The organism is Mesorhizobium sp. ESP-6-4, from assembly GCF_020164735.1.
Taxonomy (GTDB): domain Bacteria; phylum Pseudomonadota; class Alphaproteobacteria; order Rhizobiales; family Rhizobiaceae; genus Mesorhizobium.
Genome location: NZ_JAIUGS010000024.1, coordinates 1 through 57,269, shown reverse-complemented (window position 1 = coordinate 57,269; position 57,269 = coordinate 1). Strand labels below are relative to the sequence as shown.

The following is a 57,269-nucleotide window of genomic DNA, read 5'->3' as shown; positions in this document are numbered from 1 at the left end:
GGCCGAATTTCGCCGCGGCCGCCGGCGTGGCGGGCGCCGTTCCGGTGCCGGTCACCCTCGACCAGTCCGGCAATGGCTGGTCCTGCGATGTCGAAAAGATCGCCTCCGCGATCACGCCGCGCACGAAGCTTTTGTTCATCAACACGCCGTCCAACCCGACCGGCTGGACCGCCGACAGGCAGACGCTGCAGGCAATCCTCGATCTCGCGCGCCAAAAGGGCCTGTGGATCATTGCCGACGAGATCTATTCGCTGTTCCACTACGGCCATGGCCGCGCGCCGTCCTTCCTCGACGTCGCCACGGCCGACGACCGTATCCTGTTCGTTAACAGTTTCTCCAAGAACTGGGCGATGACGGGTTGGCGTGTCGGCTGGATCAAGACCCATCCAGCCTTGCAGCAGGTGTTCGAAAACCTGATCCAGTACTCGACCTCGGGCGTCGCCCAGTTCATGCAGCGCGGCGCGGTCGCTGCCCTCGACGAGGGCGACGGCTTCATCACCGAACAAGTGGAGCGTGCACGCGCCGCTCGCGATCTCGTCTGCGACATACTCGGCGCGACCGGCAAGGCGCGTTTCACCGTGCCGCAGGGCGCGTTCTATCTGTTCTTCAGGGTCGACGGCATCACCGATTCCCGAACCGCCGCCTTCGACATCGTCGACAACGCCAATGTCGGCCTGGCGCCTGGCACCGCCTTCGGCCCCGGCGGCGAAGCCTTCCTCAGACTATGCTTCCACCGCCGCCTCGATCAGCTCGAGGAAGCGGCGCATCGCCTGGCGAGGTGGATAAAGACGGTGTGAGAAAGGCGGCTTCAGCCGCCCGACTTCGGCACCAGCAGCGGAATGATCCGGTCGCTCTTGGCGACGGCGGGACGGCCGGAGCTGGCATAGGGAATGCCCAGCGCATCCCAGGTCTCGACCAGCGCGTCCTGCAGCTCGGCGATCAGCGCGTCCGAATGGAATGGCGTCGGCGTGATGCGCAGCCGTTCGGTGCCGCGCGGCACCGTCGGATAGTTGATCGGCTGGATGTAGACGCCGTGCACGCCAAGCAGCCGGTCGCTGGCCATCTTGCAAAGCTCGGGGTCGCCGACCAGCACCGGCACGATATGCGTGGCCGATTCCATCACCGGCAGCCCGGCCGCGGCAAGCACCTGCTTGGTTCTGGCCGCCTGGCGCTGCTGCGCGTCGCGCTCGGTCTGCGAGCGCTTGAGATGCCGGATCGAGGTGGTGGCGGCGGCGGCGATGGCCGGCGGCAGCGCGGTGGTGAAGATGAAGCCCGGCGCATAGGAGCGCACCGCATCGATGACGGCGCTGGTGCCGGCGATGTAGCCGCCAAGCGTGCCGAAGGCCTTGGCCAGCGTGCCCTCGATGATGTCGATGCGGTCGGCCAGGCCTTCGCGTTCGGTGATGCCGCCGCCGCGCGGTCCGTACATACCCACCGCATGGACCTCGTCGATATAGGTCATGGCATTATAGCGCTCGGCGAGCTCGACGATCTCTCTGATCGGCGCGATGTCGCCGTCCATCGAATAGACGCTTTCGAAGACGATCAGCTTGGCGCGCTCGCGCCCCGCCGCCTGCAAGAGGCTCTCTAGATGCGCGACGTCATTGTGGCGGAAGATCTTCTTCTCCGCGCCCGAGCGGCGCACGCCTTCGATCATCGAGGCATGGTTGAGCTCGTCCGAGATGATCAGGCAGTTGGGCAGGAGCCTGGCGATGGTCGAGATCGAGGCCTCGTTGGAGACGAAGCCGGAGGTGAAGACCAGCGCTGCCTCCTTGTCATGCAGATCGGCGAGCTCCTGCTCGAGCTCGACCAGCGGGTTGGAGGTGCCGGAAATGTTGCGGGTGCCGCCGGCGCCCGAGCCCATCTTGGCGGCCGCGTTCTGGAAGGCGGCAATCACGCCCTCGTTCTGGCCCATGCCGAGATAGTCGTTGGAGCACCACACAGTGATTTCCTGGGCGCGGCCGTTGGAACGCCAGATGGCGCGCGGGAACTTGCCCACGATGCGCTCCAGGTCGGCGAAAACGCGATAGCGACGCTCGGCGTGGAGCTGGTCGATCGCATCCTCGAAGAACCGCTGATAGTTCATGTCGACTTCCCAATTTTGGGCCGGATCATAATCACTGCCCCATGCCGCGTCCACCGCGCCCAACCGGTCAAAATGCCACGCCCGTGCCCTGTTCCTAACGATGCCGGATCGTGGCCTATTCCCTGCTGTTTGAAGCAACTTGGTTTCAGTACGATGCCTCGGGCGCGACGAACTGTTACGGACTTAACACATAGGGAGGCTAGTGGGCTTGCGGCGGGTTTTCCAGCGCGGTGGCTGTTGAGACAGTTTCCGACAAATCTTGATCAGCGAGGTAGATGATGACGGTTTTGGTGACAGGCGGTGCCGGTTATATCGGCAGCCACATGGTCTGGGAACTGCTGGACGCCGGCGAAAGCGTCGTGGTGCTCGACCGGCTTTCCACCGGTTTCGAATGGGCGGTCGCCCCGGAAGCAAGGCTCACCGTCGGCGATGTCGCCGATCGTGATCTGGTCGGCCGGATCATCCGCGACAACAAGGTCGACGCCATCATCCACTTCGCCGGCTCGATCGTGGTGCCGGAATCGGTCGCCGACCCGCTTGGCTATTACGAAAACAACACCTGCAAGACCCGCACGCTGATCGAAACGGCGGTGCGCGAGGGCGTGCCGCATTTCATCTTCTCCTCCACCGCCGCCGTCTATGGCGGCGCCGGGCTGGAGCCGGTGCGTGAGGATGCCCGCCTTGCGCCGGAATCGCCTTACGGCCTTTCCAAGCTGATGAGCGAATGGATGCTGCGCGATGCAGCGTTGGCGCACGACATCCGCTATACGGCGCTACGCTATTTCAACGTCGCCGGCGCCGATCCGAAGGGCCGCACGGGACAATCGACGCCCGGTGCCACGCATCTGATCAAGGTCGCCTGCGAGACCGCGCTCGGCAAGCGGCCGTTCATGCAGGTCTTCGGCACCGATTATGCGACGCCGGACGGCACCTGCATGCGCGACTACATCCATGTCAGCGATCTCGCCGCCGCGCACCGGCTGGCGCTGCAGCGGCTGCGCGATGGCGGCGGGAGTCTCGTCGCCAATTGCGGCTACAGCCACGGCTATTCGGTGCTGGAGGTGATCGACAGCGTGCGCCGCGCCTTCGGCCATGACTTCGACGTGCGCATGGGGGACCGCCGGCCGGGCGACGCCGCAGCCGTGGTCGCCAATTCCGAGCTTGCCCGCAAGGAATTCGGCTGGACGCCGCAGCGCGACGATCTCGACCTGATCGTCAACGACGCGCTGGCCTGGGAACGGATCCTGACGACCAAGAACTCCGTTCGAAACTGATCTGTTGGGCCAAGGGCTCGTCCGGCGCGTTTGGACGCGGTATTGAGCCTCATGCAGCGGCGGCGCGCGGGCCCGCCGCTGCGATGATGCTTGAGGGAACGGCATGAAGGTCTTGGTTCTCGGCGCCGGCGTGGTTGGCACGGCGGCCGCCTATTATCTGGCAAGGGACGGTCACGAGGTGACGGTGATCGAGCGCCATGAAGCGGCGGCGCGGGGCACCAGCCAGTCCAATGCCGGCCTGGTGTCGCCGGGCGACGCCACCGCCTGGGCTTCGCCCGCGGCGCTGAAGACCTTCCTGCGCGCGCTCTGGAACCATGACCTCGGCATCAAGGTCAGGCTGCGCCTCGATCCCTATTTCTATGCCTGGAGCCTGCGCTTCCTGCGCGAATGCACGGTGACCCGGCTGCGCGCCAACACCAACGTCAAGTTGAGGCTCGCGCTCCATTCTCGCGAGTGCATCAATCAACTGTCGGAGGAAACCGGCATCCATTACGACGAGCGCAAGAAGGGCATTCTCTACTTCTTTCGCTCGCAAAAGAGCCTGGACACCGGCACCGACAATTACCGCTATCTGGGCGAGCACGGCCTGCCGATCGAGATCGTCGGCCGCGAGCGTCTGGTCGAGCTGGAGCCTGGTCTTGCCGGCGTGAAGGAAAAGATCGCCGGCGGCATCTATTCGCCGATCGACCAGACCGGGGATTCCAAGCAGTTCACCGACCGGCTCGCCGCCTATGCAGCCGAGAGGCTCGGCGTGAAATTCCTGTTCGGCACGACGGTCGAGGGCCTCGACATCGAGGGAGATCGGGTGCGCGCGGTGATGACCTCGGCAGGACCGGTCACCGGCGATGCCGTCGTCATCTCCATGGGGCCGGAAAGCGGCCTGCTCGGCCGCCGCTATGGTATCGACCTGCCGGTCTATCCGGTGAAGGGTTACACCGCGACCATCCCGCTCGAGGACGAGAGCAAGGGGCCGACCATGGGCGGCGCCGACGAGGACCGGCTGATCGGCTATTCCAGGCTCGGCAATCGCCTGCGCATGTCCTCGACGGCCGAATTCACCGGCTTCGACCGTAGCTTCAAGCCGGGCGATTTCCGGACCATCCTGGAAACCGGCAAGGATCTTTTTCCCGGCGCCTTCGACGAGAAGAAGGCCGTGCTCTGGGCCGGCCTGCGGCCGATGATGCCGAATTCGGTGCCGGTCATCGGCCAGGCGAAATACCGCAATCTCTATCTCGACACCGGCCACGGCCATGTCGGCTGGACCATGGCCTGCGGCTCGGGGCAGTTCCTAGCCGATGTCGTCGCCGGCAGAAAGCCGCAGATCGATCCGCGGGGACTGCTTTACGGGACGGCGCGCTGAAGGCTTTAATTGCCGAGGTCGGCGCTGCACCTCATCCGCCTGCCGGCACCTTCTCCCCGTTGAACGGGGAGAAGAGAGCTGTGGCCATGCCGACACGCATTTCCGCGGCGTTGAAAATTGGCGAAATCGCCGGTGACGGCCTCTTTCTCCCCGTCACTATACGGGGAGAAATGCCCGGCAGGGCAATGAGGGGCGGCGCCAACCTGTCAAGTAGAGCGGCGCCAAGCCCGAGCATATCCGCCCCAGGACTGATCGGTCGGTGGTTCTGTGCGCTCACCCTTGCTCATCGCGATGACGCGATCTGAGGCTAACAAGGCCGCGCCGATGCTGGTCCCGGTCGAGGTCTCTGACGCAATGACCGGTCGCTCGGTAGCTGCCGCCAGCATTCTGATGAAAAGCAGGTTCCGGGCGAAGGGTCCCTCGACAGTCGTCGCTCCGTCGCCGCCGATCAATTCCAGGCAGGTCGCGGTCATCAGCGCCAGATAGAACGAGATGGCGGCGAAGCGCTGGCCGGCGCTCAAGTCCTCGGCATTGACCCACTGTGCGCCGCGATGCGGAAACGGTCCCGAACCCTGCTGAGTGGCAGGCAGGAGCAGCACCCGCCGCGCCAGAACGGCGGCAACATCGTCTTCGCTCCACTCCTGGCTTTGGCCCTCGGTCAGCAGCGAGAACTCGCGTCCGCCCATGAAGCGCCCCGACGGCACCGGATCGCCGAGCGCGTTGACATTGACCAGCGTGTCGCGCGCCGGGTCGAGCTCCACCTTCCTGCCGCCCACCGCCATCGACACCACCCATGTGCCGGTCGAGACGACGGAGAAGGGCGGTGCCTCGGACAAAAGGTGCGGCAGCAGCGAGGCGTTGGAATCGTGCAGCCCGCAGAACACGGGCGTCTGCGGGTCGAGCCCTGTCCGCCGCGCCAGCTCCGGCAGGATCGGGCCAAGCCGATCCTTTGCCGGTCGCACCGGCGCCATCAGCCGGCGCCAGTCCATCCGGTCGACCAGCGACGAGTAATCGGACGTCCAGGGATTCCAGAGATCGGTGTGACAGCCGAGCGAGCTCACCTCATTGGCGGCGACGCCGGTCAGCCGCAGCGCCCAGTATTGCGGATACATCAGCATCGCGGTGGCCTTGGTGAATTCCGCCGGGAAACGCTTCTGCTGCCAGAAGAACTGCGCGCCGAGATTGAGGCCGATGGGCAACCGCGGCGTGCCGGTTTCGCCGAAAGGCGGGCGCACGGCGTCATAGTCGGCCGCAAGCTGGTCGGGACCGTCGAATTCGTAGTCGAGCACAGGCAGCACCAGTTCGCCTGAGCGGTCGACCAGCGCGCCGGTCGCGCCATGGGTGGTGATCGAGATTGCATCGATCCGCCGTTCGCGGTTGAGATCGGCGAGGCTGTTCAGGATGAACGTCCACAGCGCCTCGACATCGTGATGCGGATAGGGCGCCTGCCGCACCGGCGCGTTGGCGAAGCGGCGCAGCGCAATCTCGCTCAGTGTCGCGAGATCGACCAGCGCCACCTTGGCGTTGGTCTTGCCGATATCGATGACGGCGACGATCATGCCATATGGAACACGGTTTCCAGCGGCGCCGCCACCGGCTCGTTGTCGGGTTTGGTCTCCATGACATCGGCCATATACGCCCACCAGCGCTGCATCACCGGGTGCTTCGGAAGATCGGCCATGCCGTGGTCATCGCGGCGCCACAGCACCCCGAACAGGATGTTGGTCTCCTCGTCGAGATAGATCGAATAATCGGAGACGCCGGCCTCTCTCAGCAGCGCGACCAACTCGGGCCAGATCTCGTCATGGCGGCGCTTGTACTCGGCCTCCATGCCGGGATTGAGCTTCATCTTGAAGGCGTACTTCTCCATCAGGCGAAGCGCCCCTCGCGCAGCCGCCGCCAGACGATCGGCAGCGCGATGACGATGATCAGCAACAGGCCGATGAAGATCGACATGACGATGCCGGGCACGTTGAGCAGTCCGAGGCCGAACGTCACCAGCCCCATGATGAAGGCGGCGAGCACGACGCCCAGGATGCTGCCGGCGCCGCCGAGGATCGACACACCCCCAAGCACCACCATGGTGATCGCCTCAAGCTCATAGCCCTGCGCGATCGACGGCCGCGTCGAGCCAAGCCGCGAGGTGATCAACACCGAGGCTATGCCCGACATCAGCCCGGTCAGGCAAAACAGGATGAGTTTGATGCGGTCGACGCGCACGCCGGAAAACTGGCAGGCGACCGGGTTGTTGCCGATGGCGAAGACGCGGCGGCCGAAGCTCGTGCGGTGCAGCACGAACCAGTAGATCAGCGCCGCGGCGAGGAACAGCGCCAGCTCGAACGAGAAGACCCACCAGACATAGCCCTGGCCGAAGAAGGCGAAGCTCTCCGGATAGCCCTTGTAGGCCTGGTCGCCGAGGATGATGAAGGCGATGCCGCGGAACAGGCTCATCGTGCCGATGGTGACGACGATGGACGGTAGGCCGAGCCGCGTGACCAGCAGCCCGTTGAAGACACCGCAGCCGAGTCCCACGAGGACGCCGATTGCCACCAGCACCGGTGTTCCGGCGCCGGCCTGCAGGGCCATGCCCATCATCGTCGAGGCTAAAGCTACGATCGCCGCGACCGACAGGTCGATCTCGCCCGAGATGATCAGCAGCGCCATGGCTAAAGCGATCAGGCCCTTTTCGGTGAAGTTGAAGGTCAGGTCCGACAGCGACCATGGATCGAGAAAATAGGGCGAAGCAAAGCTGTTCACCGTGAAGATAAGGATCGCGATGATGATAAGCAGCGCCTCCCAGGAGAAGATCGCTGACGACATCGGCTTGTCGAGCCGATCTGGGATACGGCGCGGGGCAGGGGTCTCGGTCATGCCGCTTCCGCCTTTCTCAGGATGATGCGGCCTTGCCGCCGTTCGCCGCGCGCGTTGAGCACGACGGCCAGGATGATGGCGCTGCCCGATATCGCCATCTGCCAGAAGGGCGAGATGTTGATGACCGGCAGCGCGTTGGAGATGATGCCGAGGAACAGCGCGCCCAGCACCGCGCCGCCGACCGAGCCGATGCCGCCGGCGATCGAGATGCCGCCGATCACGCAGGCGGCGATGATGTTGAGCTCATAGCCGTTCGCGACCTCGACCGAGGCGATGACGTAGCGCGAGATCCACAGATAGCCGGCGAGCCCGCCGATCATGCCGGAAATGCAGAACACGATGAATTTGGTGCGGCCGACATCGATGCCGGCATAGACCGACGCGGTCGGGTTGACGCCGATGGCGTGGATCGAGCGGCCGATCTGCGTACGCGTCATGACCAGGAAGAACAGCGCGATCACGATGATCGCGATCCAGGACAGCACCGGCAGGCCGACGAAGGCGGCGCGCTGGAAATTGATGAAGTCCGAGCTCATCTGGTCGGCATTGACCCAGGCGCCGCCCGAGACGACGAAGGTGGCGCCTCGATAGATCGTCAGCGTGCCCAGCGTCACCACGATCGACGGGATGTTCAGCCGCCACACCAGGAAACCGTTGATGGCGCCAAGCACCAGGCCAACGGCGAGAGCGATCACGATCAGCACCGGGATCGGGATCGCCGGATGCGCGGCGTTGAGCATCGCCACCACCATGCCGGTGAAGCAGAGGTTGGACGCCATCGACAGGTCGATCGAGCGCGTCAGGATCACCACCATCTGACCCAGAGCCAGGATCATCAGGATCGAGGTGTCGTTGAAGACCTGACGCAGATTGGCGGGGTCGGCGAAGCCAGGGAAGCGCGTCGAGATCAGGCCGATCAGCACGACGATGCCGGCAAGCAGCCAGATCTCGCGGTATTTGAGAAAGCTCTTCATGCCGCGATCCCCGCCGCCGTTCGAACGAGCGTCTCGGCGTCCAGCCCTTTGTTGTCATAGGTGGCCGCGATGCGGCCCTCGCGCATGACCACGACGCGGTCGGACATGCCGAGGATTTCGGGCAGTTCCGACGAGACCATGATCACCGACAGGCCTTGCGCGACCAGTTCGGCCATGAAGCCGTGCACGGCGGCCTTGGAGCCGATGTCGATGCCCTTGGTCGGCTCGTCGAGGATGATCACCTTGGGCGCTGTGGCCAGCCATTTGGCGATAACGACTTTCTGCTGGTTGCCGCCGGAAAGCGTGCCGACATCCTGGCTCAGCGATGAGGCGCGCAGGTCGAGCCGCTCGGTGTAGGAGCGCGCGAGCGAAAACTCTTCCGCCAGCCTCAGCACGCCGGATTTCGAGGTGCGCTTCAGCGACGGCAGCGACACGTTCTGGAAGATGGGCAGGCCGATCACCACGCCCTGCTTGCCGCGCTCTTCCGGCACATAGACGATGCCGGCCTCGATCGAGTCCGCCGCCGATTTCGGTGCGATCGTCTTGCCGTCCAGCGAAATCGCGCCCCGGCTGGTGCGGGTGATGCCGGCGATCGCCTGCATCACCTCGCTGCGCCCGGCGCCGACCAGCCCGTAGAAGCCGAGGATCTCGCCCTTGCGCAATTCGAAGCCGATGTCGTCGAACTCTGTCGGGTGCGACAGGCCGGAGACGGAGAGCACCGGCGCGCCGATCGTCGGCTCGCGCTGCGGGAAGATGTGGTCGACGTTGCGGCCGACCATCATGCGCACGATCTCGTTCTGGCCGGTATCCTTCAGCAGGCCTTCGCCCACCATCTCGCCGTCGCGGAAGACGGTGTAGCGGTCGGCTATGCGGTAGATCTCGTCGAACTTGTGGCTGATGAAGAGCACCGCCTTGCCTTCGCTCTTCAGGAATTCGATCAGGAGGAAAAGCTCCTCGATCTCCTTCATCGAAAGTGCCGCGGTCGGCTCATCCATGATGACGATGCGCGCATCGATCGACATCGCGCGGGCAACCGCAACCAAGTGCTTGTTGGCGATGCCGAGGTCCTTCAGCCGCGTGTCGGCATCGATGTGGCCGGCGCGCATCGTCTCCAATACCTCGCGGGCGTTCTTGCGCATGGTGCGCCAATCGATGGTGCCGAAGCGGGTGCGCGGCGCATGGCCGAGAAAAATGTTTTCGGCAACCGAAAGATCGTCGAACAGCACTGTCTCCTGGTGGATGGCGGTGATGCCGTGGCCGAAGGCGGCATGCGCGCTGGGCAGCGTCGTGGCCTGGCTGTCGATGCTGATCTCGCCTGAATCGGGCTGGTAGATGCCGGTCATGATCTTGACCAGCGTCGACTTGCCGGCGCCGTTCTCGCCGATCAGCGCCGTCACCTGGCCGGGATAGAGCGACAGGCTGACATTGTGCAGGGCGCGCACGCCCGGGAAACTTTTCGAGATGCCTGAGAGCGTCAGGCGAGGAGCGGAGGCGGGGAGCCGCTCCTTTACCGTGCCGTCATGGGCCGTCGTGTCCATAGTCGTATCAAGCCCAGTCAATCTATTGCGTGTAGACTTCCCCTCACCCGACCTCCGCTTCGCTCGGTCGACCTCTCCCCGAGGGGAGAGGAGGTTTGCGAGCTTGGCTCCTGGCTCTTCTCCCCACCGAGGAGAAGGTGGCCGCGAGCGGCCGGATGAGGGGGCAGCGCCATCAGTCCGAGATCAATAGATCTTGGAGAACTTCTCGATGTTGCTCTTGTCGAACTGGAAAGGCGGAGCCATGGCGGCCGAGTTGGTGTCGTCGAGCGTCACCTTGCCGACGCGGCCGATCGACAGCGTGGCGCCGGGCTTGGCTTCTTCCTTCTTCACCGCCAGGTCATGGGCAAGGTAGATCGCCGAGTAGCCGAGGTCGATCGGGTTCCAGAGAGCGACAGCCTGCGAAGCGCCGTTGTCGATGAACTTCTTGAACTCCGACGGCAGCGCGAGGCCGGTGACGTTGACCTTGCCGATCAGGTTCTCGTCAGTGACGACCTGCGCGGCGGCGACGACGCCCACCGTGGTCGGCGCGATGATCGCCTTGAGGTTCGGGTAGGACTTCAAGAGGCCTTTGGCTTCATCCGTGCTCTTGGCCGAGTCGTCATCGCCATAGACGGTGGCGACCAGCTTGATCTTCGGGAACTTCTCCGGCAGCACCTTCTTGGCCGCTTCGATCCAGGCGTTCTGGTTGGTCGCGGTCGAGGAGGCCGAGAGGATCGCGACGTCGCCGCCTTCCGGCAGGTAGTCGGCGGCGAGCTTGATGATGGTCTCGCCGATCAGGTTGGTGTCGGACGGGTTGAGGTGGAGCTGACGGCCTTCCTTGGCGACGCCGGAGTCCCACGAGATCACGGTGATGCCGCGGTCCATCGCCTTCTTTAGCACCGGCACCAGCGCGTCGGCATCATTGGCTGAAACGGCGATCGCATTGACCTTCTGCGCGATCAGCGAATTGATCACCTCGATCTGGGCTTCGGCGGTAGCCTTGGTCGGACCGGTATAGATGACATCGACATCGCCCAGTTCCTTGGCCGCTTCCTCGGCGCCCTTGTTGGCGGCGTCGAAGAAGCCGTTGCCGAGCGACTTCACCACCAGCGCGATCTTGACGTTCTCGGCGTAGGCGGCATTCACGAACATGGCGGCGGAAAAGGCCGCCGTAACCAGCAGTTTCTTCAAAAAGCTCATCGAATATCCTCCCTTGAGCGTTGCATTCCATCGCCGCTGCGGGCGCGAGTTTCCTCAGGCCTGCAGTGAAGATTCCTCCTTGTCGCTTGACTGTCCGGGGGCGACGATCAGCGCCACGCCCGCCGTTTCCAGCATCTTGGCCTCGCGGTCCTCGATACCGTCGTCGGTGATCACGGTTGCGATGCGCGACAGCCCGCACAGGATAAGGCTCGAGCGCATGCGGAATTTCGAGGAATCGACCAGCACCACCAGTTCGTCGGCCTGATCGATCAGCTTCTGCTCCGCCTGGATCAGCAGCGGATCGCCTTCCATCAGCCCGAGCGGCCCCAAACCTTGCGCCCCCATGAACATGCGCCGCGCATAGAAGTTGCGCGTCACGTCATTGTCGAAGGGCGACAGGATGATGTTCTGCTCGCGGTAGATCGTGCCGCCCGACAGCATCACCGTGTTCTTCGAGTGCTTGAGCAGATGCTCGGCGATCGGGAAGGAGTTGGTGAAGATCGGCATGCGGCGTCCGGTCAGGAAATGCACCATCTGGAAGGTGGTGGTGCCGCCATTGATGATGATCGGCTCGCCGTCCGCGCAAAGGTTCACGGCTTCGCGGGCGATCGCCCGCTTCTGCGCGGCGTTCAGTGTTTCGTTGACCGAGAAGGGCCGCCCGGCAAGGCCGATGAACTGCGGCGGCGAGATCGCCTCGGCGCCGCCGCGCACCCGGCGCAGGCGCTTCTGCACATGCAGCGCCGCGATGTCGCGCCGGATCGTCGCTTCGGAAGAGTCCGTCAGCTCGACCATCTCCTGCACCGTCACCACAGGCTTTTCCTGGACGGCGGACAGAATGATCCTGTGGCGCTCTTTCTCGTGCATGGTTCCTCCCTGCCCAAGCATCAGGCCTTAGAAAACGCGCAGTGTCAATCATTTCCGATCATATATTTTCATTGTGCAGTGCAATATGATCGATATTGATCGTTTGTGATTGACAAGCGCGGCGCTTGCGTAGACATTCCCGGTCGAGAAATGAGGGCGCGGCATCGCGCTCCAAGGGAGGATACCTATGCTCGACAAGCGCTCCGGCTCGCGCCTCGCCAATCTTTGGGACGATGCAAAGGCCGAAGGGATGAGCGGTCCTGAGCTCTTGGTCTATCGCTCGAACACGCTGGGATCCGACAAGCGCGTCACCAACTATGGCGGCGGCAACACCTCGTCCAAGGTCTGGCAGAAGGACCCGCTCACCGGTGAGGAGGTCGAGGTGCTGTGGGTCAAGGGCTCGGGCGGCGACAGCGCCTCGATCAAGCTTGACGGTTTTGCCACCCTCTACATGCAAAAGCTGCGCGCGCTGAAAGGCCTTTATCGCGGCGTCGAGCATGAGGACGAGATGGTGGCCTATCTGCCCCACTGCACCTTCAACCTCAATCCGCGCGCGGCCTCGATCGACACGCCGCTGCATGCCTTCGTGCCTAAGGCTTGCGTCGACCACATGCATCCTGACGCCATCATCGCGGTCGCCGCCGCCAAGGATTCCAAGGCGATCACCAAGGAGATTTTTGGCGACGCCATCGGCTGGCTGCCGTGGAAGCGGCCAGGCTTCGAACTCGGCCTGTGGTTGGAGAAATTCTGCCTCGAAAACCCGGACGCCAAGGGCGTCGTGCTGGAAAGCCACGGCCTGTTCACCTGGGGCGACACGCCGAAGGAATGCTACGAAACGACGATCTCGGTGATCAACCAGGCGATCGACTGGTTCGAGCGCAAATCCGAGGGCAAGGCGATCTTCGGCGGCGAGGCGGTCCAGCCGCTCGACGCTTCCGCGCGCCGCGCCATCGCGGCCAAGCTGATGCCGCGGATCCGCGGCCTTATCTCCGAAAAGAGCCATAAGCTCGGCCATTTCGACGACCAGCCCGCCGTGCTCGAATTCGTCAATTCGAAGGACTTGCGGCCGCTGGCGGCGCTCGGCACCTCATGCCCCGATCACTTCCTGCGCACCAAGATCCGGCCGCTGGTGATCGAGTTCGATCCCGCAAAGCCGGATGTCGATGCCGTCATCGCGCGCCTGGCCGACGACATCGCCGAATACCGCGTCGGCTATCAGGCCTACTATGACAGCTGCAAGCATCCGGACTCGCCCGCCATCCGGGATCCCAATGCCGTGGTCTATCTGATGCCGGGCGTCGGCATGTTCACCTTTGCCGGCGACAAGGCGACGGCGCGCATTTCCGGCGAGTTCTATGTCAACGCCATCAATGTCATGCGCGGCGCCTCGACCGTCTCGTCCTATGTCGGCCTGCCTGCCCAGGAAGCCTTCGACATCGAATACTGGCAGCTCGAGGAGGCCAAGCTCCAGCGACTGCCGAAACCGAAGGCGCTTGCCGGGCAGATCGCCTTGGTCACCGGCGGCGCCGGCGGCATCGGCCGCGCCACCGCCACCCGGCTGCTGCGCGAAGGCGCCTGCGTGATGCTGGCCGACATCGACGAGGCCGCGTTGGCCAGCGCCAATGACGAACTTTCGAAAGCCTACGGCAAGGACTTCGTCCGTCCGGTGCGGATCGATGTGACGTCGGAAGATCAGGTCGCCTCGGGCTTTGCCGAAACGTCGGTCGAATTCGGCGGCATCGACATCCTTGTGTCCAACGCAGGTCTCGCCTCCTCGGCACCGATCGAAGAAACGACGCTGGCCTTGTGGAACAAGAACATGGACATCCTGTCCACCGGCTATTTCCTCGTTTCGCGCGAGGCCTTCCGGTTGTTCCGCGCCCAGAGGATCGGCGGCAATGTGGTTTTCGTCGCCTCCAAGAACGGGCTCGCCGCCTCGCCGAACGCGTCCGCCTATTGCACGGCCAAGGCTGCCGAGATCCATCTGGCCCGCTGCCTCGCGCTGGAAGGGGCGGAGGCGCAGATCAGGGTCAATGTCGTCAATCCGGACGCCGTGCTGCGCGGCTCCAAGATCTGGACCGGCGAATGGAAGGAACAGCGTGCCGCCGCCTACAAGATGTCGACCGACGACCTCGAGGAGCATTACCGCTCGCGCTCGATGCTGAAGCGGTCGGTCTTCCCGGAGGACATCGCCGAGGCGATCTACTTCTTCGCCTCCGACATGTCCGCCAAGTCCACGGGGAACATCGTCAACGTCGACGCCGGCAACGCGCAGAGCTTTACGCGTTAGGCACGCGCTTCCCTTCTCCCCGTTCTAGGGGGAGAAGGTGCCCGAAGGGCGGATGAGGGGCAGCGCTAGCCGACGAATACTGGGAGGAAGTGCAGTGTCCGAAACGATCATCTCGACTGACGTCGTCGAAAAAAGCAACGCCACGCGCCAGGCCGATCTCGAGCGCGACTACGCTTCCCTCGGCGAGCGCCTCGACCGGCGCGGTATCGCCATCGACGCCATCCGCGACAAGGTCGAGAAATTCGGCGTCGCGATCCCGTCCTGGGGCGTCGGCACCGGCGGCACGCGCTTTGCCCGCTTTCCCGGCGCCGGCGAGCCGCGCGATATCTTCGACAAGATCGAGGACTGCGCCGTTATCAGCCAGCTGACGCAGGCAACGCCCACCGTCTCGCTGCACATCCCGTGGGACAAGGCCGATCCGAACCGGTTGAAGCAGGCGGCGTCCCGCTTCGGCCTCGGCTTCGATGCCATGAATTCCAACACCTTCTCCGATGCCAAGGACCAGAAGCTCTCCTACAAGTTCGGCTCGCTGTCGCATGCCGATGCCGGCACGCGCCGCCAAGCGGTCGAGCACAATCTTGAATGCATCGAGATCGGCAAGACGCTTGGATCGAAAGCGCTGACAGTGTGGATCGGCGACGGCTCCAACTTCCCCGGCCAGGTCAATTTCGCGAAGGCTTTCGAGCGCTATCTCGACGCCATGCGCGAGATCTATGCCGGCCTGCCGGACGACTGGAGACTGTTCACCGAGCACAAAATGTATGAGCCGGCCTTCTATTCGACCGTCGTGCAGGACTGGGGCACCAACTACATCATCGCCAAGGAGCTCGGCGACAAGGCCTTCTGCCTGGTCGATCTCGGCCATCATGCGCCCAACGTCAACATCGAGATGATCGTGTCGCGGCTGATCCAGTTCGGGAAGCTCGGCGGCTTCCACTTCAACGATTCCAAATATGGCGACGACGATCTCGACGCCGGCTCGATCGACCCTTACCGGCTGTTCCTTGTCTTCAACGAGCTGGTGGATGCCGAGCTCACCGGTGCCAAGGGCTTCGATCCCGCGCATATGCTCGACCAGAGCCACAACGTCACCGATCCGATCGAGAGTCTGATGCTGTCGGCGGTCGAGGTGCAGCGCGCCTATGCGCAGGCGCTGCTGGTCGACCGCGAGGCGCTTGAGGGCTTCCAGGAGGCCAATGACGCGCTGCTGGCGACGCAGACCTTGAAAGCCGCCTACCGTACCGATGTCGAGCCGATCCTCGCGATGGCGCGTCTGAGAACCGGCGGCGCCATCGATCCAGTCGCAGCCTATCGCGAGGCCGGTTACCGGGCGAAGGTCGCGGCAGAGCGGCCGGCAGTCCCGGGTGGCGGCGGCGGGATTGTGTAGTCAGCTTCTTGTCGATCCGACGGGCGACGGCAGCGCTTGAGCACCCCCCTCTGTCCTGCCGGACATCTCCCCCGCAAGGGGGAAGATCAGCAGTTCCGCCGACGGCGCTGTTCCTTCAACGTTGGTGATTGGCGAACGCGATGGCCACATCCGATCTCCCCCCTTGCGGGGGAGATGGCCGGCAGGCCAGAGGGGGGTGTGAAGGATCGCCAGCCGTCACAATTGGCTGGACTCACCAGTTCCGCGGGTCTTTCCTAGGCGTCCCCCAACGCCAGGAGCACCGCCATGCCCTTGACCCGCCGGACGCTGATCGCCGTCAGCCTTTCGCTCACCTTTGCCTTCACGCCGACCACCGTCTTCGCCGCTTCGCCAACTCCCGCCAAAGGCGAGCACGGCATGGTGGTGACTGCCCAGCATCTTGCAACCGAAGTCGGTGTCGACGTGCTGAGGAAGGGCGGCAACGCGGTCGATGCCGCGGTCGCCGTCGGCTATGCGCTTGCCGTGGTCTATCCCAACGCCGGTAATATCGGCGGCGGCGGTTTCATGACCGTGCGCATGAAGGACGGTCGCACGACCTTTCTCGATTTCCGGGAGCGCGCGCCGCTCGCGGCGACCAAAACCATGTATCTCGACAAGGACGGCAAGCCGATCAAAGGCGCCAGCCTCGACGGCTATCTCGCGGTCGGGGTGCCCGGCTCGGTCGCCGGCTTCGAGATGGCGCGCGAGAAATACGGCACGCTGCCGCGACAGGAATTGATGGCGCCGGCGATTGCATACGCCAAGGACGGCTTCGTGCTCAACCAGGGCGACGCGGCTTCGTTCGCCGGCGGCGCCGACCGGCTGGCGAAGGACCCGGCTGCCGCCGCCATCTTCCTCAAAAAAGACGGCAAGCCTTACGGCATAGGCGAGAAGCTCGTTCAGCCGGACCTTGCCACCTCCCTTTCGGCGATCTCGGAAAAAGGCCCGGACGCCTTCTACAAAGGGCCGATTGCCGATGAAATCGTCAAGGCGAGTGGCGCGAAAGGCGGCATCCTCGCCAAGCCCGATTTCGAGCAATATGCCGTGCGCGAGCTGAAGCCGGTGACCTGTTCCTATCGCGGCTACGAGATCATTTCCTCGCCGCCGCCGAGCTCGGGCGGCGTCATCATCTGCGAGATCCTCAACGTGCTGGAAGGCTATCCGCTCTCTTATCTCGGCGCCGGCTCGGCCGAGACGGTTCACGTCATGGTGGAAGCCATGCGCCACGCCTATGTCGACCGCAACTCGGCGCTCGGCGACCCTGATTTCGTCGACAATCCGGTCTCGAAGCTGGTCGACAAGGCCTATGCGAAAGACATTCGCGACAAGATCGATCCGTTCCGTGCCGGCGTGTCGAAAGAGCTGATGCCGAAGGGCTTCGGCGAGTCGAAGGAAACCACGCATTACTCGATCATCGACAAGGACGGCAACGCGGTGGCCGTCACCTACACGCTGAACGGCTCCTTCGGCGCCGGCGTCGTCGCCGACGGCACCGGCATCCTGCTCAACAACGAGATGGACGATTTCACCCAGAAGCCGGGCGTGCCGAACCTCTATGGCCTGGTGCAGGGCGAAGCGAACGCCATTCAGCCGAAGAAGACGCCCTTGTCCTCTATGAGCCCGACGATCGTCACGAAGGACGGCAAGCCGTTCATGGTCATCGGCAGCCCGGGCGGCTCGCGCATCATCACCATCACGCTGGAGGCGATCATCAACGTCATCGACCACGGCATGGACATCCAGCAGGCGATCGACGCTCCGCGTATCCATCATCAATGGCTGCCGGACACGGTCTATGTCGAGCCATTCGGGCTGTCGCCGGACACAGAGAAGCTGCTTGCCGGCATGGGCTACCACCTCGATCTCAGCGACCAAACCTGGGGGCAGGCGGCTGGCATCCTGGTCGGTGGCAAGAGCCTGGCACAGATCGAGAAAGGCGGCGGCGCGCGCTACAACGGCGCCATCGACAGCCGCGCTGCCGCCGGTGAGGCTTTGGGATATTAATTGATCAGGTCACCAGCGTGATGGTCGAGGCGATCAGCATCACGGCGGCGATGGCGACGAAGAGGGCATAGATGCGCGGCCGGTCGAGCAGCAGCGCATTGCCGGAAATCCAGGCCGCCGTGGCGCCGCCAAGCGCGAACAGGAAGCCGTTGCGGTGGCCGAAGGACATGGAGGCGGCCATCAGGCCGCCGATGATCAGCGCGCCGAAGACGATGATGACGGCGACCGCGTATTTCTCGAAATCATTGCCGCCACCCATAGCCGGCCCCATCGCATTGAGATTGGGCAGGTCGTCAGGGTCGAAGGGACTGGTCGAGCCATATTCGTCTTGGCCGAGGGATTCGCGCATCATTCGTTCTCCGCTGGGCGGCAACAAACCATCAACGCCTGCCGAGCGCAACCCGGCAAAACCGCCACGGCGATGCATTCGCCGCCCGGCTGATGCCGACGTGCCACGGTTTCCCGGTCGGTTTCAACGGCGCAGCGGCGTTGCGGTTCCCACACAGCATGATGCCGAAAGGTGCGAAGGGGTTTTCCGGCGGTATCAGCTCCATCTCTGGCCCTGATCTACTTGGAAAAATCACTGCGCACGATGCCGTGCCGTTGCAGCTTGTCGTAGAAGGTCTTGCGCGGGATGCCGAGCGCCTCGATGGTGCGCCGGACGTCGCCATCATTGCGGCCAAGTGTCTCGCGGATGATCTCGGCCTCGTAGCGATCAAGCCGTTCAGGCAAGGACACGGAGGTGTCGCGTTCCGTTGCCGCCGGGGAAGGCGATCCGGCAACGTCCTCGAGCCCGAGCACGAAACGTTCGGCGAAATGAGCGAGCTCGCGCACATTGCCCGGCCAGTCATGGTCGCTGAGATGGCGCCGGACCGAGGCGGAGATTGCCGGCACGCCGCGCCTGAAGCGGGCCGCCGCCCGCTCGGCGAAGTATCCGAACAACAATGGCACGTCGTCCCTTCGCTCGCGCAGCGGCGGGATCGACAGCGTGACCACATTGAGCCGGTAATAGAGATCCTCGCGGAAAGCGCCGCGCTGGTTGGCATCGCCGAGATCGACCTTGGCTGCCGCGACCACCCTCAGGTCGACCGGCCGCACCTCATTGGTACCGAGCGGCGTCACCTCGCGCATTTCCAAGACGCGCAGCATCTGCACCTGTGTCGAGGCCGGCATGCTTTCGATCTCGTCGAGAAACAGCGTGCCGCCGCTTGAATGCTCGATGCGGCCGACGCGTTTCTTCTGCGCACCGGTGAAGGCGCCGGCCTCGTGTCCGAACAATTCGCTCTCGATGACCGTCTCCGGCAGCGTGCCGCAGTTGAGCGCGACGAAATTTCCCTTGGCGCGGCGGCTCCAGCGGTGCAGCAGGCTCGCCACCACTTCCTTGCCGGAGCCGGTCTCGCCGGTCACCAGAACATCGACATCGGTGTCGGCGATCTGCCGCAGCGTCCGGCGCAGCCGCTCCATGGCTGGCGTCTGGCCGATCAGCGGCAATCCCTCCTGCGCCTGCTCGGCCGCCTCGCGCAGGGCGCGGTTCTCCATCACCAGCCGGCGTTTTTCCGCCGCGCGCGCAACGCTCTGCGCCAGCCGGTCGGCGGCAAAAGGCTTGGTGATGAAGTCGTAGGCGCCGTCCTTGATCGCCTTGACGGCCATGGCGATGTCGCCGTGACCGGTGACCAGGATGACAGGGACATCGGGGTCGAGCCGCAGCACGCGGTCGAAAAGCTGCAGCCCGTCGATCTCCGGCATGCGGATATCCGACACCACCACGCCGGCGAAATTCCTGTCGAGCGCTGCCAGCGCTTTCTTCGCCACCGAGTAGGCCGACACCGCAAAGCCGGCAAGCTCCAGCGTCTGTCTTGTCGCCTTGAGCAGATCGCTGTCGTCGTCGATCAGGATCACCGGTGCTGGGTCGTGCCTGGTCATGCCGCGCCGGCTTTCGACAAATGGATGGTGAAGCGTGTGCCTTGGCCGCTGCTCGAAACCTCGATGCGTCCGCCATAGTCGGCGACGATGTCCTTGGAGATAACGAGGCCGAGCCCGAGGCCCCTTTCCTTCGAGGTGTTGAAGGGCGTGAACAGGGATTTCAGGATCGCGGGCGGGATGCCCGGCCCGTTGTCGGACACGACCAGCGCCACGTCTTCGGCGGTTTCGGTGGCGGAGACTTCGACCCGCGCGCCATCACGGCCATCGAGCGCCTCCAGCGCGTTCTGGAACAGGTTGATCAGCACCTGCTCCAGCCGCAACCGGTTGCCCATCACCTTCAGCGCCGGCGGCGGCAGCGTGATCGCCAGCGCGTCCAGCCGGCCGGCGAAGCGGCTCCTGAGCAGCACCACGGCGCCTTCGATCACGCTGCGCAGCTCAACCGGTTCGGCGGCGGTGCGGCCCTTGCGGGCAAAGGCTTTCAGCTCTTCTGTGATCGAGCCGATGCGCTCGGTCAGCGCGGCGATGGCGCCAAGGTTCTCTTCAGCCGAGGCGCTCTGCTTGCGCTCCAGGAAGACTCGCGCATTGTCGGCATAGGCGCGGATCGTCGCCACCGGCTGGTTGATTTCATGCGCGACGCCGGCAGCGACCTGGCCAAGCGTGGCAAGCCGGTTGGCCTGGACCAGCTCCTGCTGCATCACCTGCAGCTTCGCCTCCGTGCTGCGATGGTCGGCGATCTCGGCCTGCAGCCGGTCGCGCGCCAGGGTGAGGTCCTGCGTGCGCTCGACGACGCGGCGCTCGAGCTCGGCCCGCGCGGCCTGCTCGGCGGCGATCCGCATCTGGGCGGACTGCCTGCGCCACAACAGATAGGCGGCTAATGCGAGGAGCGGGACAAGAACGCCCAGTGTCAGCAGCCGCATCTCGCGCTGCGCCGCCGCGATCGGCGCTTCGGCCGGAACGAGATAGTCGAGCCGCCACGGCGTCGATGGCACCGCGGTCGACAGCCGCAGATACTCGGCGTCGCTGCCCCCGGGCGTGATGGCATGGACCAGCGCGACGTCGGAGCTCAGCGGTTGCGGTTTTGTGATCGGCAGGGGCACCAGTGGCGCATCGCCAAATTGCTGGCTGGCGCGGATACCGGCGAGCATCGGCCGGCTGAGCGGCTCTGTCGTCAGGAAGCGCCAGGAGGGCACACTGGTGATCAGCACCACGCCATGCTCGTCGCTGACATAGGCCGGGCGGTTGGCCTCGTGCCAGTCGGCCTCGAGCTGGTCGAACTCCATCTTGACCACGACGACGCCGAGCGGCGTCGCCGCGCTCCCGACGCGGCGCGAGATGTAGAGGCCTGGGCGCTTGCTGACGTTGCCGAGCGCGAAATACTCAGCCGTGCCGGTTTCCATAGCGCCCGAGAAATAGGCCCGAAAACCATAGTCATTGCCGACGAAGCTCACCGGTTCGCGCCAATTGCTGGAAGCGATCGCCAGGCCGTCCGGGCCGGTGACGTAGAGCACCGAGGCCTTGGTGCCCGACACCAGCCCTTCGAGCTTGCGGTTGAGCACGTCGATCGCGGCAGGGCTGCGTTGCGTCAGCGCGTCATGCACCTGCTGGTCCTCCGACAGAAGCAGCGGCAGCGCGCGCGGATTTTCCAATACAGCGCGCAACAGCGCGACCTTGAGGTTGGCGTCGGTGCGTCCCTGCGTGGCCAAGGCCCCGATCTCGGTCGAACGGCCGTAGAGGCCGGCGCCGTAAAGCGCCGCGAGCACGATCAGCAGCGCCACCGCCGCGAACAGCAGCCAGGCGCGACGCGCCCGCCCGGCAAGCAGTTCGGGCGTGGCAGCAAGAACAGCGGCAGGGCGTTGCAGCATGCCGCATCTGTGCATGATTTCGCACAAAGCGCAAATCGATCTATGCGGATAACCGCACTAGCCTTCTCTAAAGGCGCTGTCACAGAATCGAAAAATCAAACAAAATCAACAAAGAGAGACACCCGGCACCATCTGGCACGCGCGTTGCAGATGCTTCCGCAGCAGCCGCGAGGCTGTGGAGGTCAACAGCCCCCTGGGAGGTCGAGCGTTTCGATCGGGGGCCGAATGGAGGATATCATGCAGACAGCAATCGCTGCCGCCGAACCCCGCGGCAAGGTTCCCTTTTACCGGCATCTCTATGTGCAGGTCCTGGTGGCGATCGCCGCCGGCATCCTGCTTGGCCATTTCTATCCCGACTTGGGCGCCTCGCTGAAACCGCTTGGCGATGCCTTCATCAAGCTGGTCAAGATGGTGATCGCACCGGTGATCTTCCTCACCGTGGCGACCGGCATTGCCGGTGTTTCCGACCTGCACAAGGTCGGCCGCGTTGCCGGCAAGGCGATGATCTATTTCCTCGTCTTCTCGACTCTGGCGCTCGTCGTCGGCCTCGTCGTCTCCAACGTCGTCCAACCCGGCGCCGGCATGCACATCAATCCGGCCACGCTCGACGCCTCGAAGGTCTCGACCTTCACCGAGAAGGCGCATGACACGACCATTGTCGGCTTCCTGATGAACATCATCCCCGACACCATCACCGGCGCCTTTGCGCAGGGCGACATCCTGCAGGTGCTGTTCTTCTCGGTGCTGTTCGGCATCGCCCTGGCGCTGGTCGGCGAACGCGGCCGCCCGGTCGTCGATTTCCTCCAGGCGTTGACCGCGCCGGTCTTCCGCCTCGTCGCCATCTTGATGAAGGCCGCTCCCATCGGCGCCTTCGGCGCCATGGCCTTCACCGTGGGCAAATACGGCATAGGCGCGATCGCCAACCTCGCCTTCCTGATCGGCACCTTCTATCTGACGTCGCTGCTCTTCGTGCTCGTAGTGCTGGGTGCCGTCGCATGGTACAACGGCTTTTCCATCCTGGCGCTGATCCGCTACATCAAGGAAGAGCTGCTCCTGGTGCTCGGCACCTCGTCGTCGGAAGCGGCACTTCCCGGCCTGATGGCCAAGATGGAGCGCGCCGGCTGCAACCGCTCGGTGGTCGGTCTTGTCATCCCGACAGGCTATTCCTTCAACCTTGACGGCACCAATATCTATATGACGCTTGCCGCGCTGTTCATCGCCCAGGCGACCGACACGCCACTCACCTTCGGCGACCAGATCCTGCTTTTGCTCGTCGCGATGCTGAGCTCGAAGGGCGCGGCCGGCATCACCGGCGCCGGCTTCATCACGCTGGCCGCCACGCTCTCGGTCGTGCCCTCGGTGCCGGTCGCCGGCATGGCGTTGATCCTCGGCGTCGACCGCTTCATGTCGGAATGCCGCGCGCTCACCAACTTTGTCGGCAACGCGGTCGCGACCATCGTCGTGGCCCGCTGGGAAGGCGAGCTCGACCAGAAGCAATTCGCCGCCGCCATGGCCGGCCAGTTGCCGGAGGAGGCAGACCTTGCGCTCTCGGGCGGCCTGCAGCCTGCCTAGCCAACCAGCATCCTCCCGATGCCGAACAGGCCGCGGCGATCGCCGCGGCCTGTTCTTTTTGTCGGCTGCCGCATAGGGTGGCGCGGCGCGGCACTCCTGCCGGTGCATTCCCGTTGCATTCAAGGGCGGTCGATGAGCAGTGCGTTTCCCGAGATCTATGTCGTTCGCCATGGCGAGACGGAGTGGAGCGCATCGGGCAGGCACACCGGGCGCACCGATATCCCGCTGACGGCGAAAGGCGAAGAGGCCGCGCGCGGCGTCGCCTATCGGCTCAAGGGCCCGACGTTCCAGGCGGTCTGGTCGAGCCCCTCGCAACGCGCTTTCGACACCTGCCGGCTCGCTGGCTTCGGCGAGCGCGCGGTCAAGAAATCCGACCTGCAGGAATGGGACTACGGCGCTTATGAAGGCGTGACGACCAAGGAGATCCTGTCCAAGCGACCCGGCTGGCAATTGTTTCGCGACGGCTGTCCGGGCGGCGAGACGGCGGCCGATGTCGGTGCCCGCGCGGACGCCATCATCGCCGGGCTGCGCGCGGTTGCCGGCAATGTGCTCATCTTCTCCAGCTCGCATTTCCTGCGTGTGCTCGCGGCGCGCTGGGTCGGCCTGCCGCCGGAAGGCGGCGAGTATTTTGTCCTCGACACCGCCAGCCTAAGCGTTCTCGGCTACGAGCACGACCTGACGGAGCCGGTCATCCGGAGGTGGAACCAGAAGTAGCCGCAGCTCGATAGCAGCTCAGGAGTCTCTGGAGATTAGGCGAAACCCTTCAGCCTCGTCATTCTAGGGCGGAGCAAGGAGCGAAGCGACGCGGCGCAGACCCTAGAATCATTCCGTTACCAATGAGCGTTGCCGCGGTGCAGAGCGACCCCTGTCTTGCACCGCCTTTACCCTTTGCGCCAGGTCACGGAATGGATCCTCGGGTCTGCGCGTCCGCTTCGCTCCCGCTCCGCCCGTGGATGACGAAGCTGAGGCGTTTCGGCTAGACTCTGACCATCGCCAGCTCCTCGGCCGTCAGATGCCGCGCCTTGCCCTTGGCCAGTTCGCCAAGCTGCAGCCGCCCGATCGCCACCCTGACCAGCCTCAGCACCTCGATGTCGAAAGCGGCGAGCAGCCTGCGGATGTGCCGGTTGCGTCCCTCGTCAAGCACGATCTCCAGCCAGGCTGTCCGCCCGCCGCTGCGCAACAGCGCGATCGAGCTTGCGGTGAGCAACTCGCCGTCGACGACGGCGCCCTGACGAAAACGCTCCAGCATTTCTTTGTCGGGCGCGGCCGCGATCTGCACGTGATAGGTCTTGGCGACATGCGAGACGGGGTCGAGCAGGCCGTTCGCCCAGCGCGTGTCGTTGCTCAGCAAAAGCAGCCCTTCGCTCGCCTTGTCGAGGCGGCCCACGGGCGACACGAACGGCAGGTCAAGCCCTCCCAGGCAGTCATAGACGGTTCCGCGGCCCTCCGGGTCGTCGCGGGTGGTGACCAGCCCGCGCGGTTTGTTGAGCATCAGATAGACCTTGCGCTCGGCAATGACGCGCTCGCCGTCGACGGTGATGCGGTCGCGGTCGGGATCGATGCGCAGCAAGGCATCGCGCACTGTCTTTCCGTTGACCTGCACGCGGCCCTCGACGACGAGACGCTCGGCCTGCGTGCGCGAGCAGAAGCCAAGCTTGGAGAGCGCTCGGGCGAGACTGACTTTGGCGACGATGGATCGTCTGTCGGGTTGGCGTGCCACTATCTCTGTCTTCGAACGTCTCAAAAACGCGCAACTGATGCCACGCCTGGCGAGATGGGCGCAAGCGGATGTGTTACCCGGTTCAGATCGCCAATTTCACTCCTGCGGCGCGCTCAGCCGCCGATAGGAGACGCCGTCGAATGTTGCCGTCACGAAGTTGTTGACCGACATCTTGCGCTTGCGCCCGTCGCTGCAGGCATAGAGCGGCCAGCCGGCGTCGCTGCATTCGATGGCCATGCAAATGCGGGCCACGCAGTTGCCTGTGGTCAGCCGGAAACCGCCCTTGCCGGCAAAGCCCTGCAGCAGGCTGCCATCCGAGGAACGCCATGTCCGCTGCTGGAATTCGGGCCGCAGCAGCCGAGGCTCGAGCGGCGCGGCTAAACCGGCTTGGGCCGCGGCGCCCGAATATTGAAGCCGGTAACGCGCCATGCCGGTCGTGTATGCGGTGATAAGATCGGATTGGCCCGAATAGGCTGCCGCGAGGTCGGACCGGTCGAAAAGATGGGACGCGCGCGGTTCCGCCCCTGACGGTCTCGTCAGGGCAGCGATGGCGACAAAAGCCAGGCAGACGCGCAACATCCCGATTTCCAGCAGCCAAACCCCATCCGGCGTGCCGGGTTGCCCGGTGCCTGAGCGTACAATCTTTCCAATCGGATTTTCGCGCAAGCGCCCGTTTTCGGGGCGCCGTAACGGATCGCCCTCGCTTTCGTCAGCTATTGGCGGCCGACGGCAGCTCGAACAAGGTGGCGCCGTTCTCGCGCCCTCGGTCGACGTAGCCGATCACGCGGAACCATTTCGCGACGTCGGGCCTGTTCAGCCAACTGCGCGAATGGACGGGAAGGTTGCCGGCCAGCGCCTGGACATGGCGGATGTGGCGCTTGCAGAAGCGGACCGTCGTGGCGTTGAAGAAATCCTCCCGCGCGGCAAAGAGCGTGTCGGCGGCGTCCGCGTGCTCATGCCAGGCGATGATCGCCACCGTCCTGTCGTCCTGCACGAGCGCATGGGCCCGGCCTTCCTTCAGGTTCATCATCAAATTGTCATACGCGCTTTTGCTGTCCTTGCCGGCCGCCACATATTCGTCCGACATTCGCTTGGACAGACCGCGGAAAACATCTTCCAGGTCTCCGACCGTCGCCGCGCGTGCTCTCATTTCTCCTCCTGACAGCCCGCCAGCAGTTTGCCCCAAGCAACAGGGATCACCAAGAAAACCAAATCCTCGATCCGCGGTGTGCGCGCAATCTTTTTCCGCACGGAAGTGCCCGACTGCTGATCACGCTCGCATATCAGCGTTGGCTTGAGATCGCTTTTCCGCTGTCGGATCCCGGCGGCTGCGTGCGCCTTGGCAATACGGACATCCGGCTGGCGGCCGATCTTGCCGCTGGCCTCACGCTGGCGACGACGGCAAGAGAAAGCGTATCGTTGAATTCATTGCAGCCCTGCCATAAAAGGCGCAAGTTCTCGATGGCCTGCAAGGTCTGACTGCAGCTTTAGGGGTATGCATTGACGTCGAGCAGGCCGATCCTGATCACCGGCGCAGCCGGCTTCATAGGTTTTCACCTTTGCCAGAGGCTGCTTGCCGAAGGCCGGCATGTTGTCGGCCTCGATTCCATGAACGAATATTACGACGTCACCTTGAAGCAGGCGCGGCTCGAGCGGCTGAAGGCGTTCCCAAACTTTCATTTCGAGCATGTCGATCTCGCCGACCGCGATGGCATCTCGGGCGTCTTTGCGTCGGTCGCGCCGCAGATCGTCGTCAACCTCGCCGCGCAGGCGGGCGTCCGCTACTCGCTGGTCAATCCGCATGTCTATGCGCAAAGCAATCTAAACGGCTTCCTCAACATCCTGGAAGGGTGCCGGCAGGCCTCGGTCGGCCATCTCGTCTATGCATCGTCAAGCTCGATCTATGGCGGCAGCACGCGCATGCCGTTCTCCGTGCATGATTCCGCCGACCATCCCCTCAGCCTCTATGCCGCCAGCAAGAAGGCAAACGAGCTGATGGCCCACACCTACAGCCATCTGTTCGGGCTGCCGACGACGGGCCTGCGCTTCTTCACCGTCTACGGTCCGTGGGGACGGCCCGACATGGCCTTGTTCATCTTCACCAAGGCCATCCTCGCCGGTCAGCCGATCGATGTCTTCAACCATGGCAACATGCAGCGGGATTTCACCTACATCGACGATATCGTCGAGGGAGTGGCCCGCGTCATGCAGCATCCAGCGACGCCCAATCCCGATTGGACAAGCGCTGCACCGGACCCCGCGACGAGCACCGCGCCGTTCAGGATCCATAACATCGGCGACAGCTCGCCTGTCGAGCTCAGCCGGCTGATCGACGTTCTGGAAGACGCTCTCGGGCGCAAGGCAATCCGCAACCTGATGCCGCTGCAGCCGGGCGATGTGCCTGCGACTTATGCCGACGTCGCCTCACTCGAGGCGGTGATCGGTTTCAAGCCCAGGATCCCGATCGAGATCGGCGTCCCGCGCTTCGTGCAATGGTATCGGGATTTCTACCAGGTCTGATTGCAGGTCAGAGCAATTCCAGGAAAAGTGTGAGCGGTTGAGTTCGGCGCCTTCGCCGTAACCTTCCGTCTGGAACTGCGTCAAAAACAAAGGGATAGAGCGGCGACTATCCGAGCTCGCCGCTCGTTCAGTCGGCCCGGCGTGCCTGCCTGTCGATCCAAAGCGCGATCAGCGTGCAGGCGGCGCCCGAAAGCAGATAGGCGCCGGCGGCGATGAGGCCGAAATTGCCGGCCAGGAGCAGCGCCGCGAGCGGCGCGAAGCCGGCGCCGAACATCCAGGCCAGGTCCGATGTCACCGCCGAGCCGGTATAGCGGTGCTGGCGCGAGAAGCTCGATGCGACGACGCCTGAGGATTGCCCGAAGCTCAAGCCCAGCAGGATGAAGCCGAGCACCATGAACACCGTCTCGCCGACGGTGCCGCCGTTGAGAAGTTGTGGGGCAAAGCCGCTGAAGGCTGCGATGGCGACGGCGCCGCCGCCGAGCAGGGCGCGGCGTCCGACACGGTCGGCCAGCGGACCCGATGCAACGATCGCCGCGATGCCAAACAGCGCGCTCACCACTTCGATGACCAGGAAACGTTCCGGACCCTCATTGGTGAACAGGAACACCCAGGACAGCGGGAACACCGTCACCATATGGAACAGGGCGAAGCTCGCCAGCGGCGCGAAGGCGCCGACGACGACGTTGCGTCCTTCAGTCCGAACCATCTCCCTGATGCGCGTCGGCTGCAGGTCGCCGCTCTCGTAGAGTTTCGAGAATTCGGGCGTGACCACGATGCGCAGCCTGGCAAACAGCGCCACGACGTTGATGGCGAAGGCGACGAAGAAGGGATAACGCCAGCCCCAGGCGAAGAAGTCGTCGGCCGAGAGGTTGGCGACGAAGAAGGCAAATAGCGAGCTTGCCACGATGAGCCCGATCGGCGCGCCGAGCTGCGGGATCATCGCATAGATGCCGCGCCGGTTCTGCGGCGCATTCAGCGCCAGGAGGGAGGGCAATCCGTCCCATGTCCCGCCGAGCGCCAGGCCCTGCAGGAAGCGGGTGAGCGACAGCAGCCAGGCGGCGACCGTGCCGACGTCCTCATAGGAGGGCAGGAACGCCATGGCGACCGTCGAGGTGCCGAGCAGGAACAGCGCGATCGTCAGCTTGGCGCCGCGGCCATAGGCGCGGTCGATCGCCATGAACAGCACGGTGCCGAACGGGCGCGCGATGAAGGCCAGCGCGAAGATGGCGAAGGAGTAGAGCGTTCCGACCAGCGGGTCGTGGGTTGGGAACACAAGCTTGGGGAACACGATCACGGAAGCGATCGCATAGACGAAGAAATCGAAGAATTCCGACGTCCTGCCGATGATCACGCCGACCGCGATATCGCCAGCGCTGACCTGGCCGTGATGCGAGCCGATCAGCCTGCTGTCCGTTTCGGAAGTCGAAGTTTCAGCCATCGTTTCCGTCGTCACCAAACTCAACTTCGGAACGCGATTGTCGTCCCGACGCTATGTTGTCGTCATCCAGATGCGACGTTGTCGTCATCCAATTATGCGTGCACACTTTCGCGAAAGCCATACCGGCTGGGCATTGGACAAATTGTCCAATGTCGTCGCTGTGCCTGCGGCAGTAGCCGTTGGTCCATATCGCATCGCAACCTGCAGAGATCCTGCTGCAGGGCCATCGAGGGCAGCGTTTGATGAGACGATCCGGAGCCTTGCTTCTTTTTCCGCTCGCCGTGCTGCTGAGCGGCTGCGACCTGGTCGTGCTGGCGCCCGCGGGCGACGTGGCAGTGCAGCAGCGCGACCTGCTCGTCGTCTCGACCCTGCTGATGCTCATCATCATCCTGCCGGTCATGGCGCTGACCGTGCTGTTCGCCTGGCGCTACCGGCAATCCAGCACCACGGCGATCTACACGCCGGACTGGGACCATTCGACCAAGCTGGAGCTGGTGATCTGGGCGGCACCCCTGCTCGTCATCATCTGCCTCGGCGCGCTCACCTGGCTCGGCTCCCATCTGCTCGATCCCTACCGGCGCATCGACCGGATCGAACCAGGACAGCCGGTCACCCAGAACCACAAGCCGCTCAGGGTCGACGTCGTCGCGCTGGATTGGAAATGGCTCTTCATCTATCCGGATTACGGCATTGCCTCCGTCAACGAGCTGGCGGCGCCGGTCAACCAGCCGATCGATTTCCGCATCACCTCCTCGACGGTGATGAACTCCTTCTACATTCCGGCCCTTGCCGGACAGATCTACGCCATGCCCGCCATGGAGACGAAGCTGCACGCGGTCATCAACCGTCCGGGCACCTATTCCGGCTTCTCGGCCAACTACAGCGGCGCCGGCTTCTCCGGCATGCGCTTTGCGTTCCACGGGCTCTCCGATCAGGCCTTCGGTGAGTGGGTGACGCAGACCAAAGGTGCGCAGGCTACGCTCAGCCGCGAGACCTATCTCGAGCTCGAGCGTCCGAGCGAGAACGAGCCGGTCCGCCACTATGCCTCCGTCGATCCCGACCTCTATGGCGCGATCCTCAATCTGTGCGTCGAGCGCGGCAAGATGTGCATGAACGAGATGATGTCGATCGACGCCAAGGGCGGCCTTGGGCTGGCCGGCGTGCGCAACACCTTGCCGCTGCAATATGACAAGCTTGCCCGGCGCGGCGCGGTGTTCGGCAACGATCCGTCCTATGTCGCCAGCATCTGCACGGCGGAGGAAGCAGCCGCCGCCTCGCGCTCGGCCCGCGATGCCGGCGCGAAATACTGGCCAATGCGCGATCTTTCCCCGCTGCGCGGGGCAGGGCTCAGTCCAGGGGCCGGCAGCCGCCGCGCCGATGCCGGGACCCCGTCGCTCGGCCTGCTGCGCTTCGAATTGTGAGGGATGGCGGATGCCTGAGTCGCTGACCAAATTCATCTTCGGCCGCCTCACTCTGGAGTCGCTGCCGCTGCACGAGCCGATCGTCGTCGTCACCTTCATCGTCGTGGCGTTGGGCGGCCTCGCGGTGCTCGGCGCGGTCACCTATTTCAAGCTTTGGGGTTATCTGTGGCGCGAGTGGTTCACCAGCGTCGACCACAAGAAGATCGGCATCATGTACATGGCGCTCGGCCTCGTCATGCTGCTGCGCGGCTTTTCCGACGCCATCATGATGCGCCTGCAGCAAGCCATCGCCTTCAACGGCTCCGAAGGTTATCTCAACGCTCATCATTATGACCAGATATTCACTGCCCATGGCGTGATCATGATCTTCTTCGTGGCGATGCCCTTCGTCACCGGGCTGATGAACTTCGTCGTGCCGCTGCAGATCGGCGCGCGCGACGTCTCGTTCCCTTTCCTCAACAATTTCAGCTTCTGGATGACGGTCGGCGGCGCCATCCTGGTCATGGCCTCGCTGTTCGTCGGCGAGTTCGCCCGCACCGGCTGGCTGGCCTATCCGCCGCTCTCGGGCATCAACTACAGTCCCGACGTCGGCGTCGATTATTACATATGGGCGCTGCAGGTCGCCGGCGTCGGCACGACGCTGTCCGGCATCAACCTGATCTGCACCATCATCAAGATGCGCGCCCCAGGCATGACCATGATGCGCATGCCCGTCTTCACCTGGACCTCGCTCTGCACCAACGTGCTGATCGTCGCGTCCTTCCCGGTGCTGACGGCGGTGCTGACGCTGCTTGCGCTCGACCGCTATGTCGGCACCAACTTCTTCACCAACGATTTCGGCGGCAATCCGATGATGTATGTGAACCTCATCTGGATATGGGGTCACCCGGAGGTCTACATCCTTATCCTGCCGCTGTTCGGCGTCTTCTCCGAGGTCACCTCGACCTTCTCCGGCAAGCGCCTGTTCGGCTACACCTCGATGGTCTACGCCACGATAGTCATCACCATCCTGTCCTATCTCGTCTGGCTGCACCACTTCTTCACCATGGGCTCCGGCGCCAGTGTCAATTCCTTCTTCGGCATCACCACGATGATCATCTCGATCCCGACCGGGGCGAAGATATTCAACTGGCTGTTCACCATGTATCGCGGCCGCATCCGCTTCGAATTGCCGATGATGTGGACGGTGGCCTTCATGCTCACCTTCGTCGTTGGCGGCATGACCGGCGTGCTGCTTGCCGTGCCGCCCGCCGACTTCGTGCTGCACAACAGCCTGTTCCTGATCGCGCATTTCCATAACGTCATCATCGGCGGCGTGCTCTTCGGCCTGTTCGCCGGCATCGCCTATTGGTGGCCCAAGGCCTTCGGCTTCAGGCTCGATCCGTTCTGGGGCAAGGTCTCGTTCTGGTGCTGGGTGCTCGGCTTCTGGCTCGCCTTCATGCCGCTCTATATCCTCGGCCTGATGGGCGTGACCCGCCGCATGCGCGTCTTCGACGATCCCTCGCTGCAGATATGGTTCGTGATAGCCGCTTTCGGCGCGGTGCTGATCGCCTGCGGCATCGCCGCCTTCCTGGTCCAGATATTCGTCTCCATCCGCAAGCGCGAAGCGCTGGCCGATCACACCGGCGATCCCTGGGATGGCCGCACCCTCGAATGGTCGACCTCCTCGCCGCCGCCGGCCTACAATTTCGCCTTCACGCCAGTCATTCGCGACAACGACGCCTGGTTCGACATGAAGAAGGCCGGCTACCGGCGCCCGCTGTCCGGATTCAAACCGATCCACATGCCGAGCAACACCGGCACCGGCGTCGTCCTGGCGGTGTTCAGCGTCACGCTCGGCTTCGGCCTGATCTGGTACATCTGGTGGCTGGCGGCGCTGAGCTTCGTCTGCCTCATCGCAACCGCGATCGGCCACACCTTCAACTACCACCGCGACTTCGACATCTCGGCTGCCGAGGTCACGCAAACCGAAGAGGCGAGGACGACGCTCCTCGCCGCCCAGGGCTAGGAATTGAGCATGGCATCGAGCGCGATCACGGCCGTCGCGGAACCGGTCTTCCACCTGGAAGAAGAGCACGCGCACGCCGAAGGCGGCAGCACCATGCTCGGCTTCTGGCTCTACCTGATGAGCGACTGCCTGATCTTCGCCATGCTGTTCGCGGCCTATGGCGTGCTCGGCGGCAATTACGCGGCGGGTCCGGCGCCGAAGGATCTGTTCGATCTCGGTCTGGTGGCGGTCAACACCACCATGCTGCTCTTGTCCTCGATCACCTATGGCTTTGCCATGCTGACCATGGACAAGGGCCGTGTCGGCGCGACGCAGGCCTGGCTCGTGGTGACCATGCTGTTCGGCCTGGCGTTCCTCTCCATCGAGCTATCCGAATTCGCGCACATGATCCAGGAAGGCGCGACCCCGCAGCGCAGCGCCTTCCTGTCGTCCTTCTTCACCCTGGTCGGCACGCACGGCCTGCATGTCACCTTCGGCATCGTCTGGATGGTGACGCTGATGGTGCAGGTGGCGCGACACGGCCTCATCGAGGCCAACCGCCGCCGGCTGATGTGCCTCTCGATGTTCTGGCACTTCCTCGACGTCGTCTGGATCGGCGTCTTCACCTTTGTCTATCTGATGGGGATGCTCAGATGAGCGCTCATGATCATGCGGGTCACGACCGTACCCATGGCGGCGCCGCGCACGGGTCGCTGAGGGGCTACCTGATCGGCTTCGTCCTGTCAGTGATCCTCACCGCCATCCCGTTCTGGATGATCATGACCGGCGCCATGGACAACAAACAGGCCGCGGCCATCATCATCATGGCCTTCGCGGTGGTGCAGATCGTGGTGCACATGGTCTTCTTCCTGCATATGAACCCCGCCTCGGAAGGCGGATGGTCGATGCTGGCGCTCATCTTCACGGTGGTTCTCGTCGTCATCGTGCTGAGCGGCTCGCTCTGGGTGATGTACCACCTCAACGCCAACATGATGCCCGGGCTCCACGAGATGCGGGAGATGCCATGAGCCCCCATTCGGGCGTGGGCGTGTGGCGCGCGGGGAGGGCCAAAGCCGAGGCAAAGGACATGACCGGCTCTCATGCGGCCTCGAAGGGTTCCGCGTCGCGATTCTTGGCTGTGGTGCTTGGGCTTCTCGGCGTTCTGATGTTTCTCGGGCTCGGCATCTGGCAGCTGGAAAGGCGGGTCTGGAAGCTCGACCTGATCGCCCGCGTCGACCAGCGCATCCATGCTTCCGTGGTCGATGCGCCCGGTCCGCAGGACTGGAGCGGGTTCAGCGCGCCGGATCACGAATATCGCCATGTGCGGCTGGTCGGGCGCTTGCAGGGCGGCGCCAACACGCTGGTGCAGGCGGTGACCGAGCTTGGCGGCGGCTATTGGGTGCTGACGCCGATGCGCGACGACCGCGGTTTCACGGTCCTCGTCAACCGCGGCTTCATCCCGCAGGAGCGCAAGGTGGACTTCGAGCGGGAGAATGCCGCGCTCGCCTCGCCGGCGACGGTTGAGGGGCTGCTGCGCATCAGCGAGCCCGGCGGCGGTTTCCTGCGCAGCAACGATCCGGCTGCCGATCGCTGGTATTCGCGCGACGTCGCGGCAATCGCCAAGGCGCGCGGCCTGGCGGATGTCGCGCCTTATTTCATCGATGCCGAGGCATCCGGCGCTGCTGGCTGGCCGCGCGGCGGGCTCACCGTCGTCACCTTCCGCAACAGCCATCTCATCTATGCTTTGACCTGGTTTGCCCTTGCAGGGATGCTGGCGATGGCGCTTGCCAGACAGGTCTTCTCCGGCCGCCGGAACTGGGATGCAGCGTGATGAATATCGCGTGGCCCCATCGCGACAAGCCGTTCCTGACGCTTCTTCCAACGCGGCAGGGAGGCGCCGCGTCGGACGCCGACGTCACGAACAGGAAGAACCTGCTCCTGCTCATCCAGCTGCGCTGGCTGGCGGTGGCGGGGCAGGTGCTGACCATCCTGGTCACGCAATACTGGTTCGCCATCCCGCTGCCGCTTACCGAGATGGCGGGCGTGGTGCTTTTCCTCGTCGGCCTCAACATCTTCAGCCTGCTCGCCCTGCGCGGCAACCGCCGGATCTCCAACGCGCAGCTCTTCGTCGCGCTGATTTTCGACATGGCGGCGCTGACGACGCAGCTCTACCTGAGCGGCGGCGCCTCGAATCCGTTCGTGTCGCTTTACCTGCTGCAGATCACGCTCGGCGCTGCGCTGCTGGCGCCATGGTCGACCTGGCTCCTGGTGGTGGCGGCCTCGGCCTGCTTCGTCTTCCTCATCTTCGTCTTCCAGCCGATCGCACTTCCGCATCACGGCGGCAGCGACCTCCTGGCGCTGCATCTGCGAGGCATGTTCATCTGCTTCGTGCTCGCGGCCGGCCTGATCGTGATCTTCATGACGCGCATCAACCGCAACCTGCGCGAACGCGATGCCTATCTCGCCGACCTGCGCCAGCGTTCGGCCGAGGAAGATCACATCGTGCGCATGGGGCTGCTGGCCTCGGGTGCCGCGCATGAACTGGGCACACCGCTGTCGACAATATCGGTCATCCTGTCCGACTGGCGCCAGATGCGCGGCGTCAAGCGCAACCGCGAGCTTTCCGAGGACGTGGCCGAGATGCAGGCGCAGATCGAGCGCTGCAAAGGCATCGTCACGGGCATTCTCATGTCCTCCGGCCAGGCGCGGGGCGAGGGCACCATCCGCACTACGATCCGCCGGTTCCTCGACGATCTCGTCGAGGAATGGCGCGTCAGCCGCCAGCCTATCAAGCTGGACTACGGCAATGGTTTCGAGCCGGACGAGCCGATCGTGTCCGACACGGCGCTGAAACAAGTGATCTTCAATGTGCTCGACAATGCGCAGGAAGCATCGCACGATTGGGTCGGCATCACTGCCGAGCGGCAGGATGAGAAGCTGGTGCTCTCCGTCGAGGATCGCGGCCCGGGTTTCGACAAGGATATTCTGGCAACGCTCGGCCAGCCCTATATGTCGAGCAAGGGGCGTCCGGGCGGCGGCCTAGGCCTCTTCCTGGTGTTCAACGTGGTGCGCAAGCTCGGCGGCGACGTTTCGGCGCGCAACATGGCCGAGGGCGCCCGTGTTACCCTTTCGCTGCCGCTGGCGGCGCTGACCTATGGAGACGATCGTGAAATCTGATCGATCCTTGTTCGTCGTCGAGGACGACGCGACCTTTGCACGCACGCTCAAACGCTCGTTTGAAAAGCGCGACTACGACGTCGTGGTCTGCCACGACCGCGAGGCGCTGCTGGTCGCGCTGGAAACGGCCGTTCCGGCCTACGCCGTCGTCGATCTCAAGCTCGGATCGGGATCGGGCCTCGAATGCGTCAAGCTTCTCAGCGCCCGCAATCCGTCGATGCGCATCGTCGTGCTGACGGGATTTGCCAGTATCGCCACGGCGGTCGAGGCGATCAAGCTCGGCGCGGGGCACTATCTGGCCAAGCCCGCCAACACCGATGACATCGAAGCCGCCTTCGGCCGCGCCGAGGGTGACGTTTCGGTGCCGCTCACCAGCCGCCCCACCTCGATCAAGAACCTCGAATGGGAGCGGATCCACGAAACGCTGGTCGAGACCGGCTTCAACATCTCCGAAACCGCGCGCCGGCTGGGCCTGCACCGGCGCACGCTCGCCCGCAAGCTCGAGAAGCGCGTGGTGCAGTAGGGCGCCGCACCAAGATTATTCGCGAACGGCCACGGCCACCACCGAGACGCAGTCGCCAGCCTTGACCAGGCCCGGGAAATGACGCGCGGCGAGCAGTCCCGACATCCTGGCCCTGATTTCCTGCGGCGCCTGCCCGGTGCGCCCGACCGGATGGATGCGCGCGACCACGTGGCCGTCCTCAACTGGTTCGCCGAGATCGACCATCGTCTCGATCATGCCGTCATCCTCGGCGAAGGCGAAGCAATCGCCGGAAGGCATGTCCAGCCACTGGGTTTTGCCCTTCTCGACCGCGCCATCGACGATGCCGGCGTGGCGCAGCACGTTGAGGATGCCGCGCCGGGCGATCCGCACCGTCTCGGCGCGCGAGGTTCCGCCGCCGCCGAGCTCGGTAGTGACAAAGACCTTGCCCATCTCCTCGGCGGCCGTGTCATACATGCCGACCGCGTCGATCTCGGTCATGCGCATCGAGAACGGCGCCGAGAAAGCCTCGACGGCGGCGAAGGCCTTCTTCTCCTGCGCCTTATCCGGCAGCGTATGCGCTGCGCAGAACGGCACGAAGTCCAGCGTCTTGCCGCCGGAATGGAAGTCGAAGACGATGTCCGCGCGCGGCAGCAGCTCGCGCTGGAAATAGTCGGCGATCTTCTCCGTCACCGTGCCGTCCGGGCGCCCAGGGAAAGAGCGGTTCATGTTGCCCTTGTCGATCGGCGAGGTGCGCGTGCCGGCCCGGAAGGCCGGATAGTTCATCGCCGGGACGATGATAACCGTGCCGGCGACATTTTTTGGATCGAGGGTGCGGGCGAGTTCGTAGAGCGCAAGCGGCCCCTCATACTCGTCGCCGTGATTGCCGCCGGTGAGCAGCGCCGTCGAGCCCTTGCCGTTGCGCATGACGCAGACCGGGATCATCACCGAGCCCCAGGCGGAATCGTCGCGGCTGTAGGGCAGGCGCAGGAAGCCATGCTGGACGCCGTCGCGCTCGAAATCGACGGTCGGCGTGATCGGCGAGGGACGCAAAGCGGACATCGGCTCAGTCCTTCACGAACAGCTTGCGCGGCACATTGGCCAGGCACTCGACGCCGGTGTCGGTGATGAGGATGGACTCGGTGATCTCCAGCCCCATCGTCTCCAGCCACAGGCCGGTCATGAAATGGAAGGTCATGCCGGGCTTGAGCTCGGTGCGGTCGCCGGGGCGCAGGCTCATGGTGCGCTCACCCCAGTCCGGCGGATAGGAGATACCGATCGGGTAGCCGGTGCGGTTGTCCTTGACGATGCCGTATTTCTTCAACACGGCGAAGAAGGCGTTGGCAATATCCTCGCAGGTGTTGCCGGGCTTGGCGGCCGCGAGACCGGCTTCCATGCCCTCAAGTGTGGCCTTCTCGGCGTCTAGGAAGGCCTGGGTCGGCTTGCCGAGGAACACGGTGCGCGACAGCGGACAATGGTAGCGATTGTAGCAGCCGGCGATCTCGAAGAACGTGCCTTCGTTCACCTTCATCGGCTTGTCGTCCCAGGTGAGATGCGGCGCCGAGGCGTCCGCTCCCGACGGCAAGAGCGGCACGATCGCCGGATAGTCGCCGCCGATGCCGGCGACCCCGCGCGTGCCGGCATCGTAGATCTCGGCGACCAGGTCGCATTTGCGCATGCCGACCTCTATTTTGTCGACGATCCGCTGGTGCATCGCCTCGACGATACGGGCGGCGTTGCGCATATACTCGATCTCGGTCGGGCTTTTCACGGCGCGCTGCCAGTTCACCAGCGCTGTGGCATCGGCGAAGCGGGCGTTGGGCAGGTGCTTCTGCAGCGCCGCGAAGGCGGCGGCCGAAAACCAGTAATTGTCCATCTCGACGCCGATGCTGAGCTTGTCCCAGCCGCGCTCGGCCAGCACGCTGGCGAGGTAATCCATCGGATGCCGCTCGGTCGACTGCACATAATGGTCGGCATAGCCGATGATGTTGTCATGCGCGAGATAGGCGGTGCGCTTGGCGCCGTTGGCGTCCTGGCCGCGGCCGTACCAGACCGGCTCGCCGGAAGGCGGCACGATGACGGCCTGATGCACATAGAACGACCAGCCGTCATAGCCCGTCAGCCAGGCCATGTTGGAGGGATCGCTGACGATCAGCAGATCGACGCCTTTAGCCTCCATGGCTTTTCGTGTCTTGGCGAGGCGCTCCGCATATTCGCCGCGCGAGAATTTCAAATTTGGCTGCATTTTGTTGTCCTCGTTTGTTGGGCCTGGCGGCCAGCATCAACTTTCGAAATCGAGCCCGGCATTGGCGGCGCGCGCACGGTCACGGGCCAAAGTGGCGATCGCGGTGTCCTGCACGCCGGTGCCGGTGAGGTCGGCGATGGTGATGTCGCTGGCCGAGCGCCGTCCGGGCTTGCTGCCGGCGATGATCTGGCCGAGCTCTGTCACCTCGGCGTCGGCGGCGAAGACCGCCGCCTCGATGGCGTGGTGGAGCTCGCCGAGGCGCCGCGTCTGCGTGGCGCTGTCGGCGACGTAGAGATCGGCCATGCGCAGGATCGCCGGCGCGATCTCGTTCTTGTGCTCGGCGTCCGAGCCCATGGCGGTGATGTGCTGGCCGGCGGAGACGAAACCGGCTTTGATCAGAGGTTCGGTCGACGGCGTGCTGGTGACGATGATGTCGGCGCCCGCTGCCGCGTTCGCCGCATCCGGCTCGGCGCGCACGAGAATACCGAGCTTCTCGCGCAGGCGCGCGGCGGTGGCTTCAGCCTTGGCGGCGTCGCGCGCCCAGATGCGCGCTTCCTCGATCGGTCTGACGAGACGCAGCGCTTCCAACTGCAGGCCGGCCTGCAGGCCGGCGCCGAAGATCGCGGCCACGCTGGAGTCTTGGCGCGACAAATGCTTGGCCGCGACCGCGCCGGCGGCGGCCGTGCGGATATCGGTGAGATAGCCATTGTCGAGCAACAGCGCCTCGACCACGCCGGTCTTGGCCGAAAGCAGCACCATCATGCCGCCGCCGCTCGGCAGGCCGAGGGTCGGATTGTCGAAGAAGCCGGAGCTTATCTTGACGGCGAAACCGTCAATGCCCGGCACATAGGCAGACTTCACGTCGACCTCGCCGCGATGCTCGGGAATGTCGAGCCGCAGGATCGGTGGCATCGCCACCGGCAGGGTGGCCAAGGCGCGAAAAGCGTCCTCGACGCAGGCAACGGCGTCCAGATCAAGCATCACGATCTTGCGCAGATCACTCTCGGTGAGAATGGTTATGCGGCTCATACTGCGCGCTCCGCGATTGTCTCGCCGCAGACGATGCGGCGGTGCAGGTCCATGTCGATGTTCTTGCCGGAGAGGATGAGAACAGCGGGGCCGCTCACTTTGGCCTTGCCGGCAAGCAGCGCGCCTATGCCGACGGCCCCGGCGCCTTCGACAATCTCGCGCTCCTCTTCATACGCATGGCGGATGCCGGCCGCGATCTCCTCCTCCGAAAGCAGGACCACGTCGTCGAGCAGTCCCCGGCACATGGCAAAGGTCAGCCGGTTGTCGAGCCCGATGCCGCCGCCGAGCGAATCCGCCAGTGTCGGCAGTTCCTCGACCTGCACCGGCCGGCCGGCGTCGAGGCTGGCCTTCATCGCAGCACCGCGCGCCATCGAGATGCCGATGACTTTGGTGCGCGGGCTCACGCCTTTGACCGCCGCCGCCACACCGGCCGCCAGCCCGCCGCCGGAGAGCGGCACCAGCACGCTTGCCGCGTCCGTAACCTGCTCCATGATTTCGAGCCCGAGCGTGCCTTGCCCGGCGACGATATCGGGATGGTCGAAGGGCGGCAGCATGACCAGCCCTTCTTCCGCCACCAGCCTGTCGACTTCCTGCTGGGCGTCGTCCTGGCTGTTGCCGACGATGCGGATATCCGCGCCGAGACGACGGATGGCGTCGAGCTTGTTTTCCGGCACCAGCCTCGACATGCAGATCACCGCGCGGATGCCTTCGAGCTTCGCCGCATGCGCCAGCGCGCGGCCGTGATTGCCGGTCGAGGCGGCGACGACGCCGCGCGATTTTTCGTCCGCGCTCAATGCTGCGATCGCATTGGAAGCGCCGCGCAGCTTGAACGCGCCGGTGGTCTGGTGATGCTCCAGCTTGAGACAAACAGGATGGCCCGCGCGATCCGAAAGGCTTTGCGACAGCACAATGGGGGTCCGCTCGACCTTGCCGGCAATGCGTTCGCGCGCTGCGCGAATATGCTGAAGCTCAACAGTCATTTCGATCACGGGCACTCGTTCACTGGGCCAGCGGCTTCGTCCAAAGCCGGCCGAACTCGGGGCGCGCCGCGTCGTCGCCGCACAGCCGCAGGCAGTTCCAGGCGCTGGCCTGGTTGCTGGTGACGACCGGACGTCCGATCGCTTCTTCCATGCCGGGAACGGCAAGCGCGGCGCGCAGCGCGGTACACGAGACGAACAGCGCATCGGCCTGCGGATGGGTGACGTTGCGCGCCAGCTCGACCAGGGACGCCGGCGTGATGCGCGCCATCTCGCGGTCGTCCTCGAAACCGAGGCAGGTGAAGCTTTCGATATGGAAACCGTGCGCGGCGAAATAGGTGGCCATCGGCCGGCTGGTCTCGACGGTGTAAGGAGTCAGGATGCTGATGCGCTTCACCCCGAAAGCGTTCAGGCCGCGCACGCCGGCCATCGGTGGGGTGACGACGGGCACGCCGGGCTTGGCTGCATGGATCGCCTGCTCGATCTCGGCATCGCCGATCACCACCGACGCAGAGGTGCACGAGTAGCATATCGCATCGAGCAGTTCGTCCGGCAGGATCAGCGCCGCGCCCGCCGAAAGCGACGGCTGCATCTTGCGCAGGTTTTCCGGCGTCGTCGGATTGGCGTAGGGGATGCGCGCGACATAGACGCCGATCCGCTCGCTCGCCACCATGCGGCGGAAGTCCACCTCGCTGGTGTGGTCGGTCGCAAGCGCGATCAGGCCGACGCGCTTTTCCAGCGGACGCGCGTCCAGCGCAGGACGCGCCGTTTCGAGGCGGATGTCGGGCAATGCTTTCATGACTTTCATCTTTCGATCCTGCCGTAGCGATGCTCTAGCCAGCGCAACAGCACGACGGAGCAGAGGCTGATGACGAGGAAGAAGGCGCCGACCAACGTCATTGGTTCGATGTAGCGGTAATAGGTATTGGCAACGCTCTTGGCCTGGTTCATCAGTTCCAGCACGGTGATCGCCGACAGCAGCGGCGTCTCCTTGAACATGGCGATGAAATAGTTGGCCAGGGCCGGGATCATCGGCGGGATCGCCTGCGGCAGGATGATATGCGTCCAGGTGTGGCGGCCGCCCAGATTGCAGGCCTTGGCAGCTTCCCACTGGCCGCGCGGCACATTGTCGATGCCGGCGCGGTAAACCTCGGCCGTGTAGGTGCCGTAATGCAGGCCGAGCCCGATGACCCCCGCCACCAGCGGCGGCAGCAGGATACCGATATCGGGCAGCACGTAGAAGATGAAATAGAGCTGCACCAGGAGCGGCGTGCCACGGATGAACTCGGCGAACCAGCCGACGCTGCGCGCGACGATCCGGTTCTCCGAGCGGCGCGCTAGCGCGATCCCAAGCCCCACGATCGCCGCCAGGACCGAGCCGAGCACCGTCGCCAGGATGGTGATCTTCACCCCCTGGATCAGGGTCGGCATGATCTCCCAGACGAAGTTCCAATCCCATTCCATCAGACGCGCACTCCGTCGAGGCCGCGCGCCATGCGGCGCTCCAGCGTGCGAATGCCCCACGAGATGATCAGCGCCAGCGCGAAATAGATGACGAGAACGGAGAGGAAGGGCATCAGCGTGCTGCCGGTCTGCGAGCGCACCACCTGCGCCTGGAAGGTCAGGTCGGCGAGCGAGATAAGCGACACTACCGAGGTTGCCTTGAGCAGCTCGATCGCGTTGTTGCCGAAGGTCGGCAGCATGACCAGCAGCGCCTGCGGCAGGATCACATGGCGCATGCCTTGCCAACGGCCGAGATTGAGCGCCGTGCAGGCCTCGTATTGCTCGCGGCCGACCGACAGTATGGCGCCACGCACGACTTCCGCGGCATAGGCGCCGACATTCAAGCCCAGCGCCAGCACGCCGGCCTGCAGCGGCGTCAGCGACAGGCCGGCGAAAGGCAGCACGAAATAGGCCCAGAACAGCTGCACGAAGATCGAGGTGCCGCGGAAGAATTCGATGTAGGTCGTCGCCAACGCGCGGATGATGAAGAAGCGCGACACGCGCCCCATGCCGGCCAGGAAGGCCATGATCAGCGCAAGCACCGACCCCATCAGCGTCAGCTCGATGGTGACAAGCGCTCCCTGCAATATCAGGCCGAGATAGCCGGACCACTGGGTCATTAGGTTGCGAATTTCCTAGCGTTTTGCGGTTGTGCGAGGCGGCTGCGACAAGTCCCTTCTCCCCGTTCACGGGGAGAAGATGCCGGTAGGCAGATGAGGGCGGAGCCAGCCTTGCAGAATTTGGCGCCGCCCCTCATCCGTCACTTCGTGACACCTTCTCCCCGTTGAACGGGGAGAAGGCAAAGGCCGCGTCCTACTTCGCCGCGCAGAGCTTCTCGCGTGTCGTCGACATCGCCGCCTTGGCGGAGAAGCCGTAGGGCTCGATGATCTTGGCGAACTCGCCGGACTTCTTCATCTTGGCGAGCTCGACGTCATAGGCGTCGCGCAGTGCCTCGTCGCCTTTCTTGAAGGCCGCGCCATCGCAATAGACCGGCGCGCCCTGCACCGGCGTGATCACTTCGAGGTTCGGGTCGTTGGCCTTCTTCATCAGGTCGTTGATCGAGAGCACAGGCAACGAATAGGCGTCGATACGGCCGTCCTGCACCATCTTCAGGCCGCTCTGGCCGTCCGGCACGACGATGACGCGATCGCGCGGCACGCCGGCAGTGAGCGCCAGCTTCTCCTCGGTGCCGCCGCCCGGCGCACCGACCGTGGCGGAGCTGTCCTTGGCGATGTCCTCGTAGCTCTTGAAGCCCTTCGGATTGCCCTTCTTCACCAGCATCGCTTCGGCATCGCAAAGCACCGGCTCGGAATAGGCGACTGCCGCGCAGCGCTCCGGCTTCATAAACAGACCGGCGGTGACGACGTCGAAGCGGCCGGCCTGCAGGCCGGGGATCATCGCGCCGTATTCGGAGATGGAAGCGACGATGTCGTTGACGCCGAGACGCTTGAAGATCTCGCGCGCCACGTCGGGTGCCGCGCCCGAAACCTTGCCGTCGGCCGCGACCGCCGTATAGGGCGGCTCGTTGGCGATGGCGACGCGGGCGAAGCCTTGCTGCTTGAGCTGCTCCAGCTTGGCGTCATCCGCCGACCGCGCGCCGGGGGCGAGCAGCATCGCGGTGATCGCGAGGCCGGCGACGCCAGCCAGAATGCCAAGTTTCTTCATTGTTCCCAACTCCTTGTTTGTCTTCTTGGTTTGCCTGGTTCGGGCGGCCTTTGACCGCCCGTGGACGGCTTGCGCCGCCCGCTCGCATTGCGGTCAGACGCGATGTCCAGCCGCGATGATCTTCTTCAGGAAGCTCTGCGTTCTTTCCTGTTTGGGATGGCGGAAAATCTCATCGGGCTTGCCTTCCTCGACGATCCTGCCGCGGTCGAAGAACAGCACGCGGTCGGCGAAGTCGTGGGCGAAGCCCATCTCATGGGTGACCAGAAGCATCGTCATGTCGGTCTCGGCGGCGAGCTTGCGCATGACGTTGAGCACTTCCTCGACGAGCTCGGGGTCGAGCGCCGAGGTCACCTCATCGAACAGCATGATCTTGGGCGACAGCGCCAGCGCCCGGGCGATCGCCACGCGCTGCTTCTGGCCGCCGGAGAGCTGCGCCGGCATCGCCTTCGCCTTGTCCGCAAGCCCGACCATGTCGAGCAGTTCCATCGCCCGCTTCTCGGCGGCGGCGCGCGCGACGCCCTTGGTCAGCATCGGCGCCAGGGTCACATTGTCCATGACGCATTTGTGCGGGAAGAGATTGAACAGCTGAAAGACCATTCCGATCTTCTGGCGCATCCTGGCCAGGTGCCGCTCGTCGGCCGGCAGCAGCTGGCCGTTGCGCTCCATGTGGTAGAGCTGCTCGCCGTCGACCTGAATATGGCCGCCGTCGATCTTCTCCAGCGTCATCAGGATGCGCAGGATCGTCGTCTTGCCGGAACCGGACGGGCCGATCAGCGCCAGCTTCTCGCCAGGCATGACCTGCATCGACAGGCCGTCCAGCACCTTGAAGGCGCCGAAGCTCTTCGAAATCGCATCAACCTTGATGATGGGCGCGGGCAATCCATTCCCCCGTTCTGGAGAAGCCTATGCCCTTAACGATGCGAAACCTGCCAAATCATGTCAATTGGGAAAATAATATCATGACAATATTTCCGGCGCGGCACAATTTCAGGGCAATCTGAGCTTCCTTTGTGCATCAGATGGCGAGCAGGAGATGCTCCGGATCGCCGAGCAGCAGTTTGGCGACAACGCTCAGGCCCGCCCGCAGTTCCCCCTCGGTGGTCGATCCGAGCGAGATGCGCACGGCCGGATGCCAGGGCGTGTCGGCGATGCGGAACGAGGTGCCTGGCGCGATCGCCACCCCGCGCAGGCGCGCCTGCGCGACAAAGCTCTCCTCGGCCCGGTCGCCCGGCAGCTCGAGCCACAGATGCAGCCCGTCGCGATGACAGCGATAGTCGACACCCGTGAGCACTTCCGCGGCGATCTCCTGCCGGCGCCTCAGCGCGCCACGCTGCCAGTTGACCAGTTCCATCGCTGTGCCGTCGGTCACCCAGCGCGTGGCGATCTCTGCAACCATCGGCGTCGCCATCCAGTTCGAGACTAGGTGGCGGTTGGCGACGGCCGCGACATAGCGGTCCGGTACCGCGAGATAGCCGATGCGCAGGCCTGGCACGACGATTTTGGTGAAGGAGGTGACGTAGAGCGTTCGCTCCGGCGCGAAGGCGGCAACCGCCGGCGGCCTGCCTTCGACCAGCGGCCCGAGCACGTCGTTCTCGATGATGGCAATGTCGTGCTTGCGCGCGACCGCCGCGATCTGCTCGCGCCTTGTGGCGTCCATGAGCGTCGCCGTCGGGTTGATCACCGACGGCTGGACGAACACAGCGCGGATGTCCGAGAGGCGGCAGGCCTCGTCGAGCGCTTCGGGGACCAGCCCGTTGCCGTCGATCGGCAGGCCTTCGAGGTTGAAGCCGAGATAGCGGGCGAGCGGGATCAGCGTGTGGTGGCCGATCGCCTCGGTGGCGACCGTCGAGCCGGGCGGCGCGACGCTCATCAGCGCCACCGTCATGCCGGCAGTGGCGCCGTTGGTCAGGCTGATGTTCTGCGGCGAGGCTTCAAGGCCGCAAAGTTTCAGCCATTCGACCGCGACCGCGCGGTGGCGCGGGAAAACCATGTTCGGCCGGAACGACAGCGCCGAGCTCGACGGCAGGTTCTCGGCCAGCCACCCCAGCGCCTGCTTCAGTTTCTCCAGATGCATCGGCTCGCAGACCGGCTTCAGGATCGAGAGGTCGATGACCTCGCCAAGCCGCTCCGGAATATAGGGCGGCTCGGGCTCGCGGCGCTGCGTCTGCACGAAGCTGCCGCGGCCGACCTCGCCGGAAATCAGTCCCCGGCGGATCAACTCCTCATAGGCGCGGCTGACGGTTTGCACCGAAAGCTTCAGATCGTCCGCCAGCCGGCGATGCGTCGGCAGCCGCGTGCCGTTGGCCAGCCGCCCGTCATGGATGGCGCGCGCGAACTGGTCGGCCAGCGAGAGATAGGCCGGTCGGCGGATGAGAGCAGGATCTGGCTGCCAAAATGTCATGACTTATTAGAGATCGAAATCAGTGCAATTGACAATCGAAATAATGCATCGTCATGGTGTCCGCAACGAAAGGCGGACCCGCATGGCGGCAGCGAAACTCGACCCGATCGACCTCAGGATTCTCGACGCCATCCAGCGCGACGGGCGCATCACCAAGCTCGCGCTGGCCGAGAAGGTCGGCCTGTCGCCGACGCCGTGCTGGATGCGGCTGCGCAAGCTGGAGAAGGCCGGCATCGTCTCCGGCTATCACGCCGCGATCGCCATGCGTGTCATCGCGCCGGTGGCGACGGTGCTGATGGAGGTGACCCTGGCCAATCATCGCCAGGCTGACTTCGACCGCTTCGAGCGGGTGGTGCGTGATATCCCGGAGATCATTGCCTGCTGGTCCGTGGGCGGCGGCGTCGACTACGTGCTGAAAGTGATGGCGCGCGACATCGACGCCTATCAGCGGCTTGTCGACGGCCTGCTTGAGCGCGAGATCGGCATCGACCGCTACTTCACCTACATCGTCACCAAGACGGTCAAGGATGAGACCGTGCTGCCGGTGGCCGATCTGCTGCCGGAATAAGGGTGAGTCGGTCTCACGATCAGCGTGGAGATTAGCCGAAACGTCCGTCACTTCGTCATCCACGGGCGGAGCAAGGAGCGAAGCGACGCGGCGCAGACCCGAGGATCCATTCCGTAACGCCAAGGCGTTGCAACGATGCAGAATTCTGCTCCGCTGCGCCCTTCGATCAAGGTCACGGAATGGATCCTCGGGTCTACGCGTCCGCTTCGCTTCCGCTCCGCCCGTGGATGACGAAGTTGTGGAGGCGGCCAATTTCACCGGTTGGTGGCATCCGGCGGCTGGTAAGCTAGAGAGATTGACCTGCTCTCCCGGACAAATAGAGACAATCTCTCTCTGTCAGCCCGTCGAAACAGCCTCTTTGTCCCGATTGCACGACTAGTCTCTCCATATCGCCTCGGCACCGGGAGACCCGACTGATGTCCGCGCATTTTGCCCGTACCAACCACCATGAAGCGCTCGACCGCCTCGCCGATCGCCGGCTGCTGCGCGCGCTCGCCTATATCGATGGCCATTGGACCGCGAGCGAAGCGGCGGCAAGTTTTGAGGTTACCGATCCGGCCACCGGCGCTACCGTCGCCTTCGTAGCCGCGCTCGATGCTGCCCAGACGACAAAGGCGATCAATGCCGCGTCACGCGCGTTTCCCGGCTGGCGCTTGGCGCTGCCGCAGGAGCGCTCGAAAATCCTGCGAAAATGGTTCGATCTCATCATCGCCGCCAAGGACGATCTGGCGCTGCTGATGACGCTGGAACAAGGCAAGCCGCTGAAGGAATCGCTGGGCGAGATCGACTACGCCGCTTCCTTCGTCGAGTGGTATGCCGAGGAAGCGAAACGCCTCAATGCCGAAAGCGTCACCAGCCATCTGCCGAATGCCGAGATGTCGGTGCGCCGCGAGCCGCTCGGCGTGATCGGTGTCGTCACGCCCTGGAATTTTCCGTCGGCCATGCTCACCCGCAAGGCCGCGGCGGCCCTTGCCGCCGGCTGCACCATCGTGGCGCACCCGTCCTCGGAGACGCCGCTGTCGGCCCTGGCCCTGGCCGAGCTCGGCGAGCGTGCCGGACTGCCGGCAGGCGTCTTCAACGTCGTCACCGGCGATGCGCGCACGATTGTCGGCGCGATGTGCGCCGATGCGCGGGTCCGCGCGATGAGCTTCACCGGCTCGACCGAAGTCGGCCGGCTGATCGCCGCGCAGAGTGCTGCGACGATGAAACGGCTGGTGATGGAGCTCGGCGGCCATGCGCCGCTGATCGTCTTCGACGACGCCGACATCGACAAGGCGGTGACGATCGCGCTCGATGCCAAATTCGCCACCTCCGGCCAGGATTGCCTCGCCGCCAACCGCATCTATGTGCAGCGGCCGATCTATGATCGCTTCTGCGCCGCTTTCGCCCGCCGCATCGAGCAGCTCCGCACCGGCAATGGCTTATCGGCAGACGCCGATATCGGACCGCTGATGCATGAGCGCGCGGTCAAGAAGGTCGAGGAGCAAGTCGCCGATGCGCTCACCCACGGCGCGCGCTGCCTGGCCGGCGGCAAGCGTCACGCGGCCGGGCCGCTGTTCTACAAGCCGACGCTGCTCGCCGATGTGCCGGACGAAGCGCTGATCATGCGCGAAGAAACCTTCGGCCCTGTCGCGGCTGTGACGCCGTTCGACGACGAGGCGGAAGTCGTCACCCGCGCCAACGCCACGGAATATGGCCTGGTCGCCTATGTCGTCACCGAAAACGGCGCGCGGCAGGCGCGCATGGGCCGCGCCTTGGAGTATGGCATGGTCGCGATAAACCGGGTCAAGATCACCGGCGCGCCGATCCCTTTCGGCGGCGTCAAGCAATCAGGCATCGGCCGCGAAGGCTCCCGCCACGGCCTCGAAGCTTTTACAGACCTCAAATACCTTTGCCTCGACGTAGCCTAAGCTACGCAGGCCTCATTCTCGTCAGGAGTCAAAAATGCTCGAACAGTCCAACGAACTCTCCGCTTGGGATCGCGACCACTTCTTCCATCCCTCGACGCATATGGGCACGCACGCGCGCGGTGAATCGCCGGCCCGCATCATGGCCGGCGGCGAAGGCGTCACCGTCTGGGACAACACCGGCAAGAAGAGCATCGATGCCTTCGCCGGCCTCTATTGCGTCAATGTCGGTTACGGCCGCCAGAAGATCGCCGACGCCATCGCCGAGCAGGCGAAGAACCTCGCCTACTACCACGCCTATGTCGGGCATGGCACCGAGGCCTCGATCCGGCTCTCCAAGATGATCATCGACCGCGCGCCGAAGGGCATGAGCCGAGTCTATTTCGGTCTCTCCGGCTCCGATGCCAACGAGACCAACATCAAGCTGATCTGGTATTACAACAACGTTCTCGGCCGGCCGGAGAAGAAGAAGATCATCTCGCGCTGGCGTGGCTATCACGGCTCGGGTGTCATGACCGGTTCGCTTACCGGGCTCGAGCTGTTCCACAACGCCTTCGACTTGCCGCGGGCGCCGATCCTGCACACAGAAGCGCCGTATTATTTCCGCCGCGCCGACCGCTCGATGAGCGAGGAGCAGTTCTCGCAACATTGCGCCGACAAGCTGGAAGAGATGATCCTGGCCGAAGGCCCCGACACGGTCGCGGCCTTCATCGGCGAGCCGATCCTCGGCACCGGCGGGATCGTTCCGCCGCCGGCCGGATATTGGGCAAAGATCCAGGCCGTGCTCAACAAATACGACGTGCTGCTCGTCGCCGACGAGGTGGTGACCGGCTTTGGTCGTCTCGGCACCATGTTCGGCTCCGACCATTACGGCATCAAGCCTGACCTGATCACCATCGCCAAGGGCCTGACCTCGGCCTATGCGCCGCTGTCCGGCGTCATCGTTTCCGACAAGGTCTGGCAGGTGCTGGTCAAGGGCTCCGACAAGCTCGGCTCGCTCGGCCATGGCTGGACCTATTCGGCGCACCCGATCTGCGTTGCCGCCGGTGTCGCCAATCTCGAGCTGATCGACGAGATGGACCTGGTGCGGAACGCCGGCGAGACCGGAGCTTACTTCCGCGCAGAGTTGGCCAAGGCAGTCGGCGGACACAGGAATGTCGGCGAGGTGCGTGGCGATGGCATGCTGGCCGCCATCGAGTTCGTCAAGGACCGCGACGACCGCGTCTTCTTCGATCCGGCGCTGAAGGTCGGGCCGCAGATCGCCACCGCGCTCGCCGCCAGCGGCGTCATTGGCCGCGCCATGCCGCAGGGCGATATCCTCGGTTTCGCGCCGCCGCTCTGCCTGACGCGCGAGGAAGCCGACATCGTGGTCGCAAAGACCGCCGACGCGGTGAACAGCGTATTGGCCAGCATCTGACAAGTGACATCCGAGAAGCGACATGAATGCCATGACAAGAACTCTTCCCGCCACCATGGCCGCCGTGCAGCTTACGGGCCATGGCGGCCTTGAGAAGCTCGTCTACCGCACGGATGTGAAGGTGCCGGCACCTGCCGCCGGCGAGGTGCTGGTCAAGGTCAGCGCCTGCGGCATGAACAACACCGATGTGTGGGTGCGCCAGGGCGCCTATGGCACGGAGGAAGATGCCGGGGCGGTGTCGACGTGGCGCCGGCAGGGCAACACGCTCACCTTCCCGCGCATCCAGGGCACCGACACGGTTGGCACGATCGTCGCCGTCGGCGACGGCGTGTCCGCGGAGCGCATCGGCGAGCGCGTCATGGTCGATTTCTCGATCTATAATCGCGACGACGATTCGCTGGCCGACATCGACTATATGGGCCACGGCCGTGACGGCGGTTATGCCGAATACCAGGCGCTGCCGGCCGAGAACGCACATGTCGTCGACACCGATCTGAGCGACGTCGCGCTAGCCACCTTCTGCTGCGCCTATCTCACCGGCGAGCAGATGCTGGAGCGCGCAGCGCTGAAGGCCGGCGAGCGTGTGTTGGTCACCGGCGCCTCCGGCGGTGTCGGCTCCGGCATCGTGCAATTGGCGAGGGCGCGGGGCGCGATCCCCTATGCCGTCGTCGGCAAGGGCAAGGAACAGGCCGTGCTCGACATCGGCGCCGAGAAGGTGATCACGCGCGGCGTGGCCGACCTGCTCACCGCCGTCAACGAAGCGACGAATGGCCAGCCCATCGATGTGGTGGCCGACCTCGTCGGCGGCGCCATCTTCAACGACCTCCTACGCATCCTGCGGCCCGAAGGCCGCTACACGACTGCCGGCGCGATCGCCGGGCCGGTCGTGCAGCTCGACCTCCGCACCATGTATCTGAAGCAGCTCCAACTCCACGGCTCGAGCCAAGGCACGCGCGCGGACTTCCGCCGTATCGTGCGCTACATCGAGGAAAAGAAGATCAAGCCGCTGGTCGGCGGCGTCTACAAACTGTCGGACTTCCACCGCGCTCAGACCGACTTCATGGCCAAGGACTTCGTCGGCAAGCTGGTGGTGGTGCCGGACGCGATGTGGAGCGGCGCCTGACCCAGGAAAGAGGCCGGCTTGGGCTCGGCGGGTCGCCGTAGCCTTCCGTCCGGAATTGCGTAAAGCAAAGAGATAGGACGTTTTCGCCGTTTCCATGAAACGCTGTGGCGTCGCAGACACGCAGCGCTGCGCGGAGGCGTGGCTCGCAGATGGTGACACTGCATCGACAGACGGCGACGCGCTTACCCAGGTCATTGCGGCGCCGAGGTCTCTGGGTTATTTTAGCAGCTGGTTGAATGCGCGATCTGCCTTGCCATCGCAGGCGCGTTCCTTGCCGTCTTGGCAGATTGTGAAGTCTTTAACAGACCGCGATGCCGCAAGCTGCGTTCTTGTGGCCGACAGGTGATAGCAGTTAGGGATTTTACCATGCTGCGATGCTGCGCGCTGATAGCAGCCTTGATCCTCGTGGGCCTCGCGACGGTGCAGGCGCACGCCGATCGAAGGGTTGCGCTTGTCATCGGCAATTCCGAATATCGCGAAATCCCTGCGCTGAAAAATCCGGACAAGGATGCCGACGACGTGTCGAGCACGTTCCGGCTGGCCGGCTTCGATGTGTTCGTCGCCAAAGATCTCACCAAGCTCCAGTTCGAGAAGGAATTTCGCAATTATCTCGCGGCGGCGGACGGCGCCGATTTGGCGGTCGTCTACTATTCGGGTCACGGCTTTCAGATCGGCGGCGAGAATTTCCTGATCCCGGTCGACGCGTCGCTCAAGGATGCGGCCGACATCGAGGTCCAGGCGGTCAAGCTCGACGATGTCCTGCAGCAGTTGCGCGCCAAATCGAAGATCCAGGTGATCATCCTCGATGCCTGCCGCAACAACCCGTTCCCGCGCAAGGACTACTGGCTGCGCGACCAGTTGATCGCGGCCGGCGGCACCGGCCTCGCGCAGGTGAAAAGCTCGCTGAACACGCTGATCGCCTTCGCCACGGAACCCGGCGCCGTCGCCTATGACGGGTCCGGCGACCTCAGCCCGTTTTCATCCGCCTTCTCGCGCCGCGCGCTGGCGCCGAACCAGGAGATACGCTCGGTCATGGCGGCCGTCCGCCGCGATGTGGTCGAGGCCACCAAGGGCGCGCAGGTTCCCTGGGAAAATTCCTCGCTGATCGACGAGGTGGTGCTGATGCGCCGCGCCAGCCGGCCGGCTTTGCCGCCGGTGCTGGAAAAGACCGTACCGTCAGGCGTCGGTCCGGTCGCGCTCGACCTGCCGGTGCCAGTCGATGTCGATGGCGGCGCGGTCACCATCAGCATCGAAAGGCCGCCGGCGCTGGGGCATCTGATCCTGGACGGCAAGCCGGTCGCGACGGGCGAGCCGATAGAGGGCAAGGATCTGCCGCGGCTCGCGATGGATGTGCCGAAAGGCGCCGACGCCGAGGACCAGGTCGATATGTTGGCCTACGCCGCGCATGACGAGTGGGGCGGTGGATCGCAGGGCATACTGGTGTTCCGGGTCAAGAACGGCGATGGCGCCGCGGGCAAGCAGCTTGTCGCCTCGCTCGAGTCGGAACAGAAACAGCAGGTGGTGGAGCGCGGCATCCACATCGCCGGCGCCGCCGAGGCGATCGAGAACCGCGACGTCAAGACTCCGGTCGGTGTCGGCCCGGTGCCGCTGAAGCTGGATTTCCCGACCAACGATCCGGCCGTAAGCGTGAAGCTTGCGAGCTATCCGGCAACCGGGACGCTGTCCCTGCCGGACCGGACCCTATCGCCGCAATCGAGCCTGATGGCCGACGAGGTCGATAAACTGCGCTACGAACCGCAGATAGGCGCGGTCAAGCCATTGATAGTCGGCGTCGAAATCAGAGCTGACAACACATCGTCGAAGCCGGCGACGATGAAGCTGTCGCCAAGCGTCGATCCCTGCGACACGCAGGCAGGCGAACCCTTGGACCTGCAGGGCGTCGTTCCCGGCCTGTTGCCGAACGAGATCGGCGCCGGCGCGGTGGAGGCCTGCCGGGCGGCCGTGAAGGCCTATCCCGATGTCGCCCGCTTCCACTACGAGCTAGGTCGCGCGCTGCTCGCCGCCGGCAAGGTCGAGGAAGCCAAGAAGGCGATCAAGCAAGCCGCCGACAAGGGGCATGTCCGTGCGGTGTTCGAACTCGGCTACCTCAACGCGACCGGCACGGGCATGCCCGCGAACCGCAAGCAGGCCAACACTTTCTACGCGGCGGCGTCCGATAAGGGCGACCCCTATGGAATGACTTCATGGGGCCGCGCCTTGTTCAACGGCTACGGTGTCGATCGCGACACTGGCAAGGGGCTGGACCTGCTGCTCAAGGCGGCGGCGATGGGCCATACCTATGCGATGAACGACCTTGCGGCGATCTTCACCGAAGGCCGCAACGGCGTGCCGGCCGATCCGGCTCGCGCCGTCGCCTTCCTCAAGGCCGGCGTCGAGCGGCAGGACATGTATTCGATGAACCTGCTTGGTCGCAATTATCTCTCCGGCACCGGGGTCGAGAAGGATCCCAAAACCGCACTCACGCTGTTCCAGAAATCGATGGATCTCGGCCAGCCCTATGCCCCCGGCAGCCTTGCACGCATGTACAGGGACGGTGTCGGCGTGCAGCAGGATCTGGCAGAGGCGCAAAGGCTGTTCGAGCTGGCGACCGATCGCGGCGATCAGTCGGCCGCATATGATCGCGCGGCGCTGGAGATGCAAAGAGGCGACAAGGCCGACCAGGCGGTGGCCGCGCGCTATCTTGCTTTCGCGGCCGCGCTCGATCTTCGCAACGAGATTCCGGACGCAAAGGCGACGCTCGCGAAATTTGGAGCCAAGGCGAAGACAGCGGCTCTGAAACAGATGCGTGGGGAACTCAAATCCAAGATTTCGGCGGACGGCTCGTTGGACGATCAACTGGTCAAGACGGCCAGGGCGGTCTGGGAACAAGCCAATCCGCGCCGGGACCTGTTCTGATCAGCAAGGAGGCAATGTTGTGGGCTGGGCATCGAAACACGCAATCGTCGCAACAATCCTGTCCGGTGCTCTCGCAGTCGCGGGCTGCACGACCGTGACGCCCAGGGTCGAGCCGGCCCCGACGGAGAAGCATAGGACGAAGGCTGTTCGCACGACGACCGCGCCAAAAGTCGTCGAGCGCAAGAAGGTCACCGCCAAGAAACTGATCAAGCCCGTTCAGACCGAAACCGCGCCTGTCATTGCACCGATAGGCGGGGGAGGGGGCAGTGGCGGAGGCGGCGGAGGCGGTTGGGGATGAGGACTCGGTAGCTGCGGCCGAGTCGTTTATCAAGTCCGCCGTAACCGCTCGCCAAGCCGGGGCAAGTGCTCTATGCTCCGATCACATGCCGGTATCGAGATCGGGTTGTCCTGGCGGGGGCGTTCCATGTTCGAAGTCATCGCATTCTGGCGAAAAATGCGAGCCAAGGCCGCGGCTTTTGGCTTGGTCGTAGCCGCGCTGCTGGTCTTCGGATCGCAGGCTGCGAGCGCCGCGCCGAATTGGACGCTCGATCCTTCCGCTTCGGTGCTCACCTACCAGTCGGTCAAGAAGAACACGATCGTCGAGACCAACAAGATCAGGAACATCACCGGCACGCTGAGTTCCGCCGGCGACGCCAGGATCAGCTTCGACCTCAATTCCGTCGATACGGGCGTCGACCTGCGCAACGTTCGCATGCGTTTCCTGTTTTTCGAGACATTCACCTATCCGACGGCCGAAGTGACGGCGAAGGTGGATCCGGCGGCGTTCGCCGATTTGCCTACCAAGCGCCGCGTGAAGACGACACTGCCGTTCCGCCTCAGCCTGCATGGCGTCGACAAGGATCTCGAGGCAAGCGTCGTCGTTACCATGATCAGCGACACCCAGGTTTCCGTTGCTTCGGAAGCGCCCGTCGCGGTCCATGTCGAGGATTTCGACCTCTTGCCCAACATCGACAAATTGCAGCAGGCGGCCAACGTGACCAACATCGTGCCCACGGCGTCGGTGTCCTTCGATTTCGTCTTCACCGCCGAAGGCGCCAAGCCGGCCGCCGTGCAGACCGTTGCGGCCTCGACCGCTGAGGTCGGCCCCGTCGCCACCGATGCCGCGAAAGCCAATTTCAGCGACGAGGAATGCCTCAACCGGTTTGCCGTGCTCTCGCGCACCGGCGCCATCTATTTCCGCCAGGCGAGCGCGAGGCTCGACGCCAAGAGCCGCCCGCTGCTGGCGGAGGTCGAGGGCGTCGTCGGCAAATGCCCGGCCCTCAAGGTCGAAGTGTCCGGCTATACCGATTCCGACGGATCGCCCGAGGCGAACAAGGCGCTCTCCGAGCGGCGCGCCCAGGCGGTCGCCGATGCGCTTATCGCCGACGGCGTGCCGCGCAACCAGATAAGCTCGGCCGGTTATGGCGAGGACAAGCCGGTCGCCGCCAACGACACGCCCAAGAACAAGGCGCTCAACCGGCGGATCGAATTCTCCGCCAGCAAGCTCACCAACTGAGGTGACGGTGGGTCCTGGTCCGATCGCCTTTTGCGGTGGCCTGCTTCGCGCCGCGGGAGTTGTGGCGCTTGCCCTGATTCTGACGAGGGCCGCCGCAAATGCCGAGCGGCGCGTCGCGCTCGTGCTCGGCAACTCGCAATATCAGCACGCGGCGCCGCTCGCCAATCCGGCGCGGGATGCGCAGGCCATGGCCGATCGGCTCAAGGACCTCGACTTCGAGGTGGTCTCCGGCTTCGACCTCACCAAGCAGCAGACACAGACTACGGTCGCGCAGTTTGCCAAGCAGGTGCGGGGCGCCGACATCGCGCTTTTCTTCTATGCCGGCCATGGCCTGCAGGTCTCCGGCAAGAATTATCTGCTTCCGGTCGACGCCGCGCTCGAGGACGAGACCTCGCTCGATTTCGAGGCCGTTTCGGTCGATTTCGTCCTGCGCCAGATGTCGCGCGAGACCAGCATAAGACTGGTTTTCCTGGACGCTTGCCGCGACAATCCGCTTGCCGACGTGCTGGCGAAGACCGCCGGCATCAAGGGCGCAAGCAGCGGCCTTGCTGAAATCCCGATCGAGAATGGCGGCGCCGGCACGCTGGTCGCCTTCGCCGCAAGTCCGAACCAGCTCGCCTATGACGGTTCGGGCGACCACTCGCCGTTCACCACGGCGCTGCTCCAGCATATTGGTGAAGCCAACGTCTCCATCACCGAAGCGATGAACAGGGTGACCAGCGATGTCTTCAAGGCCACTGCCGGCAAGCAGCGCCCCTGGATCAACGTCTCGCTGACCACCGAGGTCGTCCTGCACAGGATCGATCTCAATGCGCCGCTGATCATCGGCGAGGCAGGCCCGCCGCAGGCCGAAGCGGGTTCCGGGACGCGCAACACCGGCGCGGCGTCCGGCCAGGCCGACGAACAGCTTGCGCTCAATGCGCTGCGTGAAAGAATCCCGAAGCTGGCGACGAACGGCCCGATCTTTTTCGATCGCCCGGTCAAGTTTGGCGACCCGGCGATCGACGGCAAGAGCATAGCCCAACTGATCAAGGGACAACCGCTTTTCAGTCCGGTCGAAGGCCTCGACAAGTCGGTCTGGCAAGGCAAGCACTGCGACGGCTGCCACGAGTGGAACGAGACCCGCCTTTGCGAGCAGGCGAAGAATTTCGCTGCCAACGACGTCTCCGTGCTGCGTCTGCAGCATCCGCTCGGCACGCGCTTCAAGGTCGCTTTGGCTAGGTGGGCGCAAGGCGGCTGCAAATGACTGTGTGCGGTAGGCCTAATACGCGTCGACCGATTGCCGCTGCGCCTCCATCTCCACCATCTGGATGCCCATATCGACGAAGGCCGAAAGCACGCCAAAACGGTCCGCGGTCGAGACGCGCGCCAGCCCCGCCAGGATTCCGGCGTTGACGGCGTGGGCGGCGGGAAATCCAGTCGACAGCATATCGAAGGCCGGGTCGCGCCACGCCGCGGACAGAGCGATCCAGGCAGCCGGCGTCGTCGGCGACGGATCGACGGCGTCGCTCAGCGCCGTTCGATGGCGGGGATTGCCAGGCTCGCCGACCCAGTCATTGACGAGCGCCAGCAATTCGAGGTCCCTATCGGCAAGGAGTTCTGAGAGATGGCTCAGGCATTCATGCCCCCACCAGACCGCGGCGCGTTCCGGCAGGAGATAGGCACAGAACGTGACAGCCTCCTCCGGCACGCGCCCGGCGAGCAGGGCGCGGCAGAACTCAAGCGGGGATTGATTGGCGGCCGGCGATTTCATGTCCCGGGCGATCGCGGGACAGGCAAGAAAGAGATCCCTTGCGGTTCTGTATCCGAGTTCGTTGGCCATGGCTGCCAAACCCCGAGAGCCAGCTGATAACCACTCAAGCCTTTAGCCGAGAGCCGGTCAAGCCTTAGAGCCGGATGAACCCGTCTCTAAATCAAAGAACTAGAGCATGATGCCGCCCGAAACCGCTTCATATTTTTCGGCATCATGCTCCAGCTTTTAGAGCGTTTCATCGCTTGATTGAATCGGAAGGGATTCCCGCGTCGTCTGATTTGTGATTCAAGATGCTGGCTGGAT

The 57,269-nt window shown here is 64.4% G+C and carries 50 protein-coding genes (1 of these 50 running past the window's edge); 24 read left to right on the top strand and 26 right to left on the bottom strand.

Translation table 11 applies throughout. From position 1 onward, the window contains the following. On the top strand, positions 1-797 hold the 3' portion of the coding sequence (locus LB523_RS26830) for a pyridoxal phosphate-dependent aminotransferase (RefSeq protein WP_224608718.1). It extends 370 nt beyond the left edge of the window; 797 of the gene's 1,167 nt are visible here — the last part of the coding sequence; its start codon lies beyond the left edge, outside the window; its stop codon occupies positions 795-797. A gap of 11 nt (positions 798-808) precedes the next feature. Here LB523_RS26830 and hemA read toward each other — a convergent pair whose 3' ends face one another. After that, a complete protein-coding gene (hemA, locus tag LB523_RS26825) occupies positions 809-2,086 on the bottom strand; it encodes a 5-aminolevulinate synthase (protein ID WP_224608715.1) in 1,278 nt (425 codons plus the stop codon). A gap of 278 nt (positions 2,087-2,364) precedes the next feature. Between hemA and galE the strand changes: the two genes are divergently transcribed. Continuing rightward, positions 2,365-3,360: a UDP-glucose 4-epimerase GalE gene (gene galE / locus LB523_RS26820; protein ID WP_095766183.1), complete on the top strand. Its 996-nt coding sequence runs from the start codon at positions 2,365-2,367 to the stop codon at positions 3,358-3,360. Positions 3,361-3,463: 103 nt separating this feature from the next. Then, the gene (locus LB523_RS26815) at positions 3,464-4,720 is read left to right on the top strand and encodes a D-amino acid dehydrogenase (protein ID WP_224608712.1); all 1,257 of its coding nucleotides are present in this window, start codon (positions 3,464-3,466) and stop codon (positions 4,718-4,720) included. Positions 4,721-4,926: 206 nt separating this feature from the next. Here LB523_RS26815 and LB523_RS26810 read toward each other — a convergent pair whose 3' ends face one another. The 7 genes from LB523_RS26810 to LB523_RS26780 all read right to left on the bottom strand — a co-directional run bounded on the left by LB523_RS26810 (position 4,927) and on the right by LB523_RS26780 (position 12,146). Next, the gene (locus tag LB523_RS26810) at positions 4,927-6,279 is read right to left on the bottom strand and encodes an FGGY-family carbohydrate kinase (RefSeq protein ID WP_224608709.1); all 1,353 of its coding nucleotides are present in this window, start codon (positions 6,277-6,279) and stop codon (positions 4,927-4,929) included. Further along, positions 6,276-6,590 carry an L-rhamnose mutarotase gene (rhaM, locus tag LB523_RS26805; protein WP_224608704.1) on the bottom strand — a complete coding sequence of 105 codons (315 nt, stop codon included), beginning with the start codon at positions 6,588-6,590 and terminating at the stop codon, positions 6,276-6,278. The genes LB523_RS26810 and rhaM overlap by 4 nt, the downstream gene beginning before the upstream one ends. Next, positions 6,590-7,591 (bottom strand): ABC transporter permease, encoded by a 1,002-nt coding sequence (locus tag LB523_RS26800; protein WP_224608700.1) that lies wholly within the window; start codon positions 7,589-7,591, stop codon positions 6,590-6,592. The genes rhaM and LB523_RS26800 overlap by 1 nt, the downstream gene beginning before the upstream one ends. After that, the gene (locus tag LB523_RS26795; RefSeq protein WP_224608697.1) at positions 7,588-8,565 is read right to left on the bottom strand and encodes an ABC transporter permease; all 978 of its coding nucleotides are present in this window, start codon (positions 8,563-8,565) and stop codon (positions 7,588-7,590) included. Before LB523_RS26795 ends, LB523_RS26800 begins: the two co-directional genes overlap by 4 nt. Beyond that, on the bottom strand, positions 8,562-10,103 hold the full coding sequence (locus tag LB523_RS26790) for a sugar ABC transporter ATP-binding protein (protein ID WP_224608694.1): 1,542 nt from the start codon (positions 10,101-10,103) through the stop codon (positions 8,562-8,564). The genes LB523_RS26795 and LB523_RS26790 overlap by 4 nt, the downstream gene beginning before the upstream one ends. A gap of 183 nt (positions 10,104-10,286) precedes the next feature. Beyond that, positions 10,287-11,282, bottom strand: coding sequence for a rhamnose ABC transporter substrate-binding protein (rhaS, locus tag LB523_RS26785; RefSeq protein ID WP_224608691.1), 996 nt, complete (start codon positions 11,280-11,282; stop codon positions 10,287-10,289). 54 nt (positions 11,283-11,336) lie between these two features. After that, positions 11,337-12,146 carry a DeoR/GlpR family DNA-binding transcription regulator gene (locus LB523_RS26780; RefSeq protein ID WP_224608688.1) on the bottom strand — a complete coding sequence of 270 codons (810 nt, stop codon included), beginning with the start codon at positions 12,144-12,146 and terminating at the stop codon, positions 11,337-11,339. Positions 12,147-12,333: 187 nt separating this feature from the next. On the opposite strand from LB523_RS26780, the gene LB523_RS26775 reads away from it, so the two are divergent. The 3 genes from LB523_RS26775 (at position 12,334) to ggt (ending at position 17,845) form a co-directional block, all read left to right on the top strand. Further along, positions 12,334-14,436, top strand: a complete 2,103-nt coding sequence (locus LB523_RS26775) for a bifunctional rhamnulose-1-phosphate aldolase/short-chain dehydrogenase (protein ID WP_224608686.1) — start codon at positions 12,334-12,336, stop codon at positions 14,434-14,436. Between the two features lie 52 nt (positions 14,437-14,488). Continuing rightward, a complete protein-coding gene (rhaI, locus tag LB523_RS26770) occupies positions 14,489-15,823 on the top strand; it encodes an L-rhamnose catabolism isomerase (protein ID WP_224608683.1) in 1,335 nt (444 codons plus the stop codon). A gap of 285 nt (positions 15,824-16,108) precedes the next feature. Beyond that, positions 16,109-17,845: a gamma-glutamyltransferase gene (ggt, locus tag LB523_RS26765; RefSeq protein WP_224608679.1), complete on the top strand. Its 1,737-nt coding sequence runs from the start codon at positions 16,109-16,111 to the stop codon at positions 17,843-17,845. 4 nt (positions 17,846-17,849) lie between these two features. Here ggt and LB523_RS26760 read toward each other — a convergent pair whose 3' ends face one another. The 3 genes from LB523_RS26760 to LB523_RS26750 form a co-directional block, all read right to left on the bottom strand. Next, positions 17,850-18,197, bottom strand: a complete 348-nt coding sequence (locus LB523_RS26760) for a hypothetical protein (protein ID WP_224608676.1) — start codon at positions 18,195-18,197, stop codon at positions 17,850-17,852. Positions 18,198-18,412: 215 nt separating this feature from the next. Next, positions 18,413-19,768 carry a sigma-54-dependent transcriptional regulator gene (locus LB523_RS26755; RefSeq protein WP_224608673.1) on the bottom strand — a complete coding sequence of 452 codons (1,356 nt, stop codon included), beginning with the start codon at positions 19,766-19,768 and terminating at the stop codon, positions 18,413-18,415. Next, positions 19,765-21,630 (bottom strand): sensor histidine kinase, encoded by a 1,866-nt coding sequence (locus LB523_RS26750; protein ID WP_224608670.1) that lies wholly within the window; start codon positions 21,628-21,630, stop codon positions 19,765-19,767. The genes LB523_RS26755 and LB523_RS26750 overlap by 4 nt, the downstream gene beginning before the upstream one ends. Positions 21,631-21,867: 237 nt before the next feature. Between LB523_RS26750 and LB523_RS26745 the strand changes: the two genes are divergently transcribed. Together LB523_RS26745 and LB523_RS26740 are read left to right on the top strand one after the other, a co-directional pair. Further along, positions 21,868-23,202 carry a dicarboxylate/amino acid:cation symporter gene (locus tag LB523_RS26745; RefSeq protein ID WP_140844031.1) on the top strand — a complete coding sequence of 445 codons (1,335 nt, stop codon included), beginning with the start codon at positions 21,868-21,870 and terminating at the stop codon, positions 23,200-23,202. A 132-nt stretch (positions 23,203-23,334) separates the two neighbouring features. Then, positions 23,335-23,916: a histidine phosphatase family protein gene (locus LB523_RS26740; protein ID WP_224608667.1), complete on the top strand. Its 582-nt coding sequence runs from the start codon at positions 23,335-23,337 to the stop codon at positions 23,914-23,916. 262 nt (positions 23,917-24,178) lie between these two features. Here LB523_RS26740 and LB523_RS26735 read toward each other — a convergent pair whose 3' ends face one another. From LB523_RS26735 to LB523_RS26725, 3 genes are all read right to left on the bottom strand, one after another. Beyond that, on the bottom strand, positions 24,179-24,925 hold the full coding sequence (locus LB523_RS26735; RefSeq protein ID WP_095766180.1) for a pseudouridine synthase: 747 nt from the start codon (positions 24,923-24,925) through the stop codon (positions 24,179-24,181). Between the two features lie 93 nt (positions 24,926-25,018). Next, complete coding sequence (locus LB523_RS26730) at positions 25,019-25,501, bottom strand: hypothetical protein (protein WP_224608662.1); 483 nt, start codon at positions 25,499-25,501, stop codon at positions 25,019-25,021. 130 nt (positions 25,502-25,631) lie between these two features. Next, positions 25,632-26,072 carry a hypothetical protein gene (locus LB523_RS26725; protein WP_095765859.1) on the bottom strand — a complete coding sequence of 147 codons (441 nt, stop codon included), beginning with the start codon at positions 26,070-26,072 and terminating at the stop codon, positions 25,632-25,634. Between LB523_RS26725 and LB523_RS26720 the strand changes: the two genes are divergently transcribed. Further along, a complete protein-coding gene (locus LB523_RS26720; RefSeq protein ID WP_224608659.1) occupies positions 26,063-26,401 on the top strand; it encodes a hypothetical protein in 339 nt (112 codons plus the stop codon). The genes LB523_RS26725 and LB523_RS26720 overlap by 10 nt on opposite strands. 21 nt (positions 26,402-26,422) lie before the next feature. After that, positions 26,423-27,442, top strand: a complete 1,020-nt coding sequence (locus LB523_RS26715) for an NAD-dependent epimerase (RefSeq protein WP_224608656.1) — start codon at positions 26,423-26,425, stop codon at positions 27,440-27,442. A gap of 127 nt (positions 27,443-27,569) precedes the next feature. Here LB523_RS26715 and LB523_RS26710 read toward each other — a convergent pair whose 3' ends face one another. Beyond that, complete coding sequence (locus tag LB523_RS26710) at positions 27,570-28,880, bottom strand: MFS transporter (RefSeq protein WP_095765857.1); 1,311 nt, start codon at positions 28,878-28,880, stop codon at positions 27,570-27,572. A 242-nt stretch (positions 28,881-29,122) separates the two neighbouring features. Between LB523_RS26710 and cyoA the strand changes: the two genes are divergently transcribed. Genes cyoA through LB523_RS26675 form a run of 7 tightly spaced genes read left to right on the top strand, consistent with a single transcriptional unit; the run spans position 29,123 to position 35,988 of the window. Next, complete coding sequence (cyoA, locus tag LB523_RS26705) at positions 29,123-30,301, top strand: ubiquinol oxidase subunit II (RefSeq protein WP_224608653.1); 1,179 nt, start codon at positions 29,123-29,125, stop codon at positions 30,299-30,301. Between the two features lie 10 nt (positions 30,302-30,311). Continuing rightward, entirely contained in the window at positions 30,312-32,309 is a 1,998-nt protein-coding gene (gene cyoB / locus LB523_RS26700; protein WP_224608651.1) for a cytochrome o ubiquinol oxidase subunit I, read from the top strand. 9 nt (positions 32,310-32,318) lie between these two features. Continuing rightward, the gene (gene cyoC / locus LB523_RS26695; RefSeq protein ID WP_224608648.1) at positions 32,319-32,945 is read left to right on the top strand and encodes a cytochrome o ubiquinol oxidase subunit III; all 627 of its coding nucleotides are present in this window, start codon (positions 32,319-32,321) and stop codon (positions 32,943-32,945) included. Then, positions 32,942-33,316, top strand: a complete 375-nt coding sequence (cyoD, locus tag LB523_RS26690; RefSeq protein WP_224608645.1) for a cytochrome o ubiquinol oxidase subunit IV — start codon at positions 32,942-32,944, stop codon at positions 33,314-33,316. The genes cyoC and cyoD overlap by 4 nt, the downstream gene beginning before the upstream one ends. Then, positions 33,313-34,119, top strand: a complete 807-nt coding sequence (locus LB523_RS26685; RefSeq protein ID WP_411966500.1) for an SURF1 family protein — start codon at positions 33,313-33,315, stop codon at positions 34,117-34,119. The genes cyoD and LB523_RS26685 overlap by 4 nt, the downstream gene beginning before the upstream one ends. Continuing rightward, on the top strand, positions 34,119-35,465 hold the full coding sequence (locus LB523_RS26680) for an ATP-binding protein (protein ID WP_224608642.1): 1,347 nt from the start codon (positions 34,119-34,121) through the stop codon (positions 35,463-35,465). The genes LB523_RS26685 and LB523_RS26680 overlap by 1 nt, the downstream gene beginning before the upstream one ends. Beyond that, complete coding sequence (locus tag LB523_RS26675; protein WP_210199992.1) at positions 35,455-35,988, top strand: response regulator transcription factor; 534 nt, start codon at positions 35,455-35,457, stop codon at positions 35,986-35,988. The genes LB523_RS26680 and LB523_RS26675 overlap by 11 nt, the downstream gene beginning before the upstream one ends. A gap of 15 nt (positions 35,989-36,003) precedes the next feature. Here the strand turns inward: LB523_RS26675 and doeB are convergent, their stop codons facing one another. From doeB to LB523_RS26625, 10 genes are all read right to left on the bottom strand, one after another. Further along, entirely contained in the window at positions 36,004-37,008 is a 1,005-nt protein-coding gene (gene doeB, locus LB523_RS26670) for a N(2)-acetyl-L-2,4-diaminobutanoate deacetylase DoeB (protein ID WP_224608639.1), read from the bottom strand. A gap of 4 nt (positions 37,009-37,012) precedes the next feature. After that, positions 37,013-38,191 carry an ectoine hydrolase DoeA gene (doeA, locus tag LB523_RS26665; protein ID WP_224523512.1) on the bottom strand — a complete coding sequence of 393 codons (1,179 nt, stop codon included), beginning with the start codon at positions 38,189-38,191 and terminating at the stop codon, positions 37,013-37,015. A gap of 36 nt (positions 38,192-38,227) precedes the next feature. Continuing rightward, entirely contained in the window at positions 38,228-39,220 is a 993-nt protein-coding gene (locus LB523_RS26660; protein ID WP_224608636.1) for a cyclodeaminase, read from the bottom strand. Next, on the bottom strand, positions 39,217-40,200 hold the full coding sequence (gene eutB / locus LB523_RS26655) for a hydroxyectoine utilization dehydratase EutB (protein ID WP_224608632.1): 984 nt from the start codon (positions 40,198-40,200) through the stop codon (positions 39,217-39,219). Before eutB ends, LB523_RS26660 begins: the two co-directional genes overlap by 4 nt. A gap of 19 nt (positions 40,201-40,219) precedes the next feature. Continuing rightward, the gene (gene eutA, locus LB523_RS26650) at positions 40,220-40,996 is read right to left on the bottom strand and encodes an ectoine utilization protein EutA (RefSeq protein WP_224608750.1); all 777 of its coding nucleotides are present in this window, start codon (positions 40,994-40,996) and stop codon (positions 40,220-40,222) included. Positions 40,997-41,001: 5 nt separating this feature from the next. Continuing rightward, positions 41,002-41,661, bottom strand: coding sequence for an ectoine/hydroxyectoine ABC transporter permease subunit EhuD (gene ehuD, locus LB523_RS26645; RefSeq protein ID WP_095765847.1), 660 nt, complete (start codon positions 41,659-41,661; stop codon positions 41,002-41,004). After that, positions 41,661-42,320: an ectoine/hydroxyectoine ABC transporter permease subunit EhuC gene (ehuC, locus tag LB523_RS26640; protein ID WP_095765846.1), complete on the bottom strand. Its 660-nt coding sequence runs from the start codon at positions 42,318-42,320 to the stop codon at positions 41,661-41,663. Before ehuC ends, ehuD begins: the two co-directional genes overlap by 1 nt. A 193-nt stretch (positions 42,321-42,513) precedes the next feature. Further along, positions 42,514-43,314, bottom strand: coding sequence for an ectoine/hydroxyectoine ABC transporter substrate-binding protein EhuB (gene ehuB, locus LB523_RS26635; RefSeq protein WP_411966502.1), 801 nt, complete (start codon positions 43,312-43,314; stop codon positions 42,514-42,516). Positions 43,315-43,458: 144 nt separating this feature from the next. Beyond that, complete coding sequence (gene ehuA / locus LB523_RS26630; protein ID WP_140844064.1) at positions 43,459-44,244, bottom strand: ectoine/hydroxyectoine ABC transporter ATP-binding protein EhuA; 786 nt, start codon at positions 44,242-44,244, stop codon at positions 43,459-43,461. Positions 44,245-44,380: 136 nt separating this feature from the next. Continuing rightward, on the bottom strand, positions 44,381-45,766 hold the full coding sequence (locus LB523_RS26625; protein WP_095765842.1) for a PLP-dependent aminotransferase family protein: 1,386 nt from the start codon (positions 45,764-45,766) through the stop codon (positions 44,381-44,383). Positions 45,767-45,848: 82 nt separating this feature from the next. On the opposite strand from LB523_RS26625, the gene LB523_RS26620 reads away from it, so the two are divergent. From LB523_RS26620 to LB523_RS26590, 7 genes are all read left to right on the top strand, one after another. Next, positions 45,849-46,334: an Lrp/AsnC family transcriptional regulator gene (locus LB523_RS26620; RefSeq protein ID WP_224523516.1), complete on the top strand. Its 486-nt coding sequence runs from the start codon at positions 45,849-45,851 to the stop codon at positions 46,332-46,334. Between the two features lie 416 nt (positions 46,335-46,750). Continuing rightward, positions 46,751-48,244, top strand: a complete 1,494-nt coding sequence (locus LB523_RS26615) for an NAD-dependent succinate-semialdehyde dehydrogenase (protein ID WP_224608625.1) — start codon at positions 46,751-46,753, stop codon at positions 48,242-48,244. Positions 48,245-48,278: 34 nt separating this feature from the next. Further along, positions 48,279-49,658: an aspartate aminotransferase family protein gene (locus LB523_RS26610; RefSeq protein WP_224608622.1), complete on the top strand. Its 1,380-nt coding sequence runs from the start codon at positions 48,279-48,281 to the stop codon at positions 49,656-49,658. 22 nt (positions 49,659-49,680) lie between these two features. Continuing rightward, positions 49,681-50,781 (top strand): alcohol dehydrogenase family protein, encoded by a 1,101-nt coding sequence (locus LB523_RS26605; protein ID WP_224608619.1) that lies wholly within the window; start codon positions 49,681-49,683, stop codon positions 50,779-50,781. Positions 50,782-51,147: 366 nt separating this feature from the next. Further along, complete coding sequence (locus LB523_RS26600) at positions 51,148-53,697, top strand: caspase family protein (RefSeq protein WP_224608617.1); 2,550 nt, start codon at positions 51,148-51,150, stop codon at positions 53,695-53,697. A 424-nt stretch (positions 53,698-54,121) separates the two neighbouring features. Next, the gene (locus LB523_RS26595) at positions 54,122-55,213 is read left to right on the top strand and encodes an OmpA family protein (protein ID WP_224608615.1); all 1,092 of its coding nucleotides are present in this window, start codon (positions 54,122-54,124) and stop codon (positions 55,211-55,213) included. A 7-nt stretch (positions 55,214-55,220) separates the two neighbouring features. Next, entirely contained in the window at positions 55,221-56,459 is a 1,239-nt protein-coding gene (locus LB523_RS26590) for a caspase domain-containing protein (protein ID WP_224608613.1), read from the top strand. A gap of 15 nt (positions 56,460-56,474) precedes the next feature. Here LB523_RS26590 and LB523_RS26585 read toward each other — a convergent pair whose 3' ends face one another. Next, positions 56,475-56,966: a DUF6931 family protein gene (locus LB523_RS26585; protein ID WP_224608610.1), complete on the bottom strand. Its 492-nt coding sequence runs from the start codon at positions 56,964-56,966 to the stop codon at positions 56,475-56,477. Positions 56,967-57,269 lie beyond the last annotated feature (303 nt).

What these genes read in the sequence shown, in the direction of transcription:
- hemA (WP_224608715.1), bottom strand. Translation starts at nt 2,086, where the DNA reads ATGAACTATCAGCGGTTCTTCGAGGATGCGATCGACCAGCTCCACGCC.
- galE (WP_095766183.1), top strand. Translation starts at nt 2,365, where the DNA reads ATGACGGTTTTGGTGACAGGCGGTGCCGGTTATATCGGCAGCCACATG.
- LB523_RS26815 (WP_224608712.1), top strand. Translation starts at nt 3,464, where the DNA reads ATGAAGGTCTTGGTTCTCGGCGCCGGCGTGGTTGGCACGGCGGCCGCC.
- LB523_RS26810 (WP_224608709.1), bottom strand. Translation starts at nt 6,279, where the DNA reads ATGATCGTCGCCGTCATCGATATCGGCAAGACCAACGCCAAGGTGGCG.
- rhaM (WP_224608704.1), bottom strand. Translation starts at nt 6,590, where the DNA reads ATGGAGAAGTACGCCTTCAAGATGAAGCTCAATCCCGGCATGGAGGCC.
- LB523_RS26800 (WP_224608700.1), bottom strand. Translation starts at nt 7,591, where the DNA reads ATGACCGAGACCCCTGCCCCGCGCCGTATCCCAGATCGGCTCGACAAG.
- LB523_RS26795 (WP_224608697.1), bottom strand. Translation starts at nt 8,565, where the DNA reads ATGAAGAGCTTTCTCAAATACCGCGAGATCTGGCTGCTTGCCGGCATC.
- LB523_RS26790 (WP_224608694.1), bottom strand. Translation starts at nt 10,103, where the DNA reads ATGGACACGACGGCCCATGACGGCACGGTAAAGGAGCGGCTCCCCGCC.
- rhaS (WP_224608691.1), bottom strand. Translation starts at nt 11,282, where the DNA reads ATGAGCTTTTTGAAGAAACTGCTGGTTACGGCGGCCTTTTCCGCCGCC.
- LB523_RS26780 (WP_224608688.1), bottom strand. Translation starts at nt 12,146, where the DNA reads ATGCACGAGAAAGAGCGCCACAGGATCATTCTGTCCGCCGTCCAGGAA.
- LB523_RS26775 (WP_224608686.1), top strand. Translation starts at nt 12,334, where the DNA reads ATGCTCGACAAGCGCTCCGGCTCGCGCCTCGCCAATCTTTGGGACGAT.
- rhaI (WP_224608683.1), top strand. Translation starts at nt 14,489, where the DNA reads ATGAGGGGCAGCGCTAGCCGACGAATACTGGGAGGAAGTGCAGTGTCC.
- ggt (WP_224608679.1), top strand. Translation starts at nt 16,109, where the DNA reads ATGCCCTTGACCCGCCGGACGCTGATCGCCGTCAGCCTTTCGCTCACC.
- LB523_RS26760 (WP_224608676.1), bottom strand. Translation starts at nt 18,197, where the DNA reads ATGATGCGCGAATCCCTCGGCCAAGACGAATATGGCTCGACCAGTCCC.
- LB523_RS26755 (WP_224608673.1), bottom strand. Translation starts at nt 19,768, where the DNA reads ATGACCAGGCACGACCCAGCACCGGTGATCCTGATCGACGACGACAGC.
- LB523_RS26750 (WP_224608670.1), bottom strand. Translation starts at nt 21,630, where the DNA reads ATGCTGCAACGCCCTGCCGCTGTTCTTGCTGCCACGCCCGAACTGCTT.
- LB523_RS26745 (WP_140844031.1), top strand. Translation starts at nt 21,868, where the DNA reads ATGCAGACAGCAATCGCTGCCGCCGAACCCCGCGGCAAGGTTCCCTTT.
- LB523_RS26740 (WP_224608667.1), top strand. Translation starts at nt 23,335, where the DNA reads ATGAGCAGTGCGTTTCCCGAGATCTATGTCGTTCGCCATGGCGAGACG.
- LB523_RS26730 (WP_224608662.1), bottom strand. Translation starts at nt 25,501, where the DNA reads ATGTTGCGCGTCTGCCTGGCTTTTGTCGCCATCGCTGCCCTGACGAGA.
- LB523_RS26725 (WP_095765859.1), bottom strand. Translation starts at nt 26,072, where the DNA reads ATGAGAGCACGCGCGGCGACGGTCGGAGACCTGGAAGATGTTTTCCGC.
- LB523_RS26710 (WP_095765857.1), bottom strand. Translation starts at nt 28,880, where the DNA reads ATGGCTGAAACTTCGACTTCCGAAACGGACAGCAGGCTGATCGGCTCG.
- cyoA (WP_224608653.1), top strand. Translation starts at nt 29,123, where the DNA reads ATGAGACGATCCGGAGCCTTGCTTCTTTTTCCGCTCGCCGTGCTGCTG.
- cyoB (WP_224608651.1), top strand. Translation starts at nt 30,312, where the DNA reads ATGCCTGAGTCGCTGACCAAATTCATCTTCGGCCGCCTCACTCTGGAG.
- cyoC (WP_224608648.1), top strand. Translation starts at nt 32,319, where the DNA reads ATGGCATCGAGCGCGATCACGGCCGTCGCGGAACCGGTCTTCCACCTG.
- cyoD (WP_224608645.1), top strand. Translation starts at nt 32,942, where the DNA reads ATGAGCGCTCATGATCATGCGGGTCACGACCGTACCCATGGCGGCGCC.
- LB523_RS26685 (WP_411966500.1), top strand. Translation starts at nt 33,313, where the DNA reads ATGAGCCCCCATTCGGGCGTGGGCGTGTGGCGCGCGGGGAGGGCCAAA.
- LB523_RS26680 (WP_224608642.1), top strand. Translation starts at nt 34,119, where the DNA reads ATGAATATCGCGTGGCCCCATCGCGACAAGCCGTTCCTGACGCTTCTT.
- doeB (WP_224608639.1), bottom strand. Translation starts at nt 37,008, where the DNA reads ATGTCCGCTTTGCGTCCCTCGCCGATCACGCCGACCGTCGATTTCGAG.
- doeA (WP_224523512.1), bottom strand. Translation starts at nt 38,191, where the DNA reads ATGCAGCCAAATTTGAAATTCTCGCGCGGCGAATATGCGGAGCGCCTC.
- LB523_RS26660 (WP_224608636.1), bottom strand. Translation starts at nt 39,220, where the DNA reads ATGAGCCGCATAACCATTCTCACCGAGAGTGATCTGCGCAAGATCGTG.
- eutB (WP_224608632.1), bottom strand. Translation starts at nt 40,200, where the DNA reads ATGACTGTTGAGCTTCAGCATATTCGCGCAGCGCGCGAACGCATTGCC.
- eutA (WP_224608750.1), bottom strand. Translation starts at nt 40,996, where the DNA reads ATGAAAGCATTGCCCGACATCCGCCTCGAAACGGCGCGTCCTGCGCTG.
- ehuD (WP_095765847.1), bottom strand. Translation starts at nt 41,661, where the DNA reads ATGGAATGGGATTGGAACTTCGTCTGGGAGATCATGCCGACCCTGATC.
- ehuC (WP_095765846.1), bottom strand. Translation starts at nt 42,320, where the DNA reads ATGACCCAGTGGTCCGGCTATCTCGGCCTGATATTGCAGGGAGCGCTT.
- ehuB (WP_411966502.1), bottom strand. Translation starts at nt 43,314, where the DNA reads ATGCTGCTCGCCCCCGGCGCGCGGTCGGCGGATGACGCCAAGCTGGAG.
- LB523_RS26625 (WP_095765842.1), bottom strand. Translation starts at nt 45,766, where the DNA reads ATGACATTTTGGCAGCCAGATCCTGCTCTCATCCGCCGACCGGCCTAT.
- LB523_RS26620 (WP_224523516.1), top strand. Translation starts at nt 45,849, where the DNA reads ATGGCGGCAGCGAAACTCGACCCGATCGACCTCAGGATTCTCGACGCC.
- LB523_RS26615 (WP_224608625.1), top strand. Translation starts at nt 46,751, where the DNA reads ATGTCCGCGCATTTTGCCCGTACCAACCACCATGAAGCGCTCGACCGC.
- LB523_RS26610 (WP_224608622.1), top strand. Translation starts at nt 48,279, where the DNA reads ATGCTCGAACAGTCCAACGAACTCTCCGCTTGGGATCGCGACCACTTC.
- LB523_RS26605 (WP_224608619.1), top strand. Translation starts at nt 49,681, where the DNA reads ATGAATGCCATGACAAGAACTCTTCCCGCCACCATGGCCGCCGTGCAG.
- LB523_RS26600 (WP_224608617.1), top strand. Translation starts at nt 51,148, where the DNA reads ATGCTGCGATGCTGCGCGCTGATAGCAGCCTTGATCCTCGTGGGCCTC.
- LB523_RS26595 (WP_224608615.1), top strand. Translation starts at nt 54,122, where the DNA reads ATGTTCGAAGTCATCGCATTCTGGCGAAAAATGCGAGCCAAGGCCGCG.
- LB523_RS26585 (WP_224608610.1), bottom strand. Translation starts at nt 56,966, where the DNA reads ATGAAATCGCCGGCCGCCAATCAATCCCCGCTTGAGTTCTGCCGCGCC.